Annotated in this window: 49 protein-coding genes (1 of these 49 cut by a window edge); 24 read left to right on the top strand and 25 right to left on the bottom strand. The window is 67.7% G+C overall.

From position 1 onward, the window contains the following. Together AC5LXX_RS16585 and AC5LXX_RS16580 are read right to left on the bottom strand one after the other, a co-directional pair. Positions 1-1098 carry the 5' portion of an aldehyde dehydrogenase gene (locus tag AC5LXX_RS16585; protein WP_493412290.1) on the bottom strand. It extends 354 nt beyond the left edge of the window, so 1098 of the gene's 1452 nt are visible here — the first part of the coding sequence; the start codon lies at positions 1096-1098; the stop codon falls past the left edge of the window. Between the two features lie 42 nt (positions 1099-1140). Continuing rightward, complete coding sequence (locus AC5LXX_RS16580) at positions 1141-1968, bottom strand: p-hydroxycinnamoyl CoA hydratase/lyase (protein WP_124450773.1); 828 nt, start codon at positions 1966-1968, stop codon at positions 1141-1143. Positions 1969-2137: 169 nt separating this feature from the next. Here AC5LXX_RS16580 and AC5LXX_RS16575 point away from each other — a divergent pair, with 169 nt between their 5' ends. Further along, entirely contained in the window at positions 2138-3046 is a 909-nt protein-coding gene (locus AC5LXX_RS16575; RefSeq protein WP_493412289.1) for an amidohydrolase family protein, read from the top strand. A 70-nt stretch (positions 3047-3116) separates the two neighbouring features. Here the strand turns inward: AC5LXX_RS16575 and AC5LXX_RS16570 are convergent, their stop codons facing one another. The 7 genes from AC5LXX_RS16570 to AC5LXX_RS16540 all read right to left on the bottom strand — a co-directional run bounded on the left by AC5LXX_RS16570 (position 3117) and on the right by AC5LXX_RS16540 (position 11546). Beyond that, positions 3117-4019, bottom strand: a complete 903-nt coding sequence (locus AC5LXX_RS16570) for an SMP-30/gluconolactonase/LRE family protein (protein WP_493412288.1) — start codon at positions 4017-4019, stop codon at positions 3117-3119. Between the two features lie 50 nt (positions 4020-4069). Then, positions 4070-5089, bottom strand: a complete 1020-nt coding sequence (gene araH / locus AC5LXX_RS16565; RefSeq protein WP_493412287.1) for an L-arabinose ABC transporter permease AraH — start codon at positions 5087-5089, stop codon at positions 4070-4072. A gap of 32 nt (positions 5090-5121) precedes the next feature. Then, complete coding sequence (gene araG, locus AC5LXX_RS16560) at positions 5122-6672, bottom strand: L-arabinose ABC transporter ATP-binding protein AraG (RefSeq protein WP_493412286.1); 1551 nt, start codon at positions 6670-6672, stop codon at positions 5122-5124. A gap of 20 nt (positions 6673-6692) precedes the next feature. After that, complete coding sequence (locus AC5LXX_RS16555) at positions 6693-7706, bottom strand: arabinose ABC transporter substrate-binding protein (RefSeq protein ID WP_493412285.1); 1014 nt, start codon at positions 7704-7706, stop codon at positions 6693-6695. An 87-nt stretch (positions 7707-7793) separates the two neighbouring features. After that, on the bottom strand, positions 7794-8723 hold the full coding sequence (locus AC5LXX_RS16550) for a Gfo/Idh/MocA family protein (protein ID WP_493412284.1): 930 nt from the start codon (positions 8721-8723) through the stop codon (positions 7794-7796). Between the two features lie 25 nt (positions 8724-8748). Further along, positions 8749-9678, bottom strand: a complete 930-nt coding sequence (locus tag AC5LXX_RS16545) for a dihydrodipicolinate synthase family protein (protein ID WP_493412283.1) — start codon at positions 9676-9678, stop codon at positions 8749-8751. A gap of 116 nt (positions 9679-9794) precedes the next feature. Next, positions 9795-11546 (bottom strand): IlvD/Edd family dehydratase, encoded by a 1752-nt coding sequence (locus AC5LXX_RS16540; RefSeq protein ID WP_493412282.1) that lies wholly within the window; start codon positions 11544-11546, stop codon positions 9795-9797. A 114-nt stretch (positions 11547-11660) separates the two neighbouring features. Here AC5LXX_RS16540 and AC5LXX_RS16535 point away from each other — a divergent pair, with 114 nt between their 5' ends. Continuing rightward, positions 11661-12611: a LysR substrate-binding domain-containing protein gene (locus AC5LXX_RS16535; RefSeq protein WP_493412281.1), complete on the top strand. Its 951-nt coding sequence runs from the start codon at positions 11661-11663 to the stop codon at positions 12609-12611. 18 nt (positions 12612-12629) lie between these two features. Here AC5LXX_RS16535 and AC5LXX_RS16530 read toward each other — a convergent pair whose 3' ends face one another. After that, positions 12630-13106, bottom strand: a complete 477-nt coding sequence (locus AC5LXX_RS16530) for an OsmC family protein (protein ID WP_493412280.1) — start codon at positions 13104-13106, stop codon at positions 12630-12632. A gap of 133 nt (positions 13107-13239) precedes the next feature. On the opposite strand from AC5LXX_RS16530, the gene AC5LXX_RS16525 reads away from it, so the two are divergent. Next, a complete protein-coding gene (locus tag AC5LXX_RS16525) occupies positions 13240-13881 on the top strand; it encodes a GntR family transcriptional regulator (RefSeq protein WP_493412279.1) in 642 nt (213 codons plus the stop codon). A gap of 27 nt (positions 13882-13908) precedes the next feature. Here AC5LXX_RS16525 and AC5LXX_RS16520 read toward each other — a convergent pair whose 3' ends face one another. After that, a complete protein-coding gene (locus AC5LXX_RS16520; protein ID WP_493412278.1) occupies positions 13909-14934 on the bottom strand; it encodes a LacI family DNA-binding transcriptional regulator in 1026 nt (341 codons plus the stop codon). A gap of 189 nt (positions 14935-15123) precedes the next feature. Between AC5LXX_RS16520 and AC5LXX_RS16515 the strand changes: the two genes are divergently transcribed. The 5 genes from AC5LXX_RS16515 to AC5LXX_RS16495 all read left to right on the top strand — a co-directional run bounded on the left by AC5LXX_RS16515 (position 15124) and on the right by AC5LXX_RS16495 (position 21465). After that, on the top strand, positions 15124-16272 hold the full coding sequence (locus tag AC5LXX_RS16515; RefSeq protein ID WP_493412277.1) for an ABC transporter ATP-binding protein: 1149 nt from the start codon (positions 15124-15126) through the stop codon (positions 16270-16272). A gap of 8 nt (positions 16273-16280) precedes the next feature. Continuing rightward, entirely contained in the window at positions 16281-18272 is a 1992-nt protein-coding gene (locus AC5LXX_RS16510) for a beta-galactosidase (protein ID WP_493412276.1), read from the top strand. Positions 18273-18336: 64 nt separating this feature from the next. Beyond that, entirely contained in the window at positions 18337-19596 is a 1260-nt protein-coding gene (locus tag AC5LXX_RS16505; protein WP_124450743.1) for an ABC transporter substrate-binding protein, read from the top strand. 54 nt (positions 19597-19650) lie between these two features. Then, positions 19651-20592, top strand: a complete 942-nt coding sequence (locus tag AC5LXX_RS16500) for a carbohydrate ABC transporter permease (protein WP_124450741.1) — start codon at positions 19651-19653, stop codon at positions 20590-20592. Between the two features lie 21 nt (positions 20593-20613). Then, positions 20614-21465, top strand: a complete 852-nt coding sequence (locus AC5LXX_RS16495; RefSeq protein ID WP_493412275.1) for a carbohydrate ABC transporter permease — start codon at positions 20614-20616, stop codon at positions 21463-21465. Between the two features lie 85 nt (positions 21466-21550). Here the strand turns inward: AC5LXX_RS16495 and AC5LXX_RS16490 are convergent, their stop codons facing one another. Together AC5LXX_RS16490 and glcC are read right to left on the bottom strand one after the other, a co-directional pair. After that, positions 21551-22996, bottom strand: a complete 1446-nt coding sequence (locus AC5LXX_RS16490; RefSeq protein ID WP_493412274.1) for a DEAD/DEAH box helicase — start codon at positions 22994-22996, stop codon at positions 21551-21553. Positions 22997-23080: 84 nt separating this feature from the next. Next, positions 23081-23851 carry a transcriptional regulator GlcC gene (glcC, locus tag AC5LXX_RS16485; protein ID WP_124450065.1) on the bottom strand — a complete coding sequence of 257 codons (771 nt, stop codon included), beginning with the start codon at positions 23849-23851 and terminating at the stop codon, positions 23081-23083. Between the two features lie 216 nt (positions 23852-24067). Here glcC and glcD point away from each other — a divergent pair, with 216 nt between their 5' ends. From glcD to AC5LXX_RS16445, 8 genes are all read left to right on the top strand, one after another. Beyond that, positions 24068-25567 carry a glycolate oxidase subunit GlcD gene (glcD, locus tag AC5LXX_RS16480; RefSeq protein ID WP_493412273.1) on the top strand — a complete coding sequence of 500 codons (1500 nt, stop codon included), beginning with the start codon at positions 24068-24070 and terminating at the stop codon, positions 25565-25567. Then, entirely contained in the window at positions 25567-26643 is a 1077-nt protein-coding gene (gene glcE / locus AC5LXX_RS16475; RefSeq protein ID WP_493412272.1) for a glycolate oxidase subunit GlcE, read from the top strand. The genes glcD and glcE overlap by 1 nt, the downstream gene beginning before the upstream one ends. Positions 26644-26667: 24 nt before the next feature. Next, positions 26668-27888: a glycolate oxidase subunit GlcF gene (gene glcF, locus AC5LXX_RS16470; protein WP_493412271.1), complete on the top strand. Its 1221-nt coding sequence runs from the start codon at positions 26668-26670 to the stop codon at positions 27886-27888. 19 nt (positions 27889-27907) lie between these two features. Beyond that, a complete protein-coding gene (locus AC5LXX_RS16465) occupies positions 27908-28312 on the top strand; it encodes a GlcG/HbpS family heme-binding protein (RefSeq protein ID WP_493412270.1) in 405 nt (134 codons plus the stop codon). Positions 28313-28356: 44 nt separating this feature from the next. Further along, positions 28357-30531 carry a malate synthase G gene (locus AC5LXX_RS16460; RefSeq protein WP_493412269.1) on the top strand — a complete coding sequence of 725 codons (2175 nt, stop codon included), beginning with the start codon at positions 28357-28359 and terminating at the stop codon, positions 30529-30531. Positions 30532-31099: 568 nt separating this feature from the next. Beyond that, on the top strand, positions 31100-32665 hold the full coding sequence (locus AC5LXX_RS16455; RefSeq protein ID WP_493412268.1) for a sensor domain-containing diguanylate cyclase: 1566 nt from the start codon (positions 31100-31102) through the stop codon (positions 32663-32665). A 135-nt stretch (positions 32666-32800) separates the two neighbouring features. Further along, a complete protein-coding gene (locus tag AC5LXX_RS16450; protein ID WP_493412267.1) occupies positions 32801-34183 on the top strand; it encodes a cache domain-containing protein in 1383 nt (460 codons plus the stop codon). A 32-nt stretch (positions 34184-34215) separates the two neighbouring features. Beyond that, positions 34216-34860 (top strand): response regulator, encoded by a 645-nt coding sequence (locus tag AC5LXX_RS16445; RefSeq protein ID WP_059238338.1) that lies wholly within the window; start codon positions 34216-34218, stop codon positions 34858-34860. Between the two features lie 92 nt (positions 34861-34952). On the opposite strand, the gene AC5LXX_RS16440 is transcribed toward AC5LXX_RS16445, so the two are convergent. Then, the gene (locus AC5LXX_RS16440; protein WP_493412266.1) at positions 34953-35549 is read right to left on the bottom strand and encodes an MlaC/ttg2D family ABC transporter substrate-binding protein; all 597 of its coding nucleotides are present in this window, start codon (positions 35547-35549) and stop codon (positions 34953-34955) included. Between the two features lie 311 nt (positions 35550-35860). Between AC5LXX_RS16440 and hpnN the strand changes: the two genes are divergently transcribed. Together hpnN and AC5LXX_RS16430 are read left to right on the top strand one after the other, a co-directional pair. Beyond that, positions 35861-38494 carry a hopanoid transporter HpnN gene (gene hpnN / locus AC5LXX_RS16435; protein WP_493412265.1) on the top strand — a complete coding sequence of 878 codons (2634 nt, stop codon included), beginning with the start codon at positions 35861-35863 and terminating at the stop codon, positions 38492-38494. Then, positions 38487-39482, top strand: coding sequence for an MlaA family lipoprotein (locus tag AC5LXX_RS16430; RefSeq protein WP_493412264.1), 996 nt, complete (start codon positions 38487-38489; stop codon positions 39480-39482). The genes hpnN and AC5LXX_RS16430 overlap by 8 nt, the downstream gene beginning before the upstream one ends. 101 nt (positions 39483-39583) lie before the next feature. Here AC5LXX_RS16430 and AC5LXX_RS16425 read toward each other — a convergent pair whose 3' ends face one another. From AC5LXX_RS16425 to AC5LXX_RS16405, 5 genes are all read right to left on the bottom strand, one after another. Then, positions 39584-40240, bottom strand: coding sequence for a phosphorylase (locus AC5LXX_RS16425; RefSeq protein ID WP_493413449.1), 657 nt, complete (start codon positions 40238-40240; stop codon positions 39584-39586). Between the two features lie 54 nt (positions 40241-40294). Next, positions 40295-42268, bottom strand: coding sequence for a squalene--hopene cyclase (gene shc, locus AC5LXX_RS16420; RefSeq protein WP_493412263.1), 1974 nt, complete (start codon positions 42266-42268; stop codon positions 40295-40297). 11 nt (positions 42269-42279) lie between these two features. Then, positions 42280-43533, bottom strand: a complete 1254-nt coding sequence (gene hpnE / locus AC5LXX_RS16415) for a hydroxysqualene dehydroxylase HpnE (protein WP_493412262.1) — start codon at positions 43531-43533, stop codon at positions 42280-42282. Between the two features lie 13 nt (positions 43534-43546). Further along, positions 43547-44395 carry a presqualene diphosphate synthase HpnD gene (hpnD, locus tag AC5LXX_RS16410; protein ID WP_493412261.1) on the bottom strand — a complete coding sequence of 283 codons (849 nt, stop codon included), beginning with the start codon at positions 44393-44395 and terminating at the stop codon, positions 43547-43549. A 258-nt stretch (positions 44396-44653) separates the two neighbouring features. Continuing rightward, positions 44654-44986, bottom strand: coding sequence for a hypothetical protein (locus tag AC5LXX_RS16405; RefSeq protein ID WP_124450710.1), 333 nt, complete (start codon positions 44984-44986; stop codon positions 44654-44656). A gap of 180 nt (positions 44987-45166) precedes the next feature. Here AC5LXX_RS16405 and AC5LXX_RS16400 point away from each other — a divergent pair, with 180 nt between their 5' ends. After that, positions 45167-46051, top strand: a complete 885-nt coding sequence (locus tag AC5LXX_RS16400; RefSeq protein ID WP_493412260.1) for an alpha/beta fold hydrolase — start codon at positions 45167-45169, stop codon at positions 46049-46051. Between the two features lie 16 nt (positions 46052-46067). On the opposite strand, the gene AC5LXX_RS16395 is transcribed toward AC5LXX_RS16400, so the two are convergent. From AC5LXX_RS16395 to AC5LXX_RS16385, 3 genes are read right to left on the bottom strand one after another with little or no spacing between them, the layout of a single operon-like run. After that, positions 46068-47006 carry a GGDEF domain-containing protein gene (locus AC5LXX_RS16395; protein ID WP_124450706.1) on the bottom strand — a complete coding sequence of 313 codons (939 nt, stop codon included), beginning with the start codon at positions 47004-47006 and terminating at the stop codon, positions 46068-46070. After that, complete coding sequence (locus AC5LXX_RS16390; RefSeq protein WP_124450704.1) at positions 47003-47629, bottom strand: chemotaxis protein CheC; 627 nt, start codon at positions 47627-47629, stop codon at positions 47003-47005. The genes AC5LXX_RS16395 and AC5LXX_RS16390 overlap by 4 nt, the downstream gene beginning before the upstream one ends. After that, positions 47622-47990, bottom strand: a complete 369-nt coding sequence (locus AC5LXX_RS16385) for a response regulator (RefSeq protein WP_034187557.1) — start codon at positions 47988-47990, stop codon at positions 47622-47624. The genes AC5LXX_RS16390 and AC5LXX_RS16385 overlap by 8 nt, the downstream gene beginning before the upstream one ends. 469 nt (positions 47991-48459) lie before the next feature. Here AC5LXX_RS16385 and AC5LXX_RS16380 point away from each other — a divergent pair, with 469 nt between their 5' ends. After that, positions 48460-50709, top strand: a complete 2250-nt coding sequence (locus AC5LXX_RS16380) for a hybrid sensor histidine kinase/response regulator (protein WP_493412259.1) — start codon at positions 48460-48462, stop codon at positions 50707-50709. 63 nt (positions 50710-50772) lie between these two features. Here AC5LXX_RS16380 and AC5LXX_RS16375 read toward each other — a convergent pair whose 3' ends face one another. Next, entirely contained in the window at positions 50773-51327 is a 555-nt protein-coding gene (locus AC5LXX_RS16375) for an NADPH-dependent FMN reductase (protein WP_309288175.1), read from the bottom strand. A gap of 367 nt (positions 51328-51694) precedes the next feature. Here AC5LXX_RS16375 and AC5LXX_RS16370 point away from each other — a divergent pair, with 367 nt between their 5' ends. Further along, the gene (locus AC5LXX_RS16370) at positions 51695-52294 is read left to right on the top strand and encodes an RNA polymerase factor sigma-70 (RefSeq protein WP_124450698.1); all 600 of its coding nucleotides are present in this window, start codon (positions 51695-51697) and stop codon (positions 52292-52294) included. Beyond that, positions 52272-52487, top strand: a complete 216-nt coding sequence (locus AC5LXX_RS16365) for a zf-HC2 domain-containing protein (protein ID WP_493412258.1) — start codon at positions 52272-52274, stop codon at positions 52485-52487. Before AC5LXX_RS16370 ends, AC5LXX_RS16365 begins: the two co-directional genes overlap by 23 nt. A gap of 124 nt (positions 52488-52611) precedes the next feature. Here the strand turns inward: AC5LXX_RS16365 and arsC are convergent, their stop codons facing one another. Then, on the bottom strand, positions 52612-52968 hold the full coding sequence (gene arsC / locus AC5LXX_RS16360; RefSeq protein ID WP_493413448.1) for an arsenate reductase (glutaredoxin): 357 nt from the start codon (positions 52966-52968) through the stop codon (positions 52612-52614). A gap of 958 nt (positions 52969-53926) precedes the next feature. Between arsC and parA the strand changes: the two genes are divergently transcribed. Together parA and AC5LXX_RS16350 are read left to right on the top strand one after the other, a co-directional pair. Then, positions 53927-54589 (top strand): ParA family partition ATPase, encoded by a 663-nt coding sequence (parA, locus tag AC5LXX_RS16355; protein ID WP_124450694.1) that lies wholly within the window; start codon positions 53927-53929, stop codon positions 54587-54589. Positions 54590-54612: 23 nt separating this feature from the next. Beyond that, the gene (locus AC5LXX_RS16350) at positions 54613-55674 is read left to right on the top strand and encodes a ParB/RepB/Spo0J family partition protein (protein ID WP_493412257.1); all 1062 of its coding nucleotides are present in this window, start codon (positions 54613-54615) and stop codon (positions 55672-55674) included. 91 nt (positions 55675-55765) lie between these two features. Here AC5LXX_RS16350 and AC5LXX_RS16345 read toward each other — a convergent pair whose 3' ends face one another. Continuing rightward, positions 55766-57133: a replication initiation protein gene (locus tag AC5LXX_RS16345; RefSeq protein ID WP_493412256.1), complete on the bottom strand. Its 1368-nt coding sequence runs from the start codon at positions 57131-57133 to the stop codon at positions 55766-55768.

The raw sequence follows: 57133 nt of genomic DNA, 5'->3' as shown, positions 1-57133 counted from the left end.
GACGATCGTCGGCTGCATCACCGCGCCGTCGACCTCGCAGCCGAGCGGCAACGCCGCGCCGTGCGTGCGCGCATCGGCGACCAGCGCGGCGATGCGCTGCGCGGCCGCCGCGCTTTCGAGCGTGCCGAGCATGACGCCCGGCGCGGCCGGGTTGCCGGCCTTCAGCGTACGCGCTTTCGCGACGAGCTTGTCGACGAACGCGTCCGCGACCTTGCGGTCGACGATCACGCGCTCGGTCGACATGCAGATCTGCCCCTGGTTGAAGAATGCGCCGAATGCAACCGCGTCGACCGCGGCATCGAGATCCGCGTCGTCGAGCACGAGCACCGGCGCCTTGCCGCCGAGTTCGAGCAGCGCCGGCTTCAGGTGCTGCGCGGCGAGCGTCGCGACGATCCGGCCGACGCGCGTCGACCCGGTGAAGTTCACGCGCCGCACGGCCGGGTTCGCGATCAACCGCTCCACGATCGCGGGTGCGTCCTGCGGCGCGTGCGTGATCACGTTGACGACGCCGTCGCCGAGCCCCGCTTCATGCAGCACGCTGCCGATCAGCCGGTGCACGCCGGGGCAGCCTTCGGACGCCTTCAGAACGACCGTGTTGCCGCAGGCGAGCGGCATCGCTAGCGCGCGGGTCGCGAGGATCACCGGCGCGTTCCACGGCGCGATCCCGAGCACGACGCCGCACGGCTGGCGCACGGCCATCGCGATGCTGCCGGGGACGTCGGACGGAATCACCGCGCCGTCGATCTGCGTCGTCATCGCGGCGGCCTCGCGCAGCATGTTCGCCGCGAGCATGACGTTGAAGCCGTACCAGTTCGCCATCGCGCCGGTTTCGGCCCGGCCGGTCTCGATGAATTCGCCGGCGCGCGCATCCATCCGGTCGGCCGCCGCCAGCAGCCGCCGACGGCGCTCGGTCGGCCCGAGCGCGGCCCACGCCGGGAACGCGCGCGCCGCCGCCGCGACGGCGGCATCCGCATCGGCGAGCGTCGCCGCCGCGGCGCGCGAGGCCACCTGCCCCGTCGCCGGATCGATCCGGTCGAACGTGGCGCCGTCCGACGCGCCGCGCGACACGCCGTCGATCAACAAACTCACTTCGTGCATTTCGCTGTCTCCCCTCAGTCCGTTTGCGTGCCGCTTCGCGCGTCAGCGCTTGTACGCCTGCAGGCCCGGCTTGATGCTCTTGTCGTCGAGGAACTGCTTGAGCCCCTGCTCGCGGCCGCCTTCCGGATCGCGATGGTTCGCCTGGTCGAGCTTCGCGTACAGGTAGTCCTCGTTCTGCTCCCACGTCAGCTCGCGGCAGCGCTTGAAACCGTGCTTCGCATTGCGGATCACGACCGGGTTCTTGTCGAGCAGCTTCGCGGCCAGCGCGAGCACTTCGTCGCGCAGTTGCGCGCGCGGCACGCTCTTGTTGACCAGCCCCATCTGCGCGGCCTGCTGCCCGGTGAAGGTATCGCCGGTCATGATGTAGTACAGCGCCTGGCGATGGCCGACCGTGTCCGCCATCGCCTTGCTGACGAGGTTGCCCGGCGGGATGCCCCAGTTGATCTCCGACAGGCCGAACACGGCTTCGTCGGCCGCGATCGCGAGATCGCACGCGACGAGCGGCGAGAAGCCGCCGCCGAAGCACCAGCCGTTGACCATCGCGATGGTCGGCTTCGCGTACATGCGCAGCAATTGCCACTGCCAGCGGCTCGCGTCGCGGCGGATCTTTTCCTGCAGGATTTCCGGGCCCGCGTCGATTTCCCGGAAGTACTCCTTCAGGTCCATCCCCGCCGTCCACGCGTCGCCTTCGCCGGACAGCACGAGCACCTGCGCTTCCGGATCGAGCTCGATCGTTTCCAGCACGTCGATCATCTCCGAATTCAGCGTCGGGCTCATCGCGTTGCGCTTCTCCGGACGGTTCAGCGTCACCCATGCGATCCCGCCCTCGACCGCCACTTTCACGGTGTTCCAGCGACCTTCGTAACTCATCTTCGTTCTCCAATGACAGTGCCGCCCTACGCGACTCGTCGCCAATTTACTATCAGGTAGCCTGATATGTAAAGTAGAATGGAAACGGCTCGGGAGAAACCCCTAATCGGGCGCAAACACACGAAAAACACGTCGCCACGGCGACGAATCACGACATGAGGAGACACGCTTGGACATCCGGAACCTGATTGCAATCGACACGCACGTGCACGCCGAAGTGTCGTGCTGCCAGCCGCCCGACCTGTTCGCGAAGGCATTCGACGATGCGGCCGACAAGTACTTCGGCACGGTGCTGAAGCAGGGCCGCCGGCCGACGATCCCGGAGACGATCGCGTATTACCGCGAGCGCCGCATCGGCTTCGTGATGTTCACCGTCGACTGCGAGACGAACATCGGCCGGCGCCGCATTCCGAACGAGGAGATCGCCGGTTTTGCGCAGGAGAACAGCGACATCATGATCGCGTTCGCGAGCATCGATCCGCACAAGGGCCGCTTCGGCGCGCGCGAGGCGCGTCGCCTGATCGAAGAACACGGCGTGAAGGGCTTCAAGTTCCACCCGACGATGCAAGGGTGCTATCCGAACGACCCGATCGCCTATCCGATCTATGAAGTCATCGCCGAATACGGGTTGCCGGCCGTGTTTCACAGCGGCCATTCAGGCATGGGATCGGGCATGCGCGGCGGCGGCGGGCTGCGCCTCAAGTATTCCGAACCGATTCACCTCGACGATGTCGCCGCGGATTTTCCCGACATGAAGATCGTGATCGCGCATCCGTCGTGGCCGTGGCAGGAGCAGGCGCTGTCGATCGCGCTGCACAAGCCGAACGTCTACATCGATCTGTCGGGATGGTCGCCGAAGTATTTCTCGCCGGAGCTGGTCAAGCATGCGAACACGCTGCTGCGGCACAAGGTCCTGTTCGCATCGGATTTTCCGCTGATCCGGCCGGATCGCTGGCTGGAGGATTTCCAGGGCGCCGGCTTCCGGCCCGACGTGCATCCGCTGATCCTGAAGGACAACGCGGTGGCGTTGCTGGGGCTTGACGCGGAACAGGCGTCACGCGTCGATGCGGGGATGTGAGGAACCGGAAGCGCGACGATCGCGGTGAACGCAGCGCGGCAGCCGGTCGTACGCTGCCGCGCCGCCGTACTCAGGCCGTGGCGCGGCCCGCAAAGCGCGCGGTCGGCAGCCCCGCATGGTGCGTCCGGGCCACGAACACGCCGCCGGCATCGGCATCGCTCGCCAGCGCGGCGTCGCTCAGCCCGACACGCGCGCTCGTCACGTACAGCCGGCCGTCGCCGTCGAGCGCCACGCAGCTCGGCTGCGCGGTCGGCACGGCGACGCGTTCGGTCTCGCCCCCATCCGGCCCGTAGCGCACGACCCGCCGGCCGCCCCACTGCGCATTCCACAGCCCGCCGTCTCGATCGACGATCGAGCCGTCCGGGTCGCCGTCGACGTCCGTCAGCCGCGCGAACGGCCGCACGTTCGCGACGTCGCCTCCCGCGCGGTAATCGCACACGAAAATCTCGCGCACCAGCGAATCGCAGAAATACATCTTCGAGCCGTCCGGCGAAAACCCGATGCTGTTCGCGATCGCCGCCGCCGGCAACGCAAGCCGTTCGAGCGTGAGATCCGGATTGAGCCGATAGAACCCGCCGACCGCGCGCGGCGGCTCGCCGCCCTCGTCCTTCATCCCGAACACGAATGCGCCAGCCCCGTCACAGCGCCCGTCGTTCAGCCGCGTCGGCAACTCGGGCTCGACGTCGACGATCCGCGTGAACGCGCCGCTGCGCAGGTCGAAAAACGCGAGATGCGTCGCGAGCCCGACGAGCAGCACGTCCGGATCGCCGGTCAGCGCGAAGCACGCGAGCCGCTCGGGCATCGCCCACGACGTCAGGTCGGCGCCGTCCGCACGGCAGCGCCACAGCCGCGCGCCTTCGATGTCCACCCAGTACAGCGCGTGCGTCTTGTCGCACCACGTCGCGCCTTCGCCGAGCGTGTTGCGGGTGTCGGCCAGCAGCGTCGCCGACGCGGCCGGTTGAGTCTGTTGCATGCCGTCTCCCGATATTCGTCGTATTTGCAGGCGGCCGCGCGTGGTCGAAGTCAGATCTTCATCGCGCGCCGCTGGTTGCGACGATACTGGTCGAACAGCACCGCGAGCAACAGAATTCCGCCGCGTATCAGATATTGGTAAAAGGTCGGCACGTTCAGCAGGCTCATCGCATCCTGCACGGAGCCCATGATCAGCACGCCCACCAGCACGCCGGAGATCGTCGCGACGCCGCCCGTCAGCGATACGCCGCCGAGCACGCACGCGGAGATCACGCCGAGTTCAAGGCCGACCGACGTCTTCGGGTCGCCGAGGCTCATCCGCGACGCGAGCATCACGCCGGCGAAGCCCGTCACGAGCCCCTGCAGCACGAACACCGTGATCTTGATGCGCATCACCGGCAGCCCCGCGAGCAGCGCGGCTTCGCCGTTGCCGCCGACGGCCAGCACGTTCTTGCCGAACACCGTCTTGCGCAGCAGGAAGCCGAACACGACGAAGCCGACGATGTTGCTCCAGATCGGATACGAAATGCCGAGGAACGAGCCGCCGCCGAGATCGAAGAAGCGCTCCTCGGAGATCATCACCGCGTCGCCGTTCGACGTGATGAACGCGAGCCCGCGCACGACTTCCATCATCGCGAGCGTGACGATCAGCGAGTTGATCCGGTAGCGCGCGATCAGCACGCCGTTCACGAGCCCGACCGTGCCGCCCGCGAGCACGCCGGCCGCGATGCCGAGCACGACGCTGTGCGTCGCGGTGATCAGCGTCGATGCGACGACGCCCGCGAACGCGACGATCGACGCGACCGACAGGTCGACTTCGCCGAGCGCGAGCACGAACATCATCGTCACCGCGATCGAGCCGATCAGCGTGACCGACAGCAGCAGGCCCTGGATGTTGCGCGGCGTGAGGAAGTCCGGCACCGTCAGCGACAGCGTCGCGAACAGCACGAGAAACACCATCACGATGCCGGAGCGGTTGATCAGCTGCCACACGCCGCTGCGCGCGCGTGCAGGCACGGCGGCGGCATCGGGTGACGGGGAAGTGCGTTGGGGTTGCATGGCCTGGCTCATGTCGTATGCGTTCCGGTTGTTGCAGCGCGCCGCTAGCGCGGCAGTGCGAGCTTGATCAGCGCGTCGGGCGTCGCGTGCGCCTTCGCGACCTCGCCGGCGATCCGTCCTTCCTTCATCACGATGATGCGGTCCGACACGCCGATCACCTCGGCCAGATCGCTCGACACGAGGATCACCGTGCGGCCCGCTTCCGCGAGTTCGTAGAACAGGTTGTAGATTTCCGCGCGTGCGCCGACGTCGATGCCGCGCGTCGGCTCGTCCATCAGGAACACGTCGATGCGCTCGGCCAGCCAGCGCGCGAGCACGACCTTCTGCTGGTTGCCGCCCGACAGCGCGCCGATCGGCGTATCGCCGTCGCGGGTCTTGATTGCCAGCCGCTCGATGTAGCGTTGCGCGAGTTCGCGTTCGCGCCGTCCGTCGAGCAGCACGCGCGCCGGGCTGAAATGGCGGCGCGCGCTGATGTTCAGGTTGTCGGCCACCGACGCGATCGCGACGATGCCTTCCTGCTTGCGGTCTTCCGGGCACAGCGCGATGCCGGCGCGCACCGCGTCGCGCGGGCTGCCGAACGCGACGCGCTTCCCGTTCAGCTCGACATGCCCCGCGCTCGGGCGCACCGCGCCGTACAGCAGCTTCATCAACTCCGAGCGGCCCGCGCCGACGAGCCCGAAGAAGCCGACGATCTCGCCGCGCCGCGCGGTAAACGACACGGGTTCCGCAAGGCCGGGCCCCGCGAGCCCCTTGGCCTCGATCAGCACGTCGCCGGCCGTGCGCGGCCGATAGCCGTACACGTCCTCGATCGAGCGGCCGACCATGCAGCCGATCAACCGGTCGCGATCGAGATCGGCGACGGAATCGAACGTGTCGATGCGGCGGCCGTCGCGAAACACGGTCACGCGGTCGCACAGTTCATAGACCTCCTCCATCCGGTGCGTGACGTAGATGATCGCGCGGCCTTCCGCGCGCAGCGCGCGGATGATCCGGAACAGTTGCGTGGTTTCGCGCGCGGACAGCGAACTCGTCGGCTCGTCGAACGCGATCACGCGTGCATCGCGCATCAGCGCCTTGCCGATCTCGATCATCTGGCGCTGACCGATCGACAGATACTTCACCGGGATGCCGGGATCGATGTGCTCGCCGAGCCGCTCCAGCGCATCGAGCGCGCGCGCGGCGAGCGTGCGCTCGTCGACCACGCCGAGCCGGCTCGGCAGCTGCCCGAGCATCAGGTTCTCCGCGACCGTCAGCTCGGGCACCAGATGCAGCTCCTGGTAGATGATCGCGATGCCGGCCTCGAGCGCCGCGCGCGTCGACGCGAAGCGCTGCACGGCGCCGTTCAGCATCAGCGTGCCGGCCTGCGGCTGGTTCACGCCGGACAGCACCTTCAGCAGCGTCGACTTGCCCGCGCCGTTCTCGCCCATCAGCCCGTGCACTTCGCCCGCCCGCACCGACAGCGACACCGCGTCGAGCGCACGCACGCCCGGGAACGTCACCGTGATGCCGTCGAGCGCGAGCAGCGGGCTATCCGGCGTCGGCATTCCCGCTTCGGCGTCGCGCCCGGACACGGCCGTCATCGTCTGCATCGTCATCGCGTTCTCGCCTCGTGCGCTCAGATACCGAGCTCGGTGCGCACGGCCTGCCAGTTCGCGCGCGTCATCAGCTTGCCGCTCGTCTGCGTATCGGCCGGCGGCATCTTGCCGTTGCGGATCCAGTCGACGAGGTTCTGCGTGCTGTCCTTGCCGTGGTTCGTCGAGCTGACCGCGATCGTCCCGTAGAAGCCGGTCGGCTCCTTCTTCTGGAATTCGGCGAACGCCTCGCCCGCGCCGTTGATGCCGACGCCGATCACGTCGGACGACGGGATGTGCAGCTGTTCGGTCGCGCGCACCGCGCCAAGCACGGTTTCCTCGTTCAGCGCGTAAACAACCCATTTCTTCACGTTCGGATGGCGCGCGAGCACGGGTGCGGCCGCGCTGAAGCCGCCTTCGTCGTCGGTCGTCTTCTGCGGCGCGTCGAAGATGTTCTCCTTGCGGAAGCCATTCGCGAGCAGCGCCTGCGTCGCGCCGTCGGTGCGCAGCTTCGCGGTCGGCAGCTCGTAGTTCGTGACCCGCAGCGCGCCGACCTCCTCGGGCTTCCAGCCGCGCCGCTTCATCTCGTCGGCGATCGCCTGGCCGACCTGGTTGCCGATCTTGGTCGCCGACATCCCGAGGTGCGGCACGTTCGTCAGCGGCTTGCCGGTCGAGTCGACGAGCTGGTCGTCGACCGTCACGAACTTCATGTTGTAGCGCTTCGCGCGCGCGGCGATCGCCGGGCCAAGGCGCACGTCCGGCGCGCAGATCACGAAGCCCTGCGCGCCCTGCGAACCGAGGTTGTCGATCGCGGCCAGCACCTTCTCGCCGTCCGGCGTGCCGATCTTCACCACCGAGAAATTCTCCTTCTGGCCGAGCGCGGACGCCGCGTTCTGCTCGTTGATGAACCATGCCTGCTCGGGCATCTTCACGAGGAAGCCGATCTTCAGCGGCGCATCGGCGCGCGCGGCGCCCTGCATGCCGAGCGGTGCGATGCAAAGCGCGGCCAGCAGCGCGCGCAACGTATGGCGGCGAATCGTGTGAGTCGTGCGGTTCATGCGGTGTCTCCTTTATGTCGGCTGGTGCCGTGATGTGTGCCGAAATCGATACGTCATGCGCGCGTCGAGCCGAAGCTCCGCGCTCGTTCAGCGGCCGAACGCGTCGGTCTGCACGCGCCGGCCGAACAGGAAGGCGTCGGCGACGAGCCGCAGCGGCCGCACGTCGACGTCGCGCTCACCGCGCGCGATCAGCGCACGGAAATGCGCATACAGCGCCGGATACTCGCGTTCGGGGCCGATCTCGACCGGCTCGCCCGCGATCGACAATTGCGCGCCGCCGCGGCTGATCGCGAGCACGCCGTCGGCCGTGTCCACCGCGATCTCCCATTGTTCGACAGGGCCGTGCCGCCAGTCGAATTCCGCGCGCACCGGCACGCCGTCGGTATCCGCGCAATCGAGCTCGGCCGCGATCGGTGTCTGCACGTCGCTCGGCACGAACAGCGTCGCCTCGCGCAGCACGAGCTCGCGCGGCAGGATCCGCGTGACGATCGACAGCGCGTTGATGCCCGGATCGAACACGCCGAGGCCGCCGGGTTCCCAGATCCACTGCTGCCCCGGATGCCAGCGCCGCACGTCCTCCTTCCAGCGCACCTGCACCGCGCGGATCGTGCGCGTCGCGAGCCACGCGCGCGCGGGCTCGACCGCGCTCGCACAGCGCGAATGCCAGGTCGCGAACAGCGTGAGGCCGCGCTCTTGGGCCAGCGCGTCCAGCGCGGCCACTTCGCCGAGCGTCGCGCCCGGCGGCTTCTCGAGCATCACGTGCTTGCCGGCTTCGAGCGCCGCGCGCGCCTGTGCGTAGCGCACTTGCGGCGGCGCGCACAGCGACACGGCGTCGAGCTCGCGCTCGGCGGCCAGCAGCGCGCGCAGATCCTGATAGTTGCGCACGCCGCTGACTTCCGCGTGGCGGCTCGCGCACGCGGTCAGCACAAAGCCCGGTTCGGCGGCGATCGCCGGCAGGTGCTGGTCGCGCGCGATCTTGCCGATCCCGACGACACCCAGCGAAATCGGATCACTCATCGTGCATGTCTCCTTCGCGAATCGCTCAGTGCGCCCAGCGCAGCACGAGCGGATCGAGCCGGCGCGCGATCGCGAGCAGCTCCGCGCGCGTGTCCGGGTGCAGTTCCGGCATCGGATGCCGCGGCCGCTCGCACGCGATCACGCCGCCTGCGCGCATCAGCGCCTTCGCGGTGAGGATCCCGGACTGGCGGTTCTCGTGATTGATCAGCGGCAGCCACGCCTGGTAATGCGCGAACGCATCGTCGTGCCGCCCTTCGCGCCATGCTTCGAGGATCGGCCGGATCCCGTCCGGAAAACCGCCGCCCGTCATCGCACCGGTCGCGCCCGCATGCAGGTCGGCGAGCAGCGTGATCGCCTCCTCGCCGTCCCACGGCCCCTCGATCGCATCGCCGCCGAGCCGGATCAGCTCGCGCAGCTTGTTCGCCGCGCCCGGCGTCTCGATCTTGAAGTACGCGACCTGCTCGATCTCGCGCGCCATCCTTGCCAGGAACGGCGCGGATAGCGCGGTGCCGCTCGCGGGCGCGTCCTGGATCATGATCGGGATCGCGATCGCGTCGGACACGCGCGCGTAGAAATCGAAGATCTGTGCTTCCGGCACGCGGAACGTCGCGCCGTGATACGGCGGCATCGCCATCACCATCGCCGCGCCGAGCTGCTGCGCGCGCAGGCTGCGCGCCGCGCACACCTGCGTGCTGTAGTGCGACGTCGTGACGATCACCGGCACGCGGCCCGCGACGTGTTCGAGGATCGTGCGCGTCAGCACGTCGCGTTCGTCGTCGGTGATCGCGAACTGCTCGGAGAAGTTCGCGAGGATGCACAGCCCGTCCGAGCCCGCGTCGATCATGAAATCGACCGCGCGCTTCTGGCTCGCGAGGTCGAGCTCGCCGGAATCGGTAAACGTCGTCGGGACGACGGGAAAGATGCCGCGATAGCGCGGCGTGCTGCTCGATGTCATGTTTCGCGTCCTGCTTCGGCCTCGGTGGTGACCGGCCGTCTTGCGTTCACGGTTTCACGTTGCGCGGACCGGAACGGTCCGCCACCGGCGGTGGCGCACGTCGCGCCGCCCGCCGCTCAATGCGAATGGCTCGGCACGTCCGCGCCGCGCGTGCCGACCAGGAAGTCGAGGTCGCACCCCTCGTCGGCCTGCAGCACGTGATCGATATACAGCCGCGCATAGCCGCCCTTGCCGAGCTGGCCGGCCACTCCCGGCGCCGCGGTCGGATCGACGTCCGACAGGCGGCGCTGCAGTTCGTCATCCGTAATGTCGAGATGCAGCGTGCCGGCCTCGCAGTCGAGCTCGATCCAATCGCCGTTGCGCACGGCCGCGAGCGGCCCGCCGGCGGCGGCTTCCGGCGCGACGTGCAGTACGACCGTGCCGTATGCGGTGCCGCTCATCCGCGCGTCGGAAATCCGCACCATGTCCTTCACGCCCTGGCGCAGCAGCTTCGGCGGCAGCCCCATGTTGCCGACTTCGGCCATGCCCGGATAACCGCGCGGCCCGCAGTTCTTCAGCACCATTACCGAACTCGCATCGACGTCGAGCGCTTCGTCGTTGATCGTCGCCTTGTAGTGGTCGAGGTTCTCGAACACCACCGCGCGACCGCGATGCTTGAGCAGTTCGGGGCTCGCCGCCGACGGCTTCAGCACCGCGCCGCGCGGCGCGAGATTGCCGCGCAGGATGCAGATGCCGCCGTCCGCGATCAGCGGACGGTCCAGCGGGCGGATCACTTCCTCGTCGTAGTTCGGCGCTTCGCGCACGTTGTCCCACAGCGACTTGCCGTTCACCGTCAGCGCGTCCGGGTGCGGCAGCAGCCCGCCTTCGCCGAGCCGGCGCAGCACGGCCGGCAGCCCGCCCGCGTAATAGAACTCCTCCATCAGGAAGCGCCCCGACGGCATCAGGTCGACGATCGTCGGCGTGTCGCGGCCGATGCGCATCCAGTCTTCCAGTTCGAGCGGCACGCCGATGCGGCCGGCGATCGCCTTCAGGTGGATCACCGCGTTGGTCGAGCCGCCGATCGCCGCATTCGCGCGGATCGCGTTCTCGAACGCCGCGCGCGTCAGGATCTTCGACAGCACGAGCCCTTCGAGCGCCATCTCGACGATGCGGATGCCCGACATGTGCGCGAGCACGTAGCGGCGCGAATCGACGGCCGGAATCGCCGCGTTGTGCGGCAGCGCGACGCCGAGCGCCTCGGCCATGCACGCCATCGTCGACGCGGTGCCCATCGTGTTGCAGGTGCCGGCCGAGCGCGACATCCCGGCTTCGGCCGACAGGAAGTGATGCACGTCGATCTCGCCGGCCTTCAGCGCTTCATGCAGCTGCCACACGGCCGTGCCGGAGCCGATGTTCTTGCCTTCCAGCTTGCCGTTCAGCATCGGGCCGCCCGACACGACGATCGCCGGCACGTCGCAGCTCGCCGCGCCCATCAGCAGCGCGGGCGTCGTCTTGTCGCAGCCGGCGAGCAGCACGACCGCGTCGATCGGGTTGCCGCGGATCGCTTCCTCGACGTCCATCGACGCGAGGTTGCGCGTGAGCATCGCCGACGGCCGCAGGTTCGATTCGCCGTTCGAGAACACCGGGAATTCGACCGGGAAGCCGCCGGCCTCGAAGATCCCGCGCTTCACGTGCTCGGCGAGCTTGCGGAAGTGCGCGTTGCACGGCGTCAGTTCGGACCACGTGTTGCAGATGCCGATGATCGGCCGGCCGTCGAACTCGTGATCGGGGATGCCCTGGTTCTTCATCCAGCTCCGGTACATGAAGCCGTTCTTGTCGTTCGTGCCGAACCATTGGGCGGAGCGCAGCCTGGGTTTTGTTGCCGACATCGTCAGTCCTGTGGTGACGGGATACCGGCGCAGTCTAGGCAGAATTTTGATAACTGGCTAATGACGTTTTTGGCGATTACGATATAGATTCCGATATCGATATAAACCCGTACGATGCCCGAAGCCAGTCCGTGGGGAAACCGTGGCCGCCTAAAGACGCGGCAGCTCTTGCTGATCGTCGCGCTCGCCGACGAAGGCAGCATTCATCGCGCGGCGGCCGCGCTGAACATGACGCAGCCGGCCGCGTCGAAGCTGCTGCGCGAACTCGAGGAATCGATCGGCGCGGTGCTGTTCGAGCGCCTGCCGCGCGGGATGCGGCCGACGCTGTACGGCGACGCGCTGATCCGCCACGCGCGTGCGGCGCTCGGCAGCCTCGACCAGGCGCACGAGGAGCTGGCCGCGCTGAAGGCCGGCCATCTCGGCCACGTGGCGGTGGGCGCGATCACGTCGCCGGGGCTGCGGCTCGTGCCGCCGGCCGTCGCCGCGGTGAAAGGCACGCATGCGGGCCTGCACGTGTCGGTCGAGATCGACACCAGCAACGTGCTGCTCGAACATCTCGCGCAGGAGAAGATCGACATCGTGCTCGGCCGGCTCTCGGCCGAACACGACAAGCTGCGCCTGCGCTACGAGCCGCTGACCGGCGAGTCGGTCGCCGCCGTCGTGCGGCCCGGCCATCCGCTGCTCGCGCAGGCGCCGCTGTCGCTCGCGGACGTGCAGCGCGCCGCGTGGGTCGTGCCGCCGGCCGGCAGCGTGCTGCGGCACCGCTTCGAGCTCGTGTTCCAGCGCGCGAGCCTCGCGCCGCCGGCGAACCTCGTCGAAACGGCAGCGCTGCTGTTCATCACGCAACTGCTGGAGCAGAGCGACATGATCGCGGTGCTCGCCGAGGATGTCGCGCGCTATTACGCGCGGCACGGGATCGTCACGTTGCTGCCGCTGGAGATGGATTGCCGGATGGACGATTTCGGGATCATCACGCGCACCGACCGGCTGCATTCGCCGGCCGTCGCGATGATGGCCGATGCGATTCGTGCGGCTGCGCGGGAGGTTTATGGGGTCGTGCAGTGACGATGCGGCTGCGGCTTCTTACGCAGCGGCAAACTCGATCACCGGCTCGCAGCGGATCGGGAAATTGACCGAGTTCGCGATATAGCACTTCGCATGCGCATCGTGATGCAGATGCGTCGCCTTCTCGCGATCGTCGCCCGCCTGAATGGTCACGTGCGGGCGCAGCACGATTTCGGTGAAGCGGCCTTCCTGGGCGCTGTCGACCATCGTGCCTTCCGCGTTGTCGACATAGGCCAGCACGCGAATGCCGGCCTCGGCGCACAGATGTAGATACCAGAGCTTGTGACATGCCGATGCCGACGCGAGCAGCAGGTCTTCCGGATTCCAGCGCGCGGCATCGCCGCGGAACGCCGCGTCCGACGAACCGGGGATATCCGGCTTCGATCCGGCACGGATCACATGATCGCGGCCGTACTCGCGATATCCCGACGTGCCGGTGCCGCGATTGCCTGTCCACTCCACTGCGACGCGATACATGTGTTCGCCTGATGCCATCTCGCTCTCCATTGATGTCGGTTGCTTCGACCGTGCCGGATGCCGTTTTGCAGCACACCGCCGGTGTGCCGTCATTGTGGCACTGGATTGCCGTTTGGTATACCATTATTCCAAATTGACGAAACATGCAGGCATGGAAGCCAAACTCGACTCCACGGCGGACGCCGTCGCCGCGTCGCTGCGCGACATGATCATCAACGGCGAGCTTTCGGCCGGCGAACGGCTCGTCGAGCGCGACCTGGCCGAGCGGTTCGGCATCAGCCGGATTCCGATGCGCGAGGCGATCCAGCGACTGGAACGCGAAGGCTTGCTGGATATCTTCAGGAATCGCGGCGCGGTCGTGCGGATGCTGAGTGCGTCCGACGTGCAGGAAATCTACGATCTGCGCGTGCTGCTCGAAGGCGACGCGATCTACCGGAGCGTGAAGCGGCTCGACGACGAAACGCTCGCGCGCGCCGAACTCGTGCATCGCCTGCTCGGCGATGCGACCGTGTCGCGCAGGCAGGGAGAACTGAACCGCGAATTCCACGCGTTGCTTTACTCGTGTTGCGGTAACGCGCGGCAGTTGAAGTCGATTGCCGAACTGCGCAGCCAGGTCGAACGTTACGAGCGCCTGCAGACGACGCTGCTCGCCGATACGCCGTCGTTCCAGGTCGAGCACGAAGAGATTCTGCGGGCATGTTGCGAGCGCAATGCACGTGCGGCACGCTCGATGACGGTCGCGCATCTCGAGTCGGCCCGACGCATCGTGATGCGGCTCGTCGAAGGCGGTTGAGGCCAGCGCGCGACAGCTCGCGCTTCGCTATGCCGCGCGCGGTACCGGCCCGGTCGTCCCGCGCACCTTCAGTTTCGGCAACGACGCGACACGCACGCGCGACGCCTCGTCACTCTGCCCGCCCGCCTCGCGCAACGTATTGAGCAGCTCGACCGCAAGGCCGGCCGCCTCGGCGGTCGGGATCGCGACGGTCGTCAGCGTGGGGCGCGTATCGCTGGCGAGGTGAATGTCGGTCATCCCGACGATCGACAAATCATCGGGCACGCGCCTGCCGCGATCGGCCGCCGCGTGCAGCGCGCCGATCGCCGGCAAGTCGTTGGTCGCCACCAGCGCGGTCAGCTGCGGATGCGCATCGAGCAGCCACCCCGCCGCGCGCACGCCGCCTTCGATCGAATCGGGCTCGGCCGCGACGATCGACGCGTCGAGCCCGGCCTCGCGCATCACGTCGACGAAGCCGTCGTAGCGCGCCGCCTGCACGCCGCTCGCCGACCCGCCGATGATCACGCCGATTTTCTCGTGGCCGAGTTCGAGCAGATGCCGCGTCGCGATCCGTCCCGCCTCGCGGAAATCGATCGCCACGCACGGCAATCCGTCCGGCGGCGCCTCGGGCCGCTCCCACAGGCACAGCACGACCGGCACGCCGCGCCGCGCGACGTCGAGCAGATCCGGCAGGTGCAGGTTCGCGTTGGTCACGAGTATCCCCTCGGAAATCGTGCCGGCGATCTGGTCGAGATACGCGCGCCCCTGCAACGGATCTTCGTTCGTATTGCAGACGATCAGGAACTGCCCGTTGCGGCGCACCGCCCGCTCGACCGCCAGCGCGAACTCCGGATAGAACGGGTTCGCGATGCTCGACACCATCAGCGCGACCGTCGGCGCGCGCCCTTCCGCCAGCGCCCGCGCGGCGAGATGCGGCCGGTACCCGAGCGCCTCGATGGTCTCCAGCACGCGCGCACGCGTCGCGTCGCCCACCCGGCCACGGCCGCGCAGCACGTTCGACACCGTCGCGGCCGTCACGCCGGCGCGACGCGCCACTTCATCCAGTGTTGCCATCGCTTGCTCACTATATGAGACACCGATCCAGTATTTGCTTCGCTCACCGAAGCGGCGCACTATCCTCGCACACCTTGCCGCCCGCCCGACGGGCGCGACTCGGCCGCGATCGCATCGCCCCTTTTTTTGATCGCGATGATTAAGCGCTTAATCAAGCTGTACGGCGCATTAAAACATGGAGCGGAGACAATGGCGAGCATCTCGATGCGGCGCGTGCAGAAAGCCTACGGCGAGCACGCGCCGGTCATACGCGACGTCGATCTGGAGATCGGCGCGCACGAGTTCTGCGTGTTCCTCGGGCCGTCCGGATGCGGCAAGTCGACGTTGCTGCGCATGATTGCGGGCCTCGAGGACCTGAGCGCGGGCGAGCTGTCGATCGACGGCCGCCGCGTCGACGACGTGCCGGCCGCCGAGCGCGGCGTCGCGATGGTGTTCCAGAGCTACGCGCTGTTTCCGCACATGACGGTGTACGAGAACATGGCGTTCGGGCTGAAGCTCGCCCGCGTGCCCAAAGCCGAGATCGACCGGAAGGTGCGCGACGCCGCGCGCATCCTGCAGCTCGACACGCTGCTCGACCGCAAGCCGAAGGCGCTGTCGGGCGGCCAGCGGCAGCGCGTCGCGATCGGCCGCGCGATCGTGCGCGAGCCCGGCGTGTTCCTCTTCGACGAACCGCTGTCGAATCTCGACGCGGCGCTGCGCGGCCAGACCCGCGTCGAAATCGCGAAGCTGCACCGGCAGTTCGAACGCGCGAGCGTCGTCTACGTGACGCACGACCAGACCGAGGCGATGACGCTCGCCGACAAGATCGTACTGCTGCACGCCGGCGCGGACACCGCGCAACACGGCAGCATCGCGCAGGTCGGCGCGCCGCTCGACCTCTACCACCACCCGGCCAGCCGCTTCGTCGCGGGCTTCATCGGCTCGCCGCGGATGAACTTCCTGCCGGCCGTCGTCACCGCGTGCGACGCACGTCGCACGACGGTCACGCTCGTGCCGTCCGGCGAAACCTTCACGCTGCAGCGCGACGGCTCGGCGCTCGGTGCCGGCGCCGCCGTGACGCTCGGCATTCGCCCCGAACACCTGACGCTCGGCGCCGCGCTCGACGCAACGACGCTCGCGCGCGATGTCGCGCTCGTCGAACGCCTCGGCGAACAGACCTACGTGCACCTCGACACGCCCGGCGGCGCACCGCTGATCGCGAAGGTGCCCGGCGACGCGCAGGTGCGCACCGGCGAGCGCGTCCGCGTGCACGCGCCGGCCGCGGCCTGCCATCTCTTCACCGAAGACGGCCGCGCGGTGCCCGCGTGCGCCGACCTCCACGTCCACCACTACGCATAAGGATCGGCATGCGCCTCGGAGTCTGCTACTACCCGGAACACTGGCCGGAATCGATGTGGGCCGATGACGCCCGCCGGATGAAAGCGCTCGGCATCGAGCAGGTGCGGATCGCCGAATTCGCGTGGAGCCGCATCGAGCCGTCGCCGGGCGAATACGACTGGGGCTGGCTCGACCGTGCGGTCGACGTGCTCGGCGCGGCCGGCCTCGAGATCGTGATGTGCACGCCGACCGCGACGCCGCCGAAGTGGCTGGTCGACCGCCATCCCGACATCCTCGCGATCGGCGCGGACGGCCGGCCGCGCGCGTTCGGCTCGCGCCGCCACTACGACTTCTCGTCGCCGACCTATCTCGAAGCGTCGCGGCAGATCTGCACGGCGGTCGCCGAACGCTACGGCCGCCACCCGGCCGTGCGCTACTGGCAAACCGACAACGAACTCGGCTGCCACCAGACGGTCGTCAGCTACTCGCCGGCCGCGCTCGTACGCTTCCGTGCGTGGCTGAAGGCGCGCTACGGCACGATCGACGCGCTGAACCGCGCGTGGGGCACCGTGTTCTGGAGCATGGAATATCGCCATTTCGACGAAGTCGATGCACCCGTCGGTACCGTGACCGAAGCCCATCCGTCGCATCGCCTCGACTACCGGCGCTTCGCGTCCGACGAGGTCGCGCGCTATCACCGGATGCAGGTCGACGTGATCCGCGCGCATTCGCCGGGCCGGCCCGTCGCGCACAACTTCATGCAGCTGTTCACCGAGTTCGATCACTACGAGGTCGCACGCGACCTCGACATCGCGACGTGGGACAGCTACCCGCTCGGTGCGCTCGAGGAGCAATGGTTCGCGCCCGACGTGAAGGCGCGCTGGCTGCGCACCGGCCATCCCGATTTCGCGTCGTTCAATCACGACCTGTATCGCGGCATGTCGAAGCTGCCGTTCTGGGTGATGGAGCAGCAGCCGGGGCCCGTGAACTGGGCGCAGTGGAACCCCGCGCCGCTGCCGGGCATGGTGCGCCTGTGGAGCTGGGAAGCGTTCGCGCACGGCGCCGGCTGCGTGTCGTACTTCCGCTGGCGGCAGGCGCCGTTCGCGCAGGAGCAGATGCATGCGGGCCTGAACACGCCCGACAACCGGCTCGACGAAGGCGGGCGCGAAGCGCAGCGGGTCGCCCAGGAGATCGCCGCCGTGCTCGACGCCGGCGCGGATGCCGACGCGAACGGTACGGTGCGTGCACCCGTCGCGCTCGTGTTCGACTACGAGGCGAAGTGGCTGCTCGAAGTGCAGCCGCAGGGCGCCGATTTCCACTACCCGCGCTTCGCATTCGAGTACTACTCGGCGCTGCGCTCGCTCGGCCTCGACGTCGACATCGTGTCGGCGCACGCGCCGCTCGACGGCTACCGTCTCGTCGTCGTCCCGCCGCTGCCCGTCGTCCCGGACGATTTCGCGGCACGGCTCGCCGCCTCGGGCGCGCATGCGGTGTTCGGGCCGCGCACCGGCTCGAAGACCGTCGACCTGCAGATTCCGCCGACGCTGCCGCCCGGCCCGCTCGCATCGAGCCTGCCGGTGCGCGTGTGGCGCGTCGAGTCGCTGCGGCCGAACGTGACCGAGCGGATCGACGGCACGCTGCGCGACGGTTCGCCGCTCGCGGGCCACGCGCGTCACTGGCGCGACTTCGTCGAGCTGCACGACGACACGCGCAGCGTCGTGCACGCACGCTTCGCCGATGGTCATCCGGCCTGCGTGTCGCATGGCGCGCTGCACTACTGGGCCGCGCTGTTCGACGAGACGACCACCGTGAAGCTGTTCGCCGATGTCGCGGCCGAAGCAGGCCTCGCGCCGTCACCGCTCGGCGACGGCGTGCGCGTGAGCCGGCGCGGCGGCCTGACCTACGTTTTCAACTACGGCAACGCGCCGCACACGATCGATGCGGTACCGCCGTCAGCGTTCGTGCTCGGCGCCGCGCAAGTCGGCCCGCAGGACGTGGCCGTGTATCGAAGCCGTTCGTAGCCCCCCGCCACCGGCGCCACGCCGCGCCGGTCACGCACAACGACACCCAGGACTGGAGACACGCATGACACATCGCCCCCTTCGCGCCGCCGCACGGCTCGCCACGGCCGCCGCCGTCGCCTTCGCGTCGCTCGGCATGACCGCGCCCGCCGATGCCGGCACGCTGACGATCAACATCGCGTTCAAGGGCGCGAGCCAGCGCGCGGTCTGGCAATCGACGATCGAGGCGTTCCACAAGGCGCATCCCGACATCGACGTGAAGCCTACTTTCGTCGACGAGGAAGCGTACAAGGTGCAGCTGCCCGCGTGGCTCACGACCGTCGCGCCGGACGTCGTGAACTGGCACGCGGGCGAGCGGATGGCGTACTACGCGAAGCGCGGGCTGTTCGAGGACCTGAGCGGCGACTGGACGAAGAACGGCTGGGACGCGATGTATGCGTCGACGCGCAGCGCGTCGTCGTACAACGGCAAGCAGTACGCGGCGCCGACCGTCTACTACTCGTGGGGGCTGTTCTACCGCAAGGATCTGTTCCGCAAGGTCGGCATCGCCGACGAGCCGAAGACCTGGGACCAGTTTCTCGACGCGTGCAAGAAGCTGAAGGCGGCCGGCATCACGCCGGTCGCGATCGGCGGCCGCGACGCATGGACGCTCGCCGGCTGGTTCGACTATCTCGACCTGCGCCTGAACGGCAACGCGTTCCACCAGCAGCTGATGGCCGGCGACGTGCCGTACACCGACCCGCGCGTGAAGAAGGTCTACACGACGTGGAAGTCGCTGATCGACGCTGGCTACTTCATCGACAACGCGCTGTCCTACGATCTCGACGGCGCGCAGCCGTTCCTGTTCCAGGGCAAGGCCGCGATGATGCTGATGGGCACCTTCATCGCGGCCGGTTTCCCGCCGAACGTGAAGCCGGAAATGGGCTACTACCGCTTCCCGATCATCGACCCGAAGGTGCCGACCGCCGAGGACGGCCCGGTCGAATCGCTGCACATCCCGACCAAGGCGAAGAACAAGGCCGACGCGCACACGTTCCTCGCGTTCGTCGAAACGCCCGAGATGGGCGCGAAGCTCGCGGAAGGCCTCGGCTCGCTGTCGGCCAACAGCAAGTCGCCCGAACCGGCCGATCCGATCTCGCGCATCGGTTTCCGGATCCTCGCCGACACGAAGGGCGGCGTCGCGCAGTTCTACGACCGCGACATGACGAAGGAAATGGCCGACGAGGGGATGAAGGGCATGCAGCAGTTCCTCGCGAATCCCGCGCAGCTCGATACGGTGCTCGCGCAACTCGAACAGACCCGCAAGCGGATCTACAAGAAGTGACCGCGTGACCCAACCGGCGGCCGCGTGCCGCCGTGTCCGTTCAGGAGGCTTGCCGTGTCCAGTCCGATCACGTCCACCCCGCCCGCCGGCACCGCGCCGCCGCGCGGGACATCCGCCACCACGTTGCCCGCGCGCCGCCCGTCGCCTGCCGTGCGGCGGCAACGGCGCGCCGCGTGGCTGTTTCTCGCGCCGGCCTGTGCAATGGTTGCCGTCTATGTGATCTGGCCGATCCTGTCGACGCTGTGGCTGAGCCTGTACAACTGGGACGGGATGACCGAACGCACCTTCGTCGGCTTCGCGAACTATGCCGAACTGCTGCAGGCGCCGACGTTCTACACGGCGCTGCGCAACAACGTGATCTGGCTCGCGCTCTTCATGCTCGCGCCGCCGCTCGGCCTTGCGCTCGCGCTGTACCTGAACCAGGCGGTCGGCGGCATCCGGCTCGTGAAATCGCTGTTCTTCGCGCCGTTCGTGCTGTCCGGCGTGGTCGTCGGCCTGATCTTCTCGTGGTTCTACGATCCGACCTTCGGGCTGCTCGCGCTGCTCGCGGGGCACGGCATCCCGGTGCTCGGCGACGCGCGCTATGCAACGCTCGGCGTCGTGTTCGCCGCGCTGTGGCCGCAGACGGCGTACTGCATGATCCTGTACCTGACCGGCCTCACGTCGGTCAACCCGGAACAGATCGAAGCCGCGCGAATGGAAGGCGCGCGCGGCTTCGCGCTGCTGTGGCACGTCGTGCTGCCGCAACTGCGGCCGACCACGTTCATGGCGATCGTCGTCACGGTGATCGGCGCGCTGCGCAGCTTCGACCTGATCTCGGTGATGACGAGCGGCGGCCCGTTCGAAAGCTCGACCGTGCTCGCGTATTACATGTACGACCAGGCGATCAAGTACTACCGGCTCGGCTATTCCGCGTCGATTGCGGTCGTGCTGTTCGCGATCATGCTCGTGTACATCGTGTTCCAGTTGCGCCGCATGCTGCGCAACGAACAGTGACCTTTCGGGAGTTCATTCACCATGTTTCCGACACCCGTTGCCCACTGGAAACCGGTATCGCGCCGGCTGTACAAGCTGTCGCTGCCCGTCGCGCTCGTGATCTGGCTGCTGCCGATGATCGCCGTGTTCGTCACGTCGGTGCGCTCGACCGAGGAACTCGTCGAAGGCCACTACTGGGGCTGGCCGCGGCATTTCTCGATGATCGAGAACTATCGCGATGCGCTCACCACGTCGCCGATGCTGCATTACTTCTGGAACAGCGTGCAGATCACGGTGCCGTCCGTGATCGGCTCGATCGCGCTCGCGTCGATGGCCGGCTTCGCGCTCGCGACCTACCGGTTTCGCGGCAATGTCGCGCTGTTCGGCACGTTCGTCGCCGGCAACTTCGTGCCCGTGCAGGTGCTGATGATTCCGGTGCGCGATCTGTCCTTGAGGCTCGGCGTGTTCAATACCGTCGAAGCGCTGATCCTGTTTCATGTCGCGTTTCAGACGGGGTTCTGCACACTGTTCCTGCGCAACTTCATCAAGCAGCTGCCGTTCGAGCTGATCGAGGCCGCGCGTATCGAAGGCGCCGGCGAATGGACGGTGTTCTGGCGGATCGTGCTGCCGTTGATCCGGCCTGCATTGGCTGCGCTGGCGATCCTGGTGTTCACGTTCGTGTGGAACGATTACTTCTGGGCGCTGTGTCTCACGCAAGGCGATGAGGCCGCACCTATCACGGCGGGTGTCGCGGCGCTGAAGGGGCAATGGACGACGTCGTGGAATCTCGTATCGGCCGGCTCGATTCTCGCCGCGCTGCCGTCGGTCGCGATGTTCTTCGCGATGCAGAAGCATTTCGTCGCAGGGCTCACGTTCGGCGCGACGAAAGGCTGAACGCGCACGGCCGGCGTTTTCGTATCTCCCCCTCCGCATCGTGAGGTTGCCCGCCTTGGCGGGCTTTTTTCATTTCGGATCAGGGTTAGCGTTTGCCACGGCCACCAGCGGGTTTCCCCGCCGGCTTGCCTGTCCCCGAACCCGCCTTGCCAGCAGGCTTACTGCGCGGCTTCTGCACGCTGAACGGGCTACCGATCGTGTAATCCACTCCGTTACCGGCCGGCTTCTCGTGCGGCGCGGCGGGCTTGCGCTTGCCTTCCCCGCCTTGCGTTTGCGGGCGCGCCTTCTTGCCCGGCGCTTGCTTGGCAACCGGCGCCGCTTGCTGCACCTTCGGCTTCTTCGGCTTTTTCGGCTTCTTGATGATCTGCCCCGTCGCGCTCGTTTCCGGCACACGGTGTTCGGCTTCGAAGCCCGGCTCTTCTTCACGCCGCAGCGTCTGCCGGATCAACGCCTCGATCGCGGCCAGCTGCGGTGCCTCGTCGGCGCACACGAGCGACACCGCCACCCCGCTGGCGCCCGCTCGGCCGGTACGGCCGATACGGTGCACGTAATCCTGCGCGACGATCGGCAGATCGACGTTGATCACCAGCGGCAGATCGTCGATATCGAGTCCGCGCGCCGCCACATCGGTGGCGACCAGCATCTGGACCTCGCGTGCCTTGAAGCGCTCCAGCGCACGCAGGCGCGCGGGTTGCGGCTTGTCGCCGTGGATGGTGTCGACCGCATAGCCCGCTTCATCCAGCATGGCCGCCAGGTAATCCACGCCGTTGCGGGTCTTGACGAACACCAGCGCGTGCTCCCAGTTGTTCTCGGCCACCAGGTGCATGAACAGGTCGGGCTTGTTCCGCTTGTCGACCGTCACCACCCACTGCTTGATCTTGCTGGCTGTGGCATTGGGTGCGCTGACGCTGATATCGACCGGATTGCGCAGGATGTTCGCTGCCATCGCGCGGATATCGTCGGTAAACGTCGCGGAGAACAGCAGCGTCTGGCGCCGAGCCGGCAATGCGGCGAAGACGGCGTCGAGTTCGCGCGCAAAGCCGAGATCCAGCATGCGGTCGGCTTCATCGAGCACCAGCGTCTGCACCTGATCGAACTGCACCGCGTTCTGGCGATTGAGGTCGAGCAGACGGCCCGGCGTGGCAACGAGCACATCGACGCCCTTGCGCAGCTTCATCATCTGCGGGTTGATGCTCACGCCGCCGTAGGCGGCCAGGAAACGCAGATCGAGGCCCTTGCCGTACTCGACGAAGCTTTGCAGCACCTGCTCGGCCAGTTCGCGCGTGGGCACAAGCACCAGCACGCGCGCGCGGTTGCTCGACACCGCCGGGCCGAGTTGCACGAGCCGTTGCAGCAGCGGCAGCGCAAAACCGGCCGTCTTGCCCGTGCCGGTCTGCGCCGCGGCCATGACGTCCTTGCCGCCGAGCACGGCAGGAATCGCCTTGGCCTGCACCGGCGTAGGTGTCTGGTAATTGAGGCCCTGCAGGTTACGCAGCAGCGGCTCGATCAGGCCAAGCGAGGCAAAGGACATGGACGTATTCCGGGCTAAAACCGCAATTCTAGCGGTTACGGCGCGGCTTGCGACCCGTGCGCTCCGCCGCGCAGCCACGCCGGCTCAAGTCCACCCTTCGAGCCGCAACGTCGAGCGCACGAGCCGCTGCTCCTCCTGCTCGATCTCGCGCAGATACTCGACGCACTGGCGGATATGTTCGCTCGCGGCCTTGCGCGCCTGGTCGGGCAACCGCCCCGTGACCGCGTTGTAGAGCCGCGCATGCTGGCGATCGATCTGCTTCTTCAGCGGCTCGCGGTGATAGAGGTTGTTCACCGACGCGAACACCGAACTGAGCAGCAGGTCGGTCAGCGATTGCAGCGTATTGACGAGCACGGGGTTATGCGACGCCTCGCAGATCGCGAGATGAAACGCGTGATCGAGCTTCGCGCGCGCGGCAGGATCGAGATCCTGCGCGTCGGCTGCCGTCATTTCCTCGTAGCGGCGCCGGATCAAGATGAAATCGGCCGGCGTGCCGCGCAACGCGGCGAGCCGCGCGGCTTCGGCCTCGAGCATCCCGCGCACCTCGAACAGGTCGTACAGCGTGCGCGGCTGCGAGCCGAGCAGGTGCATCATCGGCGTGATCTCGCGTTGCGGGGTCAGGCTCGCGACGAACGAGCCCTTGCCGTGCGTCGTGTCGATGATCCCGCGCGCGTGCAGCAGCTTCATTCCTTCGCGCACGGCCGTGCGCGACACGCCGAGCTTCTCGGTCAGCCGCCGTTCGGACGGCAGCGCCTGCCCGGCCTTCAGCACGCCGTCGACGATCAGTTGCTCGATCCGCTCGGCGACGACGTCGGCCACACGCCGCGCCGGCCCTTCTCGATCCTGCATTCCCATACTGGTATGACCACTTTGGACGGATATCGGTGATTTTCGCACAAAGCCTTGTTCAGATTGGAACTTCACGATCTCGATCCAGCACCGTACAAGGGCTCTATCAAAAACTGGTATGACCACCTGGAAGACGTCTGGACACGCTCGCGCCGCCCGCCAAGAATCCCCCTTCCGGCGTGTCGCGCATGGCGCGGCCACCCGCATGGTGGAGACAGACCAATGAGTTTCATCTACGACGAACGGATCGACGGCCCGCTGGCGACCGTCGGCCGCGACACGCTCGTCGCCGCGCTGCACGCGGCGGCGCCCGGCCTCGACGTGCTGCACGAACGCGAGGCGCTCAAGCCGTTCGAATGCGACGGCCTCGCCGCGTACCGCACGGTACCGCTCGCGGTCGTGCTGCCCGACACGGTCGACCAGGTGCGCGCGGTGCTGCGTGTCGCGGCCGCGCACAGCGTGCCGGTCGTCGCGCGCGGCGCCGGCACGGGGCTGTCGGGCGGCGCGATGCCGCTCGAAAAAGGCATCCTGCTCGTGATGGCGAAGTTCAACCGGATTCTCGACATCGACCCCGACGCGGGCATCGCACGCGTGCAGCCCGGCGTGCGCAACCTCGCGATCTCGCAGGCGGCCGCGCCGCACGGCCTCTACTACGCACCCGATCCGTCTTCGCAGATCGCCTGTTCGATCGGCGGCAACGTCGCCGAGAACGCCGGCGGCGTGCACTGCCTGAAATACGGGCTCACGGTGCACAACATCCTGAAGGTCGAGATCCTGACGATCGACGGCGACACGCTCACGCTCGGCGCCGATGCGCTCGACGCACCGGGCTTCGACCTGCTCGCGCTGTTCACCGGCTCCGAAGGGATGCTCGGCATCGTCACCGAAGTGACCGTGAAGCTGCTGCCGAAACCGCCGAGCGTGAAGGTGCTGATGGCGAGCTTCGACGACGTCGCCGAGGCCGGCGCCGCGGTCGCACGGATCATCGGCGCGGGCGTGATTCCCGGCGGCCTCGAGATGATGGACAACCTCGCGATCCGCGCGGCCGAGGATTTCATCCACGCGGGCTACCCGGTCGACGCGCAGGCGATCCTGCTGTGCGAACTCGACGGCGCGGCGAGCGACGTCGACGAGGATGCCGAACGCGTCGCCGCGCTGCTGCGCGACGCGGGCGCCACCGAGATCCGCATTGCGCGCGACGAAGCCGAGCGGCAGCGCTTCTGGGCCGGCCGCAAGAACGCGTTCCCCGCGGTCGGCCGCATGTCGCCCGACTACTACTGCATGGACGGCACGATTCCGCGCCGCGAACTGCCGCGCGTGCTCGAAGGAATCGCCGCGCTGTCCGCCGAATACGGGCTGCCGGTCGCGAACGTGTTCCACGCGGGCGACGGCAACATGCACCCGCTGATCCTGTTCGACGCGAACCGGCCCGGCGAGCTCGACCGCGCGGAAGCGCTCGGCGGCAAGATCCTCGAGCTGTGCGTCGCGGCGGGCGGCAGCATCACCGGCGAGCACGGTGTCGGGCGCGAGAAGATCAACCAGATGTGCGTGCAGTTCAACGCCGACGAAATCACGTTCTTCCACGCGGTGAAGGCCGCGTTCGATCCGCAGGGCCTGCTCAATCCCGGCAAGAACATCCCGACGCTGCACCGCTGCGCCGAATTCGGCGCGATGCACGTCCATCACGGCAAGCTGCCGTTTCCCGAACTGGAGCGCTTCTGATGCGACGCGACATCGAATCGATCGACGACAGCGCGGCGCTCGTCGCTCAGGTCGACGCGGCAATCCACGACCGCCAGCCGCTGCACATCCGCGGCGCCGGCACGAAGGCGTTTCTCGGCCGCGCCGTCGAAGGCCGCACGCTCGACGTGCGCGCGCATCGCGGCGTCGTGTCGTACGACCCGACCGAACTCGTCGTCACCGCACGCGCGGGCACGCCGCTCGCCGATCTCGACGCGATGCTCGACGCGGCCGGCCAGATGCTGCCGTGCGAGCCGCCGTCGTTCGGCGGCGCGGCAACGGTCGGCGGGATGTTCGCGGCGGCGCTGTCGGGGCCGCGCCGCCCGTGGGCCGGCGCGGTGCGCGACTTCGTGCTCGGCTGCCGCGTGATCACCGGCCACGCGAAGCACCTGCGTTTCGGCGGCGAGGTAATGAAGAACGTCGCGGGCTACGACGTGTCGCGGCTGCTCGCGGGCAGCTTCGGCTGCCTCGGCGTCGTGACCGAGGTGTCGCTGAAGGTGCTGCCGAAACCGCGCGCAACGTGCGATCTCGCGTTGACGCTCACGGCCGCCGAGGCCGTGCAGCGTGTCGCCGCGTGGCGGCGCGCGGGGCTGCCGCTCGCGGGCGCGTGCCACGCGGACGACATGCTGCGCGTGCGGATCGAAGGCGGCGAAGGCTCGGTGAAGGCCGCACGCGACACGATCGGCGGCGATCCGATGGACGACAGCGGCGACGCGTTCTGGGCCCGGCTGCGCGACCTCGCGCTGCCGTTCTTCGACGATCCGCGCCCGCTGTGGCGCGTGTCGGTGCCGGCCGCCGCGCCGCTCGACGTGTTGACCGGCACGCAGCTCGTCGACTGGGGCGGCGCACAGCGCTGGCTCAAGAGCGACGCCGCGCCGGCCGACGTGCAGCGGCTCGCCGCGCAGTGGGGCGGCCACGCGACCTGCTTCACGCCGGGCGCCACACACGAGCCGTTCCAGCCGCTGCCGCCCGCGCTGCTGCGCGTCCACCGGCAGCTCAAGGCACAGCTCGACCCGCACGCGATTTTCAATCCCGGCCGGCTCTACGCCGACTTCTGACGCGAACCCGATCCCGACTCGCCGATGCAAACCAATCTCAGCGAAGCAAGCAAGGCCCTCGCCCGGGCCGACGAAGCGGAAGCGATCCTGCGCGCGTGCGTGCACTGCGGCTTCTGCAATGCAACCTGCCCGACCTACCAGGTGCTCGGCAACGAGCTCGACGGGCCGCGCGGCCGCATCTACCTGATCAAGCAGCTGCTCGAAGGCGAGCCGTGCGGCGAGCGCACGCAGCAGCATCTCGACCGCTGCCTGACGTGCCGCAACTGCGAGACGACCTGCCCGTCCGGCGTGCGCTATCACACGCTGCTCGACATCGGCCGCGCGGAAGCCGAGAAGCGCACACAGCGGCCCGCGCGCGAACGCCTGCTGCGCGCGGGGCTGCGTCACGTCGTGCCGCGCCCGGCGACGTTCGCCGCATTGCTGAAGGCCGGCCGCGCGCTGCGGCCGCTGCTGCCCGGCGCGCTGCAGGACAAGATCCCGGCCGCCGTCCCCACGGCCGCGCCGCGTCCGGCCGTGCGTCATGCGCGGCGCGTGCTGATGCTCGAAGGCTGCGTGCAGCCGTCGCTGTCGCCGAACACCAACGCGGCGGCCGCGCGCGTGCTCGACCGGCTCGGCATCAGCGTCACGCCGGCACGCGAAGCCGGCTGCTGCGGCGCGACCGAATATCACCTGAACGCGCAGGACGCGGGCCTTGCCCGCGCGCGCCGTAACATCGACGCGTGGTGGCCGGCGATCGAGGCCGGCGCGGAAGCGATCGTGCTGACGGCGAGCGGCTGCGGCGCGTTCGTGAAGGAATACGGCGACCTGCTGCGCTCCGACCCCGTCTATGCGGAGAAGGCGCGGCGCGTCAGTGCGCTCGCGCGCGATCTCGCCGAAGTGATCGCGGCCGAGCCGCTCGACGCGCTGGCCGGTTCGACGCCCCGCCGTGTCGCGGTCCACTGTCCGTGCACGCTGCAGCACGCGCAGCGCCTCGGCGGCGCGCTCGAGAGCCTCCTGACGCGGCTCGGCTTCGATCTGACGAATGTCGCCGACGGCCATCTGTGCTGCGGCTCGGCCGGCACGTATTCGCTGACGCAGCCCGAACTCGCGACGACACTGCGCGACAACAAACTCGATGCGCTTGAAGCCGCACGGCCGGACCTGATTGTCACGGCGAACGTCGGCTGCCAGACTCACCTGAACGGCGCGGGCCGCACGCCCGTGCGCCACTGGATCGAGCTCGTCGACAACCGACTCGTCAACTGACTGATTCCGGAGGACTTCCATGCAGACCAAACCCGAACTCGAACTCGCCGATGCCGACCGCATGCTCGCCGCCGCCCGCGCGGAAGCGGAGCGCCACGGCTGGGCCGTGTCGATCGCCGTCGTCGACGACGGCGGCCACCTGCTCGCGTTCGCGCGGCTGGACGGCGCGGCGCCGGCCAGCAGCACCATCGCGCAGGACAAGGCGCGCGCGGCGGCGCTCGGCCGTCGCGAGACGAAGGCGTATGAGGATATGATCAACGGTGGCCGCACCGCGTTTCTCAGCGCGCCGCTGACGGGGTTGCTCGAAGGCGGCGTGCCGGTCACGGTCGGTGGCCGGATCGCAGGCGCGATCGGCGTGTCTGGCGTAAAGTCCGAGCAGGACGCGCAGATCGCCCGCGCCGGTACACAAAGCGTCGTGGCATAGCCAGCCAACGCGCGCACGTTTTTCATTCCCCGGGAGGAATCACGATGATCGACCAAGCAGGACTGCAAGTCGCGCCAGCGCTGAGCCAGTTCATTGAAAACGAAGCGCTGCCGGGCACCGGCATCGACAAGGCCGCGTTCTGGAGCGGTTTCTCGGCCCTGGTGCACGATCTCGCGCCGCGCAACCGCGAACTGCTCGCGGAACGCGACCGCCTGCAGCAGGAACTCGACGCGTGGCACCGTGCACACCCGGGCCCCGTACGCGACCACGCCGCGTACCGCGCGTTCCTCGAACAAATCGGCTACCTCGTGCCGGTCCCGTCGAACGTCGCGGCAACCACCGCGAACGTCGACAGCGAGATCGCCACGCAAGCCGGCCCGCAACTCGTCGTGCCGCTGTCGAACGCGCGCTATGCGCTGAATGCCGCGAACGCCCGCTGGGGCAGCCTGTACGACGCGCTGTACGGCACCGACGCGCTGCCCGAAGACGGCGGCGCCGAACGCACCGCCGCCTACAACCCGACGCGCGGCCAGCGCGTGATCGACTACGCGCGCGACGTGCTCGACAACGCGGCGCCGCTCGCGAGCGGCTCGCACCGCGACGCGCTGCGCTATCGCGTGCAGGACGGCCAGCTCGCCGTCGAAACCGCCAAGGGCGTCGTGCATCTCGCGCAGCCGGCGCAGTTCGTCGGCTACCAGGGCGCCGCCGACGCACCGTCCGCGATCCTGCTGAAGCACAACGGGCTGCACCTCGAGATCCAGATCGATGCCTCGACGCCGATCGGCCGCGCCGATCTCGCGAACGTGAAGGACGTCGTGCTCGAAGCCGCGGTCAGCACGATCATCGACTGCGAGGATTCGGTCGCGGCGGTCGACGCCGAAGACAAGGTCCAGCTCTACCGCAACTGGCTCGGCCTGATGCAGGGCTCGCTGGTCGAGGAAGTCGCGAAGGGCGGCAAAAGCTTCACGCGCCGCCTGAACGCCGATCGCGAGTACACGACGCCCGACGGCGGCACACTGTCGCTGCACGGCCGCTCGCTGCTGTTCGTGCGCAACGTCGGCCACCTGATGACCAACGGCGCCGTGCTCGACCGCGACGGCAACGAGATTCCGGAAGGCATCCTCGACGGCGTCGTCACGACGCTGTGCGCGTTGCACGACCTGAAGGCGAAGCGCAATTCGCGCACGGGCTCGATCTACATCGTGAAGCCGAAGATGCACGGCCCGGTCGAAGTCGCGTTCGCCGATACGCTGTTCGCGCGCATCGAGGATCTGTACGGCCTGCCGCGCAACACGCTGAAGATGGGCATCATGGACGAGGAGCGACGCACCAGCGTGAATCTCGCCGCGTGTATCGCCGCCGCCGCCGCGCGCGTGGCGTTCATCAACACCGGCTTCCTCGACCGCACCGGCGACGAGATGCACACCGCGATGGAAGCAGGCCCGATGATCCGCAAGGGCGACATGAAATCGTCTGCGTGGATCCAGTCGTACGAGCGCAACAACGTGCTCGCGGGCCTGTCGGCCGGCCTGCGCGGCCGCGCGCAGATCGGCAAGGGCATGTGGGCGATGCCGGACCTGATGCACGCGATGCTCGAGCAGAAGATCGCGCATCCGCGCGCCGGCGCGAACACGGCCTGGGTGCCGTCGCCGACCGCCGCGACGCTGCACGCGCTGCACTACCACCTCGTCGACGTGCAGGCCGTCCAGCAAGAACTCGAGAAGACGCCGTATGCCAGCGAACGCGACACGCTGCTCGAAGGGCTGCTGACCGTGCCGGTCGTCGAGCGCGCCGCGTGGAGCGAGGCCGAGATCCTGAGCGAAGTCGAGAACAACGCGCAGGGCATCCTCGGCTACGTCGTGCGCTGGGTCGAACAGGGCGTCGGCTGCTCGAAGGTGCCCGACATCCACGACGTCGGCCTGATGGAAGACCGTGCCACGCTGCGCATTTCGAGCCAGCACATCGCGAACTGGCTGCGCCACGGCGTGATCACCGAGGCGTTCGTGCTCGACGTGTTCAAGCGGATGGCGCGCGTCGTCGACCAGCAGAACGCCGGCGACCCGAACTATCGCCCGATGGCGCCCGGCTACGACCAGTCGACCGCGTTCAAGGCCGCGTGCGCGCTCGCGCTGCAGGGCACGTCGCAGCCGAGCGGTTACACCGAGCCGCTGCTGCACCAGTTCCGCCTCGCATTCAAGGCGCAACAGCACGGCGCTTGAGGCAAGCGCATGCGGGCCAGACCCGCATGCCAGCCGGCGTCATGAAATGGGCGGCCCGCGCGGCCGCCCGTTTTCATATTCACTTTCGCACGCCCGTTGAAATCGTCCGTTGAAACCGATAATCGGTACGCCTCTCCCGCATTCAATTTTTGCGCGCGCGCGCCGTTAAACCGGCTGAATTGACGGTCAAGCGCATCGCGGACGCATCCTCCACACCGCAGAGCCTTGCGCTGCAACGATCTCGCCGATATTTGCAAGTTCGGGTATTCACGGTAATTTGATCCGGATCAACGGGTCGCAACATTTTCCGCGCACGCGAACGCGCGCGTTATACTCCGTTGAATCCGCGCCGCCCGATTCCCCGGATCGTCGAATCGCGGCAGATGTTGCCGGTGAATCAATGATTTACCGGTTTATCTGGCTGCGATTGCCGATAATCGGTGTCCATTTTCTCCGCTGAACGGCGGAGAGGCGCCGGAAGAGCCGCGCACCGGATCGCCGCCGACACGTCATACGAACAATCGCATCGGCCCGCCGCCTGGCGACGATGCCCATCGATCCTCGGACCATGGCAGAAACCGACTACGCAATGCCCAGCGAATCCGGCCTGACGAGCCGTGTCGCCGCTCATTTGCGCAGGTTCCTGCTGCCGCACCTGATCTTCTATACGGGGCTGCTGATCGCGCTGATCCTGCTGTTCCTGTGCGGGATCGTGCTGTACGAAGGCCGCATCGACGCGCGCGACCGCTCGATCGCCATGCAGCAGAATCTCGCGCTGATGGCGTCGTGGGACATCGAACGCAACATCGAGATCTACTCGCTGTCGCTGCAGGCCGTCGTCGAAGGCGAGAACGACCCCGACGTCGTCAAGCTGCCGATGCCGCTGCGCCGCCAGGTGCTGTTCGACCGGGCGACGACGGCCAAGTACCTCGGCGGCATCTACGTGCTCGATGCGAAGGGCGACATCTCGGTCGACGGCAAGGGCGACGTGCCGCGCAAGGCCAACTTCGCCAACGAACCGTACTTCGTCGTGCCTCGCGACCACCCCGACGTCGGCCTGTACGTCAGCCCGCCATACCATTCGCGGCTGCGCGGCGGCTCGCCGAGCATCGCGCTCAGCCGGCGGATCACGAAACCCGACGGGTCATTCGGCGGCGTCGCGGTGATGTCGATCCGGCTCGAATATTTCCAGAACCTGTTCTCGCGGCTGTCGCTCGGCGATCGCGGCTCGATCGCGCTGATCAATACAGACGGCAAGATGCTCGCGCGCGAGCCGTACGACCCCAAGATCGTCGGCCGCGACATCAGCCATGCCAGCACGTTCCGGCGCTTCATGATGGCCAACGAAGGCAGCTTCGCCGACACCGCGTCGATCGACGGCGTGCGGCGCCTGTATGTGTTCCGGCACCTCGAGCGCCTGCCGCTCATCATCATGGTCGCGCGCTCGGAAGCCGACACCTACGCCGCGTGGTACGACCGCGCGATTCCGATCGGCTCCGCGATGGCCGCGCTCGCGATCGGCTTCGTCGGCCTGTCGCTGCTGCTCGACGTGCAGCTGCGCAAGCGCCACCGCGCGGAAACCGAACTGCAGGCGCTCGCGCGCACCGACGGCCTCACCGGCCTCGACAACCGCCGGATGCTCGACGTCACGCTCGCGCGCGAATGGCGCCGCGCCGCCCGTTCGCAGCACGCGCTGTCGCTGCTGTTCATCGACGTCGACTACTTCAAGCGCTACAACGACACGCAGGGCCACCAGGCCGGCGACGACGCGCTCGCCGCGGTCGGCCACTGCATCGCCGGCTGCCTGCGCCGCCCGGCCGACTATGCGGCGCGCTACGGCGGCGAGGAGTTCGTCGTGGTGCTGCCCGACATCGACACGGACGGTGCGGTGACGATCGCCGAAACGATCCGCACGGGCATCCTCGATCTCGGCATCCGGCATGACGCCGGCACGGCCGGCCGCCTGACCGTGAGCATCGGCGTGACGACGAGCTATCCCGAACGCGACGACGACATGCAGGGCGCGCTGAAGCTCGCCGACGACGCGCTGTATCGTGCGAAGGAAGCCGGGCGCAACCGCATCGTCGTGCAGACGGCCGCGTCCGCCAGCCATCTCGAATCGCGCCGGGCCTGAGCGCCCGGGTGCCCGGGCCGCTGCAGCCGCCCGCGCGCAAAATCGCCGACAATGTCGGCTCGTTCCGCCACCGCGCCGCCGCGCGGCTGATGCGCCCGGCCGGCCCGCGCCGGTTCGCGGCCGCTTCGCACCACCATGAGACTCAAGGCAAAGATCTTCCTTCTGGCCATCGTGCCGTTCCTGCTCGCGATCGCCGGCATCGGCTTCGGCGTGCGCCAGCAGGCTACGTCGCTTGCGCGTACGCAGCACGCGACGATCCAGGCCGCGTACCTGTCGAGCAAGGAAGTCGAGCTGAAGCACTACGTCGAGCTCGCGACGAGCGCGATCATGCCGCTCTACGACGCGAGCGGCCGCAACGCGCGCGACGACGCGCTGCTGCGCACGCAGGCGCTCGCGATGCTACAGAAAATGGATTTCGGCCCGGACGGCTATTTCTTCGTGTACGACCTGCACGGCAATTCGCTGATGCATCCGCGCGAGCCCGAACGCGTCGGCCACAACTACTGGTCGATGCGCGACCCGCAGGGTGCGCTGACGATCCAGCAGCTGATCGGCGCCGCGTCGAGCGGCGGCGGCTACGTGCGCTATGCATGGCAGCGGCCGTCCACGGGCCGCGTCGCGCCGAAGCTCGGCTACGTCGTCGCGCTCGAACGCTGGGGCTGGATGGTCGGCACCGGCATCTATCTCGACGATGTCGACACCGCGCTGCAACGCATCGACGCGCGCGCGTCCGCGAACATCGAGCGCACGATGAGCTGGCTCACCGCGATCGCACTGACCGGCGCGGCGGCGATCGCCGTGTGCGCCCTGGTGCTGAACGTCAGCGAGTCGCGCAGCGCCGACGCGAAGCTCAAGCTGCTCGCGCAGCGCGTCGTCGAATCGCAGGAGCAGGAGCGGGCGCGGCTGTCGCGCGAGCTGCACGACGGGATCAGCCAGATGATGGTGTCCGCGAAGCTGATGCTCGAATCCGCACTCGCGCGCTTCGAGCGCGGCACGTCGCGCGTGCCCGAGGCCGAGCAGGCGCTCGCGTCGGGTGTCGGTCGGCTCGGCGACACGCTGCGCGAAGTGCGGCGTATCTCGCATGCGCTGCGTCCGTCGATGCTCGACGATCTCGGCCTCGCGGCCGCGCTCGAACAGCTCGTGCGCGAGCTCGGCGCCGAAAGCGGCATCGACATCGGCTATACGCAGGTTGCGCACAGCGGCACGCAGCCGCTGCCCGAGGCCGTGAACACCGCGTTGTTCCGGATCGCGCAGGAAGCGTTGAGCAACATCGTGCATCATGCGCACGCATCGCGCGCGGCCGTCACGCTCGACGTCGGTGCGCACTTCGTCACGCTGACCATCGCCGACAACGGCTGCGGCTTCGACGCCGAACGCTCGCAGGCCGACGCGCGCCGCGGCATCGGCCTGCGCAACATGCGCGAGCGCCTCGACGCGCTCGGCGGCATGCTGTCGATCACGTCGCAGGTCGGCCACACGATCGTTGCCGCGCGCGTGCCGCTGCGCAGTGCGGCGTGACGATACGCCCCATGACAGGAGACCTTTCACGCATGAGCGCCCCCGACACCGCCCGGCCCGCCGCCCGACTGCTGCTCGTCGACGATCACCCGCTCGTGCGTGACGGCCTGCGGATGCGGCTCGAAGCGGCCGACCTGTCGGTGGTCGGCGAAGCCGGCAACGCCGACGAGGCGCTCGCGCTCGCCGCGTCGCTCGAACCCGACCTCGCGCTGATGGACGTCGGCATGAACGGGATGAACGGCATCACGCTCGCGGGCGTGTTCCACGATCGTTTTCCCGGCATCCGCGTGCTGATGCTGTCGATGCACGACAACGTCGAATACGTGACGCAGGCCGTGCGGGCCGGCGCGAGCGGCTACCTGCTGAAGGATTCGCCCGCGAGCGAGATCGTCCGCGCGATCGGCGCGGTGCTGGCCGGGCAGACGTTCTTCAGCGAAGGGCTCGCCGCGCGGATGATCCAGGCGAGCGCGACCGCGTCACCGCTGGACCGGCTGACGCCGCGCGAACGCGACATCCTCGATGCGCTGGCGGAAGGGTTGTCGAGCAAGCAGATCGCGCAGCAGACAGGGCTGTCGGTGCGCACGGTCGAAACGCACCGGCTCAACCTGAAGCGCAAGCTGGAGATCGAAGGGCAGGCCGAGCTGATCAAGTTCGCGGTCGAGCATCGGCGGCGGTAGGCGCGAACACGTGCGCAGGCCACGCGCCACCATGAAGAAAGGGCGCCCGTGGGCGCCCTTCATGCATTCGGACTGCGGCCTTGCAACGGCCGTCAGTTCGTCCGCGAATTGTGCTTCTGCAGGTACGCGATCAGGCCGTCGATCCCGCCCGACGCCAGCTGGCTCTTGAACTGGCCCTGGTAGACCTGGATCAGCCACGCACCCGACATGTCGATGTCGTAGATCTTCCAGTCGTTGCCGACCTTGCCGAGACGATAGCCGACCGACTGGCTGTCGCCCGGCGTCGAGACCGTCGACTGCACGAGCGCGTCGGCGCCCGACGCGCCGCCGGCCTTGAACGAGAACTTCGCGTCCTGGCTGCCGAGCTGCGCGAGCGACGCGGCGTAGGTGCGCGTCATCAGCAGCTTGAACTGCTTGTACAGCTCCTGCTGCTGTTGCGGCGTGGCCTGCTTCCATGCGTCGCCGACCGCGATGCGGGTCGTGCGCTCGAAGTTGGTCGCGGGCAGGAAGCGCTGCTCGACGACGGCCGAGACCTTCGCCATGTCACCGCCGCGCGCGGCCGGATCGGCCTTCATCGCATTGACGGTGCCCTCGACCGCATTGCGGACGATGTCGACCGGCGCGCTCTGCGCGAAAGCGGAAACCGACACGGCGGCGGCCGCGACGAAAGCAAACAGATGACGTTTCATACGAATTTCGCACTCGATGGGAAAAGACGGCCGGCTCTTTGCATCGGCCGGTGGAGCAAAGTATACCGGGCCTGAAGCCCGGTTGCCGTGCGGTGACCGACTGTTACCTTTCAGCTTCATTTGTCACACGCAACGCAGCCCCGCGCCGATTATGTAAATATCCCCATACAAATGAACCGGCCGCGCAATCCGATTCCAGCGTCGCGAGCAAATATCCTTCCCGCCCCGAATCTCCCCAACGTCACGACCGCCGCCACGCCGCGCCGGTATACTTGGCTACTTTGCCCTTGCCAGCCGCTCCCCACCGCCACATGGTGACATCTCTCATCGTCCGACTCGTTGCGTGGTCGGTGCGCCGCCCCGTCTGGGTCGTCGTCCTGTCGCTCGTCATCGCCGCCGTCAGCGGCGTCTACGTCGCGCAGCATTTCAAGATCAACACCGACATCAGCAAGCTCGTCGATGCGGAACCGCAATGGGCCGCGCTCGGCCAGGCCGTCGACAAGGCGTTCCCCCAGCGCAACGGCACGATCCTCGCGGTCGTCGAGGCGCCCGCGCCCGAATTCGCGAATGCCGCCGCGCATGCGCTGACCGAAGCGCTGCAGAAGGACGCCGAAGCCGGCCGCATCGGCCAGGTCGCCGAGCCCGGCGGCGGGCCGTTCTTCGAGCACAACGGGTTGCTGTTCCTGTCGCCGCAGGACGTCTCCGACACGACGTCGCAGCTCGCGAGCGCGCGCCCGCTCGTCAACGAACTCGCGAAGAACCCGAGCCTGACCGGGCTCGCCACCACACTGGCCACCACGCTCGGCCAGCCGCTGCTGACCGGCCAGGTGAAACTGCCCACGATGGCGAAGCTGCTCGCGCGCAGCGCGGCGACGGTCGACGACGTGCTGGCCGGCAAGCCGGCCGCGTTCTCGTGGCGCGCGCTGGTCGACAACGATGCCGCGCGGCAGCCCGCGCGCGCGTTCGTCACCGTGCAGCCGGTGGTCAACTACGGCGCGCTGAAGGCCGGCGCGGAAACGAGCCAGGTGATCCGCGACGCGGCCCGTGCGCTCGACCTCGAGAAGCGCTACGGCGCGGCCGTGCGCCTGACCGGCGAACAGCCGCTCGCCGACGACGAATTCGCATCGGTCGAAGACGGCGCCGCGCTCAACGGCGCGCTCACGCTGCTCGCCGTGCTCGTGATCCTGTGGCTGGCGCTGCGCTCGAAGCGGATGATCGGCTCGGTGCTCGTCACGCTGTTCGTCGGCCTCGTCGTGACCGCGGCACTCGGCCTCGCGATGGTCGGCTCGCTGAACATGATCTCGGTCGCGTTCATGGTGCTGTTCGTCGGCCTCGGTGTCGACTTCTCGATCCAGTACGGCGTGAAGTACCGCGAGGAACGCTTCCGCGATCCGCGTATCGATCACGCGCTGATCGGCGCCGCGCACTCGATGGGCATGCCGCTCGCGCTGGCCACCGCGGCCGTCGCCGCGAGCTTCTTCTCGTTCATCCCCACCGCGTATCGCGGCGTGTCCGAGCTCGGGCTGATCGCGGGCGTCGGGATGTTCGTCGCGCTGCTGACCACGATCACGCTGCTGCCGGCGCTGCTGCGCCTGTTCGCGCCGCCGGGCGAATCGAAGACGCCGGGCTTCCCGTGGCTCGCACCGGTCGACGATTACCTCGATCGCCATCGCAAGCCGATCCTGATCGGCACGCTCGTCGTCGTGATCGGCGCGCTGCCGCTGCTCGCGTTCCTGCGCTTCGACTTCAATCCGCTGCACCTGAAGGATCCGAACAGCGAATCGATGGCCACGCTGCTCGCGCTGAAGGATTCGCCGGAAGCCGCCGTCAACGACGTGACGCTGCTCGCGCCGTCGCTCGCCGAAGCGGACGCGGCCGCGAAACGCCTCGACGCGCTGCCCGAAGTCGGCCGCACGACCACGCTGTCGACCTTCATCCCCGCCGACCAGCCGGCCAAGCGCGCGGCGATCGCCGCGGCCGCAAGCAACCTGTTGCCGGCGCTGACGCAGCCGGCCGCGCCGCCCGCGACCGACGCGCAGCGCGTCGCCGCGCTCAAGCGCGTGTCGGACCTGCTGGGCTATGCGGCCGAAGATCACCCGGGCCCCGGCGCGGCTGCCGCGCAGCACCTGTCCGCATCGCTGGCGAAGCTCGCGGCCGCCGACGCCGCGACGCGCGACCGCGCCGAACGCGCGTTCGGCGATACGCTGCGCATCGCGCTCAACCAGCTCGCGTCGCTGCTGCAGCCGCAGGACGTCACGCGCGAATCGCTGCCGCCGCAGCTCGTGCACGACTGGGTCGCGCCGGACGGCCACGCGCTCGTGCAGATCTCGCCGAAGGTGCCGAAGGGCGTCGACCCGAACGACGACACGATGCTGCGCCGCTTCGCGAAGACGGTGAAGGCCGCGGAGCCGGGCGCGACCGGCGGGCCGATCTCGATCCTGCATTCGGCTGACACCATCATCAACGCGTTCCTGCACGCGGCGCTGTGGTCGATCATCTCGATCACGGTCCTGCTATGGATCACGCTGCGCCGCTTCGGCGACGTGCTGCGCACGCTGGTGCCGCTGCTCGTGTCGGGCATCGTGACGCTCGAGATGTGCGTCGTGCTCGGCATGCCGCTCAACTTCGCGAACATCATCGCGCTGCCGCTGATGCTCGGCGTCGGCGTCGCGTTCAAGGTGTATTTCGTGATGGCGTGGCGCGCGGGGCAGACGGGGTTGCTGCACTCGAGCCTCACGCATGCCGTGCTGTTCAGCGCCGCGACGACGGCAACCGCATTCGGCAGCCTGTGGCTGTCGCACCATCCGGGCACGTCGAGCATGGGCAAGCTGCTCGCGCTGGCCCTGACCTGCACGCTGATCGGCGCCGTGGTGTTCCAGCCCGTCCTGATGGGCAAACCGCGCGTCAAACGCGCCAAGAACCAATCGCAAGGAATCAATGAATAAGGTGCGAATCATTGCGGCGACCGTCGCCGCCAGCGCGATGCTGACCGGCTGCGCGACGGGACCGAACCGCAATCCCAACGACCCGCTCGAGCCGATGAACCGGGCGATGTACAAGTTCAATGACACGGTCGACACGAACATCGCGCAGCCGATCGCGAAGGGGTACCAGAAGGTCACGCCCACGCCGGTGCGTACCGCGATCAGCAACTTCTTCTCGAACCTCGGCGATCTCGGCAACATGGCCAACAACCTGCTGCAGTTGCGCATCACCGATGCGACGCAGGATCTGATGCGCGTGGCGATGAACTCGCTGTTCGGCGTCGCCGGCCTGATCGACATCGCGACGCCGGCCGGGCTGCCGAAGCACCACCAGGATTTCGGGCTGACGATGGCGCGCTGGGGCATGCCGTCCGGCCCGTACCTCGTGCTGCCCGTGTTCGGGCCGAGCACGATCCGCGACGGCGTCGGCCGCGCGGTGGACGTGCGTTTCAACCTGCTGAACTACATCGAGCCGGCCGCACGCAACCCGATGTACATCGCGCAGTTCATCAGCGCGCGTTCGGACCTGCTCGGTGCGACCGACCTGCTGAAGCAGGCCGCGCTCGATCCGTATTCGTTCGTGCGTGACGCGTACCTGCAGCAGCGCAAGTCGCTGACGTACCGCAGCCAGTCGTCGTCGGCCGCGCTGCCGGCCTACAACGAGCCGGGTGAATCGGGCGCCGTGCCGGCCGCGACGCCGGCCGTGCCGGGGCTGCCGAACTACGAGGATCCGGGCGAGTCGGGCGGTGCATCGGGTACCGCGCCGAACAATGCGCCGGCCGCGCCGGGATTGCCGCAGTACGACGATCCGGGTGCGGACAATGCGATGCCCGCGAGTGCGCCTGCTGCGGCACCGGCCGCGGCGTCGGCCGCAGTGCCGGCGTCGTCCGGCTCGGCTACGGTTCCGGCCGCACCGGCGGCACCCGCAAGCAGTCCGGCCGCGCAGTAACGCTGCAACGGCGGCCGCGCAAAAGCAAAGAGCGCTGCATGATGCAGCGCTCTTTTTTTGTCCGTCCGAAACGGGAAGAGGGGGAAAGCGGCGCAGCCCGCTCAGACGATCCGCATCGCGCCCGTCCGCTCGAACGCGTGGCGCGCCTGGATCAGCGTGGTGCGCGCGGCGCGCGCGTCGCTGGCGACCTGCAGCAGCGAGCCGAGCTGCGAAGGCTGCTTCAGCAATTCGCGCAGGATCGGCAGGATCGCCGTGCTGCCGTCGTCGCGCAGGCCGGCTGTCGCCGCACGCGGCAGCGTGCGCCACGCAGGATCGACGATCGCGCGGCACACCGCGAACGGCACGCCGCGCGCCGCCGCGAAGGCCGCCGCGATGTGCGACTCCATGTCGACGGCCAGTGCACCCTTCGTGTGGTGCAGCGACGTCTTCTCCTGTTCGCTGACGACCGGCGCGCCGACGGCCGCGATCGTGCCGCGCGTGACGCGTGCCCACACCGGCGTGTCGTGCAGCGACGCGACGAGCCGCGTGCTCCAGCCCGCGTCGGTCTCCACGCGGCCGAACGGCCCGTCGATCGCGTTCGCGATCACGAGCGCGCCAGGCACCAGGTCGGGCGAGAGCCCGCCCGCCGTGCCGAAGCTGACGATGCCCGCGCAACCGCGTGCGGTCGCGTCGGCCAGCGCCCGTTCGAGCCGGTCGGCGCGCGCGGCGAACACGGCCTCGACGCCGTAACCGCGCGCGATGCGTGCCTCGAACGCCATCCCCGTCACCGCGATGACGGGCAATGCGCCGTTGTGTCGTGACACGCCCACGCGTTACATCCCGACCGTGACGCGCGTCGTGTTGCCGCGCTTCAGGTTGCGGTAGCGCGCCAGCGCCCACAGCGGGAAGAACTTGCGATAGCCGTGGTAGCGCAGGTAGAACACACGCGGGAAGCCCGTCGCCGTGAAGCGCGTCTCGTCCCACAGGCCTTCGTCGTTCTGCTGCGCGATCAGGTAGTCGACGCCGCGCGCAACCGCCGGGTTGTTCACTTCGCCGGCCGCCATCAGGCCGAGCAGCGCCCACGCCGTCTGCGACGCCGTGCTCGGCGCCTGCTCGAAGCCGCGGTAGTTCAGCTTGTAGCTGTCGCCGTCCTCGCCCCAGCCGCCGTCCTTGTTCTGGATCGACAGCAGCCACTGCGCGCCGCGCTTCATGCGCGGATCGTCCGGCGTCAGGCCGGCCGCGTTCAGCGAGCACAGTGCGGTCCACGTGCCGTACACGTAGTTCATCCCCCAGCGGCCGTACCAGCTGCCGTCCGGTTCCTGCTCCTTCAGCATGTAGTCGAGCGCGCGGCGGGCCGGCTCGCTGTTCAGCGGCGTCTCGCCGAGCTGCGACAGCATCGACAGGCAGCGGCCCGACACGTCGGACGTCGGCGGATCGAGCAGCGCGCCGTGATCGGAGAACGGAATATTGTTCAGGTAGTACTGCGTGTTTTCCGGTTCGAACGCGCCCCAGCCGCCGTCGCTGCTCTGCATGCCGACGACCCATTCGCGCGCACGCGCCATCGAATCGCGATAGGTATCCGACTGCTTGAGCTTCTGCGCGCGGTCCATCGCCATCACGACCACGGCCGTATCGTCGACGTCCGGGTAGTGCGCGTTCGCGTACTGGAACGCCCAGCCGCCGGGCCGCACGTGCGGGCGGCGCGAGATCCAGTCGCCGCGCACGTCGAGGATCTGCAGCGGACGCAGCCATTCGAGGCCGCGCAGCACGGCTTCTTCCGCGCGCGCATCGCCCGTCTCGAGCAGCGCATGCGCGGCGAGCGACGTGTCCCACACCGGCGACAGGCACGGCTGGCAGTACGCTTCGTCCTCGTGCACGACGAGCAGCTTGTCGAGCGCCTTGCGCGCGATCGCACGGTTCGGATGATCTTCCGCGTAGCCGAGCACGTCGTACATCATCACTGCGTTGGCCATTGCCGGATAGATCGCGCCGAGGCCGTCCTCGCCGTTCAGGCGCTCGTCGACGAACGACACGGCCTGGCGGATCGCCCGTTCGCGCGTATAGCTCGGGAACAGACCGTCGACCGCGCGCAGCGCATGGTCGACCACCCGGAAGAACGCGAACCAGCCGGCGCTCTGGTGGCCCTGGCGCGGCAGCAGGCCGGCGTTGACGGGCGGATCGATGAACAGCTCGTCGATGCGCACGCCGCGCGGGTTCTTCGCGATCGGGCGCTTCGCGTTCAGCACGAGCAGCGGCACGATCACGGTCCGCGCCCAGTACGACACCTTCGACAGGTGGAACGGGAACCACTGCGGCAGCAGCATGATCTCGACCGGCATCATCGGCACCGCGCGCCACGGAATCGCACCGTACAGCGCGAGCTGGATGCGCGTGAACACGTTCGACATCTCGGCGCCGCCCATCGCGTGGATCGCCTTGCGCGCGCGCTGCATGTGCTCGGCGTTCTCGTCGTCGCCGATCACCTTCAGCGCGAAATACGCCTTCACGCTCGCGCTGATGTTCGGCGCGCCGTCGGTGAACAGCGGCCAGCCGCCGTCGGCCTGCTGGATGCGGCGCAGATAGTTGCCGATCTTCTGTTCGAGCTCGAGGTTCGGCGTCTCGCCGAGATAGTGGACGAGCAGCACGTATTCGGCCGGAATCGTCGAATCGGCTTCGAGTTCGTAGACCCAGTGTCCGTCCGCTTGCTGCGCGGCCAGCAGCGCGTCGGTCGCACGCGCGACAGCCGCGTCGACGCCGGCCGGCACGGCGCCGGCGGACAAGGTAGCCATTTCGGTGAGATCGTTCATCGGTCCCTCTCTTATTGTGTCTGGAGCACGTCCGCAGCCAGCTGGCCGGAACGGATCGCGCCCTCGATCGTGGCGGGCAAGCCGGTGGCAATCCAGTCGCCCGCCAGCACGAGATTGGTCCAGCGCGTACGCACGGCCGGACGTTTCATTTCCTGCGACGGCACCGCCGCAAAGCCCGCGCGCGGCTCGACGACGAGCTGCCACGCGGGGATGGTTTCCGGGTTCGCGCCGGTCACGCGCGCGACGTCTTCCCAGATGCGCCGCGCGAGCGTGTCGCGCGGCATGTCGAGCCAGCGGCCCGCGTCGCGGATCGTCGCCGCGAGCTGGCCGCCGCCGGTGCGCACCGCATCGACGACCCCGTTGACGACGGTCGTCTGCAGCGGATGACCGGCCGGCGTTTCGACCGCGAAATACGCGGTCACGACCGCGCTGAACGTGTCGGGCGCGGTGAGTTCGGGCACGAGCGGCTGCGCGACCTCGGGCGGCACGGCCAGCACGACCGCGTCGCCCGGCGCGAGATCGATGCGCTCGCCGCCGGCCGAAACCGCATCGACCGCGTTGCCGTGCACGCCGAATTCGAATGCGTCGAGCCGCGAATTCAGCCGGATCTGCGCGCCGCCGTGCTGCAGCATCCGCAGTGCCGGCTCGACGAATGCGCTGCCGAGCCCGTGGCGCGCGACGAGCGGACGGCTGCCGGGCCCGCCCGCGGCAAACGTGCCGCACAGCGCGGCGCGCGCGAGCTCGGCGCTCGCGTGGCGCGGCTCGACGTTCAGCACACCGAGGAAATACGGCCGCAGCCAACGATCCCACAGCACGCCGTCACATCGCATCGTCTGTGCGAGCGAGCGGCCCGTGCGCGCGAACGCGAGCGGCGCGAGCGCGAGGTAGTCGAGCGGTGTCGTGCCCGGCGCGCGCGACGCGGCGTCGAACAGCCACGACGGCCAGCGCCCGTTGCCGAAGCGCAGCGTCCAGCGCTGCAGCGATGCGATGTCGACGACCGGACATTCAGGCAGCGCGGGCCCCGCGAGGTGGTCGGCCGCGCCGATCGCGCGCAGGTAGCGCTGCGTCGCCGCTTGCCCCGCGAACACCGTGTGCAGCCCGCTGTCGAGCGTCGAGTTCAGCGTCCCGTCGAACCACGAGCGGCAGCGGCCGCCCGCATGCGCGTGCGCGTCGTGGAGCACGATGCGCCGCCCGCGGCGCTGCAGCTCGACCGCGGCCGACAGGCCCGCGAGTCCGGCGCCGATCACGTGGACGGTTCTGGGCATCGACTCGGCCGGTTCAGAACAGCGCGTAGCGCGCGGCGATCATCAGCATGCGCGCCTTCGGCTTGCGCAGCGGCGCGCGCGGCGCGGCAAAGCCGCGTGCGATCGCGGCTTCGAGAATGCAGCGATATGCGCCCGACATGATGCGCGGCGCCTTCACCTGCGCACGCGGGCAGGTATCCATCACGGCATCGGCCTGGCGGAAGTGCTCGAGCGCGCGCTCGACGAGCGTCGCGCACACGCGCGGCAGCGCCGGATCGCGCACGATCGTCGCCGGATCGGTGATCGCGATGCCTTCGCGCTCGAGCAGCTCGCGCGGCAGATAGCAGCGATTGATCGCCGCGTCGTCGTCGATGTCGCGCAGGATGTTCGTCAGTTGCAGCGCGCGGCCGAGGTGGTGCGACAGCGTGATCCCTTCGGCTTCCGGCATCCCGAAAATCCTCACCGACAGCCGGCCGGCCGCGCTCGCCACGCGATCGCAGAACAGGTCGAGCGTCGGCTCGTCGGGCGCGCAGATATCTTCGACCGCGTCCATCGCCATCCCGTCGATCATCGCGTGGAAATCGGCGCGCTGCAGGTTGAACGCGCGGATCTCGCGGTCGAGCGCAGCCAGGTGGCGCGGCGGTCGGCCCGCGAAGCACGCGTCGATGTCCGCGCGCCAGCGATCGAGGCCCGCGTTGCGCTGCGCGCGCGGCAGGTCGCTGTCGGCGATGTCGTCGACCGCGCGGCAAAACGCGTAGACCTGGAACATCGCATCGCGCTGCACGGCCGGCAGGATGCGCATCGCCAGGTAGAAAGAACTGCCCGATGTAACGGCAGCGGCGTCGGTTTCTTGTTCGTCCACGACGGAATTGGAAACGGCCAAGACGAGCTCCACGGAGACACCCACGCGGGGCGATTGAAGAAGCCATGCCCGGCTGGGATGGTCAGGGTGTCAAATGCGTGCGAGATATGCGAACGATCGACGCAGACAGGCACAAATTACCGGCCGGAAGCCGGAATTGGGCGAAAGTATAGCAATCTTTGAAGTTCGATGGCGGACACGCGCCACGCCCGGCGGGGCGCCGGAGGCCGGCGCGGCCGGCCTCGGCGGGAACCGGCGCCGCGCGGCACCGGCGGCGCGTCAGCCGTAAACGATGTCGCGCTGCAGATCGAGCGCAATGAGCCCCATTTCACGCGTGAGCTGCAGCATCGAGCGGCGTTCGAGGCGCGAGCCCATGAAGCTCGTCACGCGGCCGTCGGGCTCCGCGGTGAACTGGAACATCGCGCCGCCCGTGCCGAACCACGCACCCGGCACGTCGGCCGATTCCTTCCAGTCGATCTGTTCGAACACGCGCGCGATGCCCGCGCGCACCAGGTCGCCTGGGCCGATCGGCGGCGCGATGTCGCCCAGGTCGTCGAGCGAATAGGGGCCGGGTTTGTCCGGCTTCCGGTAGAAGAGATAGTCGACGTTCATGGGGCGCAATCGCAAGTAAAGCAACAAATTAGCGTGCTTCGGCACAAATTCAAATCGGATACGAACGAAATGTGGCCTGCACGAGACAAGCGGGACGGATCGCGACCGGCCGCGCATCCGCATCTGGATGTCGGCCGGTTCGTCTAAGATGACACCTTTCCCGAAAAAAATACGGACATCATGGAGACGAACGACACCGCCACCCCGCAGTCCGGCCATCCCGTTTTCGTGCTCGTGCACGGCGCCTGGCATGGCGCCTGGTGCTACACGCACGTCGCGGCTGCGCTGGCCGCGCGCGGCTACCTGTCGATCGCGCGCGACCTGCCCGCGCACGGCATCAACGCCCGCTTTCCCGCGTCGTATCTCGAACGACCGCTCGACAAGGATGCGTTCGGCGCCGAGCCTTCGCCGGTCGCGAACACGACGCTCGACGACTACGCGACGCAAGTGATGCAGGCCGTCGACGACGCGTATGCGCTCGGTCGCGGCAAGGTCGTGCTCGTCGGGCACAGCATGGGCGGCCTCGCGATCACGGCGGCCGCCGAGCGCGCACCGGAGAAGATCGCAAAGATCGTCTATCTCGCGGCCTTCATGCCGGGCTCGGGCGTGCCGGGCCTCGACTACGTGCGCGCGCCGGAGAACAAGGGCGAGATGCTCGGCCCGCTGATGCTCGCGAGCCCGCGCGTCGCCGGTGCGCTGCGCATCGATCCGCACAGCGGCGACGCCGCGTATCGCGACACGATGAAGCGTGCGCTGTATGAAGACGTGCCGCAGGCCGACTTCGACGCCGTCGCGAACCTGATGACCTGCGACGTGCCGGCCGCGCCGTTCGCGACCGCGATCCCGACCACCGCCGCGCGCTGGGGCGCGATCGACCGTCACTACATCAAGTGTCTCGAGGATCGCGTGATCCTGCCCGCGCTGCAGCAGCGCTTCATCGACGAAGCCGACGCGCTCGCGCCCGGCAATCCGACCCACGTGCACCAGCTCGACAGCAGCCATTCGCCGTTCGTGTCGCAGCCGGCCGTGCTGGCCGGCGTGCTCGCCGACATCGCGAAAAGCTGAGCGGGGCGGGCGCGGTCTACGCGTAGGCCACCGAACGATCGCGCCCGAGGCGCTTCGCGCGATAGAGCGCGGCGTCGGCCTCGTTGACCAGCACGTCGCTGGTCGGCACGCCCGCCTTCGCACACGTGCCGCCGACGCTCGCCGTCACCGGCACGCTGACACCCTCGGCATCGACCGGCACGCTGCCGATCGCGTCGCGCACCTTGTCGGCCACCCGCATCGCCTCGTCGAGATTCGTGCACGGCAGCAGCAGCGCGAACTCCTCGCCGCCGAAGCGGCCGAACGTATCCTGCGCGCGCACGATCGACGAGACGCGGCGCGCCGTCTCGCGCAGCACGGCGTCGCCGGCCGCATGCCCGAAGCGGTCGTTGATCGTCTTGAAGTGGTCGAGATCGAACAGCAGCACCGACATGTCGCCGCCGTAGCGCTGCCAGCGCGCGAATTCGTCGCCGAGCCGCGCCTCGAAGAAGCGCCGGTTCGCGATGCCGGTCAGCCCGTCGCGATTCGCGTGTTCGCGCAGCTTCGCGACCGCTTCCTCGCGCTCGCGCTGCATCACGCTCACATGCGTGACGTCCGAGATCGTCACGCACACGGCCTCGACGTCGCGGCCGCGCGTGAGCGGCATGAACGTGCAGTCCTGCTGCATGTAGTCGACGCCGCCGGTAATCGGGCGGTCGTGCTCGAAGCGGAACAGGTAGGGCCGCTGCTCCCACGAGCTGAAGGCGAAGCTGCCGAGCTGGAACACGCTCTCGAGCTTGCGCGACAGCCACGCGTGCGGCAGATCCGGAAAGCAGTCGAACAGGTTGCGGCCGATCACGTCGGCCGCCGGAATGCCGCTGTGATCCTGCATGAAGCGGTTCCACATCAGCACGGTCATCGAGCGGTCGAGCACGAACAGCCCGAAGCCGACCCGCTCGATCACGAGGTCGCTCAGCGACGGAGCGGCGGCCGTCATAGCGCGGACAGCAACGCGTCGAGCGCGTCACCCATCAGCCGGATCGAATCCTCGGCCATCAGCATCACGAAGTGAGCGCGGAACGTGTGGTCCTCGAGCCCGAAGTTCACCTCGAGCAGCAGCGCGTCGCTCCACGCGAGCGCGTTCGGCTCGAACACGTCGTCGAACGAAACGTTCGCACCGAGCAGCCCCGGCGGGAAGAACACGGGCTTGCGGCCGAGCTCGTCGAGGATCGACGCGACGCATGCGCCCATCAGCACGTTTGCAACGTCGAACACGAGTTCGTCGGGCGTCGCCATCCCGCCGTAGACGCCGTCGCCGAACGTGCGGTCGACGACCGACATGAGCCGCGCGACGCCCGACGTGCGGCACAGCACGATCGCCTCGCCCTTGATGTCGGACCGGAAACCCTGGCGCACGGCGGTCACGTTGTCGTGAATGCCCGTCATCTCGCGCAGCGCGTTGCCCGCGTCGGCTGCCTTCACGACGCGCACGCGCGGCACCGACAACTCGATGAAGCGCCCGAGCAGCAACGCAAGCCGCGCGGCGGCGCGGCCCATTGCAAGGTTGGCGATCTCCTGCAACGCGTCGCGTTGCTCCGCCGTGAACACCGAGTCAGGCATACAACCCATACTCCTTGAGAATGGGCAGCAATGCCTCCGACGTCACGGGCTTGGCTACGAATGCGATCGCGCCCAATTCACGCACGCGTGCTTGCGCCTGCGGCTGGATATCGGCGGATACCACGATCACGAACGTGTTCAGATCTTCGTGGCGCAGTGTCTCGAGGACCTGATATCCGCTCATGTCGGGCATCGTCAGGTCCAGAAACATCACGGAAGCTTTGCCGTCACGATAGAGCGCCAAGGCCTCGCGACCATTCGCGGCATACGCGACTTCAACGTCCCAGTCTCCCGGCAGCGCCTTTGTCAGAAGTTTGCGAGCGAGCAGCGAATCGTCGGCAATTACAATCGGCAAAGGCATGGGGCGATGCAGTATACGGAATGGTCTCTCTCGCGTTAACGACCGCGCGGCGCACTTCTTTAGGGGGCCGTGCGTTCGGGCGCAGGCAACCGCCTTGCAGCCGTGCGCGGGCGTCGCGACGCGGGTGCGCGCGACGCCCGCGCGGCGATCGCCGGCGGGCGCATATATCTGTCATAGGGAAAGCAAGGCGCGATTCTCGGAGTAAACCGGAGGCGATGCAACTCGCCATTTTCACCATTTCGAACAGAATCGCTCCGATCGCGCGCCATTCCGGAAACAGTCCCGATTATTTTCGAGATAAGCACGCAAGATTTTTCCTTGTGTACGTTTGCGCTGCCGGATTCGTCGCGTTTTCAATCTGACATTTCCCCCCTGTCGAAACCGACAGGATCGCGTCGTTGCGGGCTGCGCGGCGGGGCATCGCAACTCGTTTATGATGGCAGGCACCTCCGCTTCACCCTCTGCTTCGATGACGTCCGACCGGCCTGCCGACTCCCACGCTCCCGCCTCCCCGCCCGCCGACGACTGGCAGGACGACGGCAGCTACGCGTCCGGCGCACCCGAACACGATTTCGCGGTGCGCCGCGTGACGCTGATCGTGCTGCTCGTCGCGGCGATCGTGCTGCCGTGCATCTACGTGGTGGTGATGGCGTACAACGACCTGAAGACGCGCGAGGCCGCCGCGAGCGACGTGACGATGCGCACGGTGCGGGTCGCCGAGGAGCATGCGCTCAAGGTGTTCGACCTGAGCGAGACGCTCGATGCGCGCATCGTCGACCTCGTGCAGGACATGGACGACGCCACCGTGCGCAACAAGGAATCCGACATCCACGAAGCGCTGAACACGATCGGCGGCGGCTATCCGCAGGTGGCCGCCGTGTCGATCTTCGGCGCGAGCGGGATGCTGCTCGCCAACAGCCTCTACTACCCGGCGCCGTATGCGTCGATCGCGAACCGCGACGACTTCGCGGGCATCCGCGACGGCAAGGTCATCGAACACATCTCGCGGCTGATGATGGGGCCGCTCAAGCTCGAGAACATTCCGGTGTTCAACACGGGCGTCGCGCGCCGTCATAGCGACGGTTCGTTCGCCGGAATGGTGTCGATCGCGCTGAAGTCGTCGTATTTCAATGCGTTCTATCGCGACCTGCTCGGCGGTGCGAGCACGCCGATGACGATGGCGCTCGCGCGCTCGGACGGCGCGGTGATCGCGTCGTATCCGCCGCCGCCGTCGCTCGCGCACACCGATCGCTCGGTCACGTTCGGCAACGCGCGCAACGATGCGCGTGCAGGTGTCGTACGCGTGCGCCACGACGGCGCGAGCAGCGAGATCGTCGCGTACCGCCAGGTCGGCAGCTATCCCGTGTACGTGACCTGCTCGTACCGCACGTCGGCGATCTGGCATGAATGGTACGAACACCTGAGCGTGCTGTTCCTCTCGATGTTCGCGCCGTCGATCGCGCTGTGGTCGGTGATCTGGCTGTCGCTCAAGCGCTTGAAGGCGGAAGAGGAGGCGTGGGATCGCTGGCAGGCCGAAGCATCGATGCGGCGTTCGATCGAGTCGGCCTACCGGCAGTCGCGCAAGATGCAGGCGCTCGGCAACCTCGTCGGCAGCGTCGCGCACGACTTCAACAACCTGCTGATGATCATCTCGAGCAACGTGCAGATCGCGCGGCGGCGCGACGTCCAGCATCTCGACAAGGAACTCGGCGCGATCGAACGCGCGCTGAAGAACGGGCAGTCGCTCACGCGCCAGCTGCTCGGCGTCGCGCGCAAGCAGCCGCTGCACAACGAGACGATCGACGTCGGCCAATGGGTCGGCACCTGCCGCGAACTGCTCAAGACGTCGCTCGGTTCGACGTCGTCGCTGGTCGTCGCGATCGAGCCCGGCGTCTGGCCGATTCGCGTCGACGTCGCGGAACTCGAGCTCGCGGTGATCAACCTCGCCGTCAACGCGCGCGACGCGATGGTGACGGGCGGGCGCTTCACGGTCGGCGCGCGCAACGTGACGCTGCGTCGCGAGGACGGCTTCCCGCTGACCGGCGATTTCGTCCAGATCTCGCTCGACGATACGGGTTCGGGCATGGCGCCCGACGTGCTCGCGCGGGCCTTCGAACCGCTGTTCACGACGAAGGCGCAGGGGATGGGGACGGGGCTCGGCCTGCCGCAGGTGTTCGCGTTCTGCGAACGCTCGGGCGGCCTCGCGACGATCGACAGCGCGGTCGGCGCCGGCACGTCGGTGCGCCTGTACCTGCCGCGCGCACGGGCCGAGGACGTCGTCGCGCGGCCGCCGGCCGTCGCGCACGACGCAGGCACCGGCGCGCTCGCGGGCCTGCACGTGCTGCTCGTCGAGGACAACAGCGAAGTCGCGGCCGGCACGGAGGCGCTGCTGTCGCTGCTCGGACACCGCGTGACCTACGCGCCTACCGCCGACGACGCGTTGCGCCTGATCGAGAGCGCGGCCGCGAACGATGCGTTCGACCTCGTGATTTCGGATATCCACATGCCGGGCCGCCTGAACGGCATCGACCTCGCGGAAGCGATCGACAAGCGGCCGGGGAAGCTGCCCGTGATTCTCGTCACGGGTTACGCGGAGGAGCTCGACCGCACGCGCACCGTCAACGTCCGCGTGCTGTCGAAGCCGTTCGACATCGCGCTGCTCGACGAGATCCTGCTGGGCATCCGCGAGGCGCGCGACGCGCGGCACGCCGGCGCGTGACCCGCGTCATGCGGGCCGGCGCCGGCGGCTGGACGAGCGTGACGCTCAGGCCGGCGTCATCAATCAGGCCGATTTCAGCAGGCGCACCCAGCCCGCGTAGCGATCGACGAAGCCCTGCAGGAACTTGCGGGTGTCCTCGCTGACGATCTGGCCTTGATCGTCGATGCGTGCCGGATCGTGCTTGATGAACATCTCGGGCTGACCGAGCGTCTTCACGTCGAGGTACGCGAGCACGTTGCGCAGGTGCTGCTGCGCGAGCGCGGTGCCCACGGCGCCCGGCGACGTGCCGAGCACCGCGCCCGGCTTGCCCGACCACGAGTTGGAACCCCACGGGCGCGAGCCCCAGTCGAGCGCGTTCTTCAGCACGCCCGGAACCGACCGGTTGTACTCGGGCGTGACGAACAGCAGCGCGTCGGCGGCTTCGATCGACTGCTTGAAGCGCTTCGCGACTTCCGGGAAATCCGCGTCGTAGTCCTGGCTGTACAGCGGCAGTTCGCCGATCTCGACGAACTCGAACGAAAAATCGGCGGGGGCGAGCGAAATCACGGCGTGCGCGAGCGCACGGTTCGTCGAAGCACGGCGCAGGCTGCCGACGACGACCGCAATACGATAGGACATGGCATTCTCCTTCCGGTGAGTGAGGAATCGGATCGATTGCTTCCGAATGGGCGACAAAGGTCTGTTTATAGGCAAGCCAGCCCGCGAGCCGTCCCACGGGGCCGTCCGGCCGACTTTCCACAAGGTTTTCCACAGAAATTGTGGATAACTCGACCGTTATGTTCTGACGTTACAGATTGCCAGCCGCGCGGCGCCGTCGACGCGCGAGCCGGGGTTCGGCAAGCATAGCGCAGCGCGCCGGCCGATTTCGTGAAATCGTGACGGAACATGCGTTGCGGGCAGGCGGCGCGCCCAGTAAGCTGCTCGCACCACGATGCGCGCGCGCGATGGCGCGGGCGCGATCGTTTCGAAACACCCCAACCCAGACATGCCGTCCGACTACGACGATCCCGTTTATCTCGCGCAACTGCGGCGCGACCTGCTGCGCTTCGCGCGACTCCAGCTCCGCGATGCCGACGCTGCCGAAGACGCCGTGCAGGAAGCCCTGACCGCCGCGTGGTCGCACGCAGGCGATTTCGCCGGGCTGTCGGCCCACAAGACCTGGGTGTTCGGCATCCTGCGCAACAAGCTGATCGATGTGCTGCGCGCGCGGCAGCGGACGGTCAACCTGTCCGCGCTCGACGCCGAACTCGACGGCGAATCGCTGCTCGATCGCGAACTGTTCAAGGAGAACGGACACTGGGCCGCGCATGCGAAGCCGCGACCGTGGCCGAAGCCCGAGACGCTGTTGCAGCAGCAGCAGTTCTGGACGCTGTTCCAGGTCTGCCTCGACCACCTTCCGGAGCAGATCGGGCGCGTGTTCATGATGCGCGAATTTCTCGATGTCGAGATTCCGGATATCTGCAGCGAATTGACGCTGACGACGAATCATTGCAGCGTGCTGTTGTATCGGGCGCGCACGCGCCTGCGAACCTGCCTGAGCGAAAAAGGACTGACGACCGAAGATGCTGCCGGGGAAATGTACTGACATCACGCGACTGCTGTCGGATGCGCTCGACAGGCATCTGACACTGCACGAGCGACTGCAGGTGCGCGTGCATCTGCCGACCTGCAGCGGATGCAGAGCCTATCGCGGGCAGATTTCGCTGTTGCGGACGGCCGCGAAAGCGGCGGCGGGGCAGGAGCCGGACGATGGCGGTGCGTCGTCCGGGGAGCGTTGAGACTCGGTTCGTGGTGCCGCGACCGTTCGCGTCGCGGGCGGAGGATTGCCCGGCGATCGCGCCGGCGGTGAATGCCGGTGCGTACGCTGGGCTGATGCAATAAGAAAAATACGGCGGGCAAGAATTATTCGAACAGCGCCTTCACCGATTCGGGCGGCCGGCCAATGGCTGCCTTGCCGCGATACACGACGATGGGCCGCTGCAGCAGAATCGGATGCGCGGCAATCGCGGCATAGGCTTCGGCATCGGTCAAATCGGTGCGCGCCAGATCCAGCACATTGTACGGCTCTTCGCCGTCACGCAGCATGTCACGGACCGGGCGACCGAGCTGCCGATGCAACGTTTCCAGTTCCTCGACCGTCGGCGGCGTCTTCAGGTACTCGACGACATTCAACGGCTTACCGGCGGCATTCAGCGACTCGACCAACGCAAGCGTCTCGCGCGACTTCGAGCATCGGGGGTTGTGGTAGATCGTGATCATCATTCAGGCCTGGATGGTAGAGCCCGGTATTGTAGCCAGTCTGGGATGGGGATTCGAAGGGGTGGTCGGGTGTGGATTCGTTGAATCTCTGAGGCGATTCGCGCGGCGGCGCATGATGGCCTGAAGTCTCGATAGGGGAGTGCTGTCCGGAAAGGGCGCGTCGAAGAATGGACGTGTTTATGCGCATAAAGGCAGGCGGTGCGTTGTCGCGGGATGAGCGGGATGGATCTACGAGCCAATGCGTCGTGACAGCCTCAGCGCTGAGCGAGTGGTACAGGGGATAGCGTGAGCCGATTGGTTTATGCGCATAAAGCCTGCGATCGTCGGTGGGCGTGTGTCGCGATCCACGGCGTGACCGTAGTCGATAACATCACGGCACCGAGGGACCGCTGTATCGATACGCGGCGTCGCCACGGCATCATCGCGCATCGGATTCACGTGGTGCTGCACATGGCTCATCGCTGCTCGCCATCGAGCGCCACCGGTTTATACGCATAAACATCGCGCCTGAACAGGACCTCACATCCGCGCATGCGCGTTCAACGGCACGCAGCACCGGAGCGCAATGCGGAGGTGAAGTACCCAAAGAACAACCCTCGCTCGTGAAGCCCAGCTGTTGCAACACAAGGTTGGCCGCTCGAGTTCGGTCGAGTTTATGCGCACAAACTCACCGGAGTTCTGACACGCGCCCCATCCATCGAAAGGGCAGTGCATCCGGGATATCGCAGAGCGCGATCACTCGCCCGACGACACGGCACGCGATGACACATCCATCCAGCAGTCCATCAACGAAGCAAGGTATCCGCGGCACCATCCAATCGAGTCACCGATCTCCTCAGACTCGTTTATGCGCATAAACCGATAGCCCGAATGGCTAATGCGTAGTTGTCGAACGACAATTTCATTGAAATTCAAATATCGTCCTGTAGAATTCCAACGACCAAAACAGGAGTGAAAATTGGCCGCGGAAATCATTGCAGTCACTCAACAAAAAGGTGGCGTCGGCAAAAGCACGATTGCCATGCACCTCGGCGCCGCGTTCCATGAAAAAGGGAAGCGCGTCCTCGTCATCGACGCAGACCGTCAAAACACGCTGGTTCACTGGTCGAGCGCAGCCGGCGACAGCGAAAACGGCATCCCGTTTCCGGTCGTCAACCTTGCCGAAGCCGACGGCCAGATCCATCGCGAGATCAAGAAGTTCATCAACGACTACGACATCATCGTCGTGGACTGCCCGCCGTCGATCACCGAGAAGGTCTCCGGCGTCGTCCTGCTGGCCGCATCGATTGCCGTGATCCCGACTTCGTCGTCGCCGGCCGATTACTGGTCGAGCGTCGGGCTGGTCAAGCTGATCCAGCAGGCGCAGGTCATGAACGAAGACCTCCGCGCGGTCTTCCTGCTGAACAAGACCGAAGAGAAGCGCATGCTGACCCGCGAGCTGAAGCGCGCGCTCGAGGAGCTCGGCTTCCCGTTGCTGAAAACGCAGATCCCGACACGGGAAGCGTACAAGCAGGCGATGGCGCTCGGTCAGACCGTGCTGCAGATGAACGATCGCGGCGGCAAGCTGGCCGCCACCGAAATACGCGCATGTGCCGACGAAATCGTCGCCATGCTGCCCTGACTTTATGCGCATAAAGGAGTCACATGAAACCCTCCCAATTTGCCAAAGGATTCCAAGCGCGCCCGGATATCACGACGAGCGAGAAGCGCACGGCGCTCGACCGGCTCAATGCGATCGACGGCATCGTCAAGTCCGAGACGCCCACGCCGACGCCGACCAAATCCGCCAAGAAAGACATCGCGCCGCCGCCCGCTCCGGAACTGACGATCGATCCGTCGATCGACGAGTCGCCGCAATATCGCGCGTGGCGCCTCGAGAATCGCTACGCACCGGGCCAGGTGATCGAGCTGTCGCTGAAGGCGATCAAGCATAGCCCGTTCAACCCGCGGCACTTCTATCTGAAGTCGTCGATTGCCGAACTCGCGGTCAACCTTGCAAAGCAGGGGCAGCAGCAGGCCATCCACGTGATTCCGGATTACGACAACCCGGGCACGTATTTCGTCAGCGACGGCGGTCGCCGCGTGCGGGCGCTGAAGGAAGCAAACAAGGAGTCGGTCAAGGCGATCGTGATCGACGTGCCGATCGGCATCCAGAGCTACAAGCTCGGCTACGACCTGAACGTCCAGCGCGATTCGCAGACGGTGTTCGACAACGCCGTCGTGTGGCGACGCTTCCTCGACGACAAGCACTTCCAGAGCCAGAAGGAGCTCTCCGAGCACCTCGGCCTCGACGAGTCGACTGTGGCCGTCGCGCTGTCGATCGGCAAGCTGCCGGAAGCGATCATGCAGGAAATGGTCGCGCGCCCCGACCGCTTCGGTTCGAACATGGCGTATCAGGTCGGCCGCTATCACAACGCGCGCGGTACCGAGGCGACGCTGCGGCTGATCAACAAGATCGTGTCGGACGATCTCAGCACGCGCCAGGTGTCGGACATCGTCAAGGGCCGCGTCGCGGCGCAGGAAACGCCGAAGGTCGCGGGCCGTCAGCGCTATGCGCAGCGTCTCGAGATCAAGCTCGGCGGTAAATCGGTCGGCGACCTGAAGTCGTATGGCGAAGATCGTATCGAATTGCGCCTGCGCGGCCTCCCGAAGGACAAGCGCGACGCGATTCTCGAGCAGCTCGAGCGGATGCTGTTGTCGGAGTGATGGAAACGGCCGGCAGGGCCTGGTGAGGACACCGGCCCGCCCCACTGAGGGGCGAGGCCGGCGGCGGCCCGTCAGCGGGCCTGAGCGGGCCTCAGGCGGCCCGCGACTGGTTCAGTGTGAACGACAGCAGGTCGCCGTCCGTCGGCTCGCCCCAGGTCTTCTGGGCCAGCCAGTCGAAAAAGGCCGTCTCGGCCAGCTTGGAATCGAGGCCGCGCTTGCGCCAGTCGTCGCGCAGATGCGAACCCATCGTCGGCAGCGCCTCCGATTCGAACGACTCGCGCGCCACGTCGCGCTCCGCGTCGCCCTGCTCTTCGTAGAGTACCTTCGCTTCCTTGCGGCGGAACGCCGCGAACTCGCTCAGCAGGCGTGCCTTCAGATCGTCCGGCTGGGCCGCCGCGACCTTCGCGGACGGCGTGCCGACAGGCAGCGCGTCGACCGACTCGACCGGCGGCGCATAACCCTTCTTCAGCGCATCCTTGAACAACGCCGGCGCGCTGCGCACCGGCGGCAGCGTCGTGCTGCGCATCCGCTGTTCGGTCATCTGCAGTGCGGCGCGAATCCGGTTCTCCTCGCTGTCCGCATAGAGCGTCTGCGCTTCCTTCAGCGGAATCCCGAGCTTGACCATCCGGTCGACCAGCGTGCTGTCGAACACGTTCGGGTGTTCATCGAGCGCGAGCATCGGCTGCTTGCGTTCGGTCACGCGGAACTGGATCTCGGCCACCCGGCGCCCTTCGCGGTGCTCGATCAGCTCGACGAAGATGTTGGTGACCGCGTTGACTTCCGCGATCGCGGGACGCAGGTAGTCGCGCTTGAAGTACTTGTACTCGCGCTTCGCCTCGTCGCCGGCTTCCGTATCGGGCGTACCCGACAGGATCGGCCGCCACCATTCCCACGGCTCGCGCATCGTCAGGTGGCTCGGGTTCGTCAGGTAGCGCACGCAGATCTCGTACAGCGCGAGACCGGCGCTGCTGCGCAGCTGGCTCTGGAACTGCAGGCTCAGGCGCGCGTACTGGACCGGGTCGAGCAGCTTCTTCTTGATCTTCGGTGCGAACGAGAATTCGACCCACACGCGGCGCGTCGTCGGATCCTCGAGAATTTCCGCGTCGGCGATCAGCGTCGAGATCCCCCACTTGCGGCCAGGCTTCTGGCTCGACGTCCCCGTGCTCCATTCGACCTGCACCGACACCATGCGGCGCAGGTGTTCCTTCACCAGCGCGGTGTCGTTCGAATCGAAAGCGGAGTTGGCGACGATGTCCGACAGCAGCGCGCGATACGTGTCGCCCGAGTCGTCGGCCTGCTGCGCGACGGCCAGCAGGACATTGAACAGCTTGCGAGTGAGGAGCGTGATCTTGCCGCTTTTCGGCTGAATGGCAATCGCCTCGACGGCCTTGCGCAATTCGGCTGAACTGGCACTCACCACATCCACATCGGTTTTCTTGGCGCGCTTCGTCGTGGCCAT

This window comes from Burkholderia torrens, from assembly GCF_984668525.1.
Note: the sequence above shows the minus strand (reverse complement) of the source record. Positions and strands in the feature narration are given on the sequence as shown.

Coding starts and splice junctions, on each gene's coding strand:
- AC5LXX_RS16580 (WP_124450773.1), bottom strand. CDS start 1,968: ATGAGTTACGAAGGTCGCTGGAACACCGTGAAAGTGGCGGTCGAGGGC.
- AC5LXX_RS16570 (WP_493412288.1), bottom strand. CDS start 4,019: ATGCAACAGACTCAACCGGCCGCGTCGGCGACGCTGCTGGCCGACACC.
- araH (WP_493412287.1), bottom strand. CDS start 5,089: ATGAGCCAGGCCATGCAACCCCAACGCACTTCCCCGTCACCCGATGCC.
- araG (WP_493412286.1), bottom strand. CDS start 6,672: ATGACGATGCAGACGATGACGGCCGTGTCCGGGCGCGACGCCGAAGCG.
- AC5LXX_RS16555 (WP_493412285.1), bottom strand. CDS start 7,706: ATGAACCGCACGACTCACACGATTCGCCGCCATACGTTGCGCGCGCTG.
- AC5LXX_RS16550 (WP_493412284.1), bottom strand. CDS start 8,723: ATGAGTGATCCGATTTCGCTGGGTGTCGTCGGGATCGGCAAGATCGCG.
- AC5LXX_RS16545 (WP_493412283.1), bottom strand. CDS start 9,678: ATGACATCGAGCAGCACGCCGCGCTATCGCGGCATCTTTCCCGTCGTC.
- AC5LXX_RS16540 (WP_493412282.1), bottom strand. CDS start 11,546: ATGTCGGCAACAAAACCCAGGCTGCGCTCCGCCCAATGGTTCGGCACG.
- AC5LXX_RS16535 (WP_493412281.1), top strand. CDS start 11,661: ATGCCCGAAGCCAGTCCGTGGGGAAACCGTGGCCGCCTAAAGACGCGG.
- AC5LXX_RS16530 (WP_493412280.1), bottom strand. CDS start 13,106: ATGGCATCAGGCGAACACATGTATCGCGTCGCAGTGGAGTGGACAGGC.
- AC5LXX_RS16525 (WP_493412279.1), top strand. CDS start 13,240: ATGGAAGCCAAACTCGACTCCACGGCGGACGCCGTCGCCGCGTCGCTG.
- AC5LXX_RS16520 (WP_493412278.1), bottom strand. CDS start 14,934: ATGGCAACACTGGATGAAGTGGCGCGTCGCGCCGGCGTGACGGCCGCG.
- AC5LXX_RS16515 (WP_493412277.1), top strand. CDS start 15,124: ATGGCGAGCATCTCGATGCGGCGCGTGCAGAAAGCCTACGGCGAGCAC.
- AC5LXX_RS16510 (WP_493412276.1), top strand. CDS start 16,281: ATGCGCCTCGGAGTCTGCTACTACCCGGAACACTGGCCGGAATCGATG.
- AC5LXX_RS16505 (WP_124450743.1), top strand. CDS start 18,337: ATGACACATCGCCCCCTTCGCGCCGCCGCACGGCTCGCCACGGCCGCC.
- AC5LXX_RS16495 (WP_493412275.1), top strand. CDS start 20,614: ATGTTTCCGACACCCGTTGCCCACTGGAAACCGGTATCGCGCCGGCTG.
- AC5LXX_RS16490 (WP_493412274.1), bottom strand. CDS start 22,996: ATGTCCTTTGCCTCGCTTGGCCTGATCGAGCCGCTGCTGCGTAACCTG.
- glcC (WP_124450065.1), bottom strand. CDS start 23,851: ATGGGAATGCAGGATCGAGAAGGGCCGGCGCGGCGTGTGGCCGACGTC.
- glcD (WP_493412273.1), top strand. CDS start 24,068: ATGAGTTTCATCTACGACGAACGGATCGACGGCCCGCTGGCGACCGTC.
- glcE (WP_493412272.1), top strand. CDS start 25,567: ATGCGACGCGACATCGAATCGATCGACGACAGCGCGGCGCTCGTCGCT.
- glcF (WP_493412271.1), top strand. CDS start 26,668: ATGCAAACCAATCTCAGCGAAGCAAGCAAGGCCCTCGCCCGGGCCGAC.
- AC5LXX_RS16465 (WP_493412270.1), top strand. CDS start 27,908: ATGCAGACCAAACCCGAACTCGAACTCGCCGATGCCGACCGCATGCTC.
- AC5LXX_RS16460 (WP_493412269.1), top strand. CDS start 28,357: ATGATCGACCAAGCAGGACTGCAAGTCGCGCCAGCGCTGAGCCAGTTC.
- AC5LXX_RS16455 (WP_493412268.1), top strand. CDS start 31,100: ATGGCAGAAACCGACTACGCAATGCCCAGCGAATCCGGCCTGACGAGC.
- AC5LXX_RS16450 (WP_493412267.1), top strand. CDS start 32,801: ATGAGACTCAAGGCAAAGATCTTCCTTCTGGCCATCGTGCCGTTCCTG.
- AC5LXX_RS16445 (WP_059238338.1), top strand. CDS start 34,216: ATGAGCGCCCCCGACACCGCCCGGCCCGCCGCCCGACTGCTGCTCGTC.
- AC5LXX_RS16440 (WP_493412266.1), bottom strand. CDS start 35,549: ATGAAACGTCATCTGTTTGCTTTCGTCGCGGCCGCCGCCGTGTCGGTT.
- hpnN (WP_493412265.1), top strand. CDS start 35,861: ATGGTGACATCTCTCATCGTCCGACTCGTTGCGTGGTCGGTGCGCCGC.
- AC5LXX_RS16430 (WP_493412264.1), top strand. CDS start 38,487: ATGAATAAGGTGCGAATCATTGCGGCGACCGTCGCCGCCAGCGCGATG.
- AC5LXX_RS16425 (WP_493413449.1), bottom strand. CDS start 40,240: ATGGCGTTCGAGGCACGCATCGCGCGCGGTTACGGCGTCGAGGCCGTG.
- shc (WP_493412263.1), bottom strand. CDS start 42,268: ATGAACGATCTCACCGAAATGGCTACCTTGTCCGCCGGCGCCGTGCCG.
- hpnE (WP_493412262.1), bottom strand. CDS start 43,533: ATGCCCAGAACCGTCCACGTGATCGGCGCCGGACTCGCGGGCCTGTCG.
- AC5LXX_RS16405 (WP_124450710.1), bottom strand. CDS start 44,986: ATGAACGTCGACTATCTCTTCTACCGGAAGCCGGACAAACCCGGCCCC.
- AC5LXX_RS16400 (WP_493412260.1), top strand. CDS start 45,167: ATGGAGACGAACGACACCGCCACCCCGCAGTCCGGCCATCCCGTTTTC.
- AC5LXX_RS16395 (WP_124450706.1), bottom strand. CDS start 47,006: ATGACGGCCGCCGCTCCGTCGCTGAGCGACCTCGTGATCGAGCGGGTC.
- AC5LXX_RS16390 (WP_124450704.1), bottom strand. CDS start 47,629: ATGCCTGACTCGGTGTTCACGGCGGAGCAACGCGACGCGTTGCAGGAG.
- AC5LXX_RS16385 (WP_034187557.1), bottom strand. CDS start 47,990: ATGCCTTTGCCGATTGTAATTGCCGACGATTCGCTGCTCGCTCGCAAA.
- AC5LXX_RS16380 (WP_493412259.1), top strand. CDS start 48,460: ATGACGTCCGACCGGCCTGCCGACTCCCACGCTCCCGCCTCCCCGCCC.
- AC5LXX_RS16375 (WP_309288175.1), bottom strand. CDS start 51,327: ATGTCCTATCGTATTGCGGTCGTCGTCGGCAGCCTGCGCCGTGCTTCG.
- AC5LXX_RS16370 (WP_124450698.1), top strand. CDS start 51,695: ATGCCGTCCGACTACGACGATCCCGTTTATCTCGCGCAACTGCGGCGC.
- AC5LXX_RS16365 (WP_493412258.1), top strand. CDS start 52,272: ATGCTGCCGGGGAAATGTACTGACATCACGCGACTGCTGTCGGATGCG.
- arsC (WP_493413448.1), bottom strand. CDS start 52,968: ATGATCACGATCTACCACAACCCCCGATGCTCGAAGTCGCGCGAGACG.
- AC5LXX_RS16350 (WP_493412257.1), top strand. CDS start 54,613: ATGAAACCCTCCCAATTTGCCAAAGGATTCCAAGCGCGCCCGGATATC.
- AC5LXX_RS16345 (WP_493412256.1), bottom strand. CDS start 57,133: ATGGCCACGACGAAGCGCGCCAAGAAAACCGATGTGGATGTGGTGAGT.